Genomic DNA, 57,671 nt, shown 5'->3' on the forward strand with positions numbered 1-57,671 from the left:
ATGGCACGCTTCTTCATCGACCGGCCCATCTTCGCCTGGGTGCTCGCCATCCTGGTGATGCTCGGCGGCACCCTGGCCATCTTCCAGCTGCCGCTGGCCCAGTACCCCAGCATCGCGCCGCCGCAGATCCGCCTCAGCGCCACCTACACCGGCGCCTCGGCCAAGACCATGGAAGACTCGGTGACCCAGGTCATCGAGCAGCAGATGACCGGCCTGGACGGCCTCACCTACATGTCCTCCAGCAGCAGCTCGGCGGGCAGCGCCAGCATCACCCTGACCTTCGACGCCGGCACCGACATCAACACCGCGCAGATGCAGGTGCAGACCAAGCTGGAGCAGGCCAAGGCGCGGCTGCCCGACGAGGTGCAGCAGCAGGGCATCGAGATCCGCAATTCCTCCAGCGACTTCCTGATCATCCTCTCGCTGGTCTCGGACAACCCCGAGGTCGGCGCCACCGACATCAGCGACTTCATCGCCAGCACCCTGTACGACCAGATCAGCCGCGTCAGCGGCGTCGGCGAGGTGACCACCCTGGGCTCCAGCTACGCCATGCGCATCTGGCTGGACCCGGACAAGCTCAAGCAGTACTCGCTGATGCCCTCGGACATCAGCAGCGCCCTGCAGGCGCAGAACGTCGACACCTCCGCCGGCCAGCTCGGCGCCCTGCCGGCGCGCCCGGGGCAGCAGCTCAACGCCAGCATCAATGCGCGCAGCAAGCTCAAGACCGCGGCGCAGTTCCGCGAGGTGGTGCTCAAGTACGCCAGCAACGGCGCCGTGGTGAGCCTCGGCGACGTGGCGCGGGTGGAGCTGGGCAGCGAGAGCTACGACGTGGTCGCCGAGCACGGCGGGCGCCCCTCCGGCGGCCTGGCCATCAGCCTGGCCACGGGCGCCAACGCCCTGGACGTGGCCGAGGCGGTGCAGGCCAAGGTGGCCGAGCTGCAGCAGTTCTTCCCCAGCCGGCTGCAGCTGCGCGCCGAGGTGGCCTACAACACCGCGCCCTTCGTGAAGATTTCCATCGAGGAGGTGGTCAAGACGCTGTTCGAGGCCATCGCCCTGGTGGTGCTGATCATGTACCTGTTCCTGCAGAACCTGCGCGCCACGCTGATCCCGGCGATCGCCGTGCCGGTGGTGCTGCTGGGCACCTTCGGCGTGCTGGCGCTGATGGGCTACTCGATCAACACCCTGACCATGTTCGCCATGGTCCTGGCCATCGGCCTGCTGGTGGACGACGCCATCGTGGTGGTGGAGAACGTCGAGCGGATCATCGCCGAGCGCGGCCTGTCGCCACGGGAGGCCACGCGCGAGTCGATGGGCGAGATCAGCGGCGCGCTGGTGGGCATCGCCGTGGTGCTCTCGGCGGTGTTCGTGCCCATGGCCTTCTTCGGCGGCTCCACCGGGGTGATCTACCGGCAGTTCTCGGTGACCATGGTCGCCGCCATGACGCTGTCGGTGCTGGTGGCCATGACCCTCACCCCGGCGCTGTGCGCCACCCTGCTCAAGCCCGGCCACGGCCAGCCGCGGCACGGCTTCTTCGGCTGGTTCAACCGCAACTTCGAGGCCGGCTCGCGGCGCTACCAGCGCGGCGTCGGCAACCTGCTGGCGCGGCCCGTGCGCGCGCTGGCGGTCTACGCGCTGGTGCTGGCCGGCGTCGGACTGATGTTCCACAAGCTGCCCACCGCGTTCCTCCCCGAGGAGGACCAGGGCATGCTGATGATGCAGATGACCCTGCCGGTGGGCGGCACCGACGAGCGCCTGCAGGCGGTCACCCGCCAGGTGACGGACTACCTGCTGCAGCAGCCGGAGGTGGACACGGTGCTCACCGTGCGCGGCCTGGGCAACGGCGGCAACGCGCAGAACAGCGGCCGCGGCTTCATCAAGCTCAAGGACTGGAGCCAGCGCCAGGGCGAGGCGCACAGCGCCGCGGCGGTGGCGCGGCGGGCCAACCGGGCGCTGGCCGGGATCATCGATGCCGACGTCTTCGTCATCGCCCCGCCGGCCATCCAGGGCCTGGGCGAAAGCGCCGGCTTCGACGTCGAGCTGCAGGACCTCGCCGGCCTCGGCCACGCCGAGCTGCTGGCGGCGCGCAACCGCTTCATCGAACTGGCCCGCCAGGACCCGCGCCTGGCCAACGTGCGCGCCCAGGGCCTGGAAGACACCCCGCAGCTGGACCTGCACATCGACGACCGCAAGGCCGGCGCGCTGGGTGTGGCCGCCAGCGACATCAACGACACCCTGAGCGTGGCCCTGGGCGGCAGCTACGTGAACGACTTCCTCGACGCCGGGCGGGTGAAGAAGGTCTACCTGCAGGGCGACGCCGACAAGCGCATGCAGGCCGAGGACATCGGCGACTGGTACGTGCGCAACGACCAGGATGCCATGGTGCCGCTGGCCACCTTCGTCAGCACCGGCTGGAGCACCGCCTCGCCGCTGCTGGAGCGCTACAACGGCTTCGGCGCTTACGAGATCGTCGGCGAGCCGGCCGCCGGCGTCAGCTCCGGCGACGCCATGGCCGCGGTGCAGGCGATCATGGCGCAGCTGCCCGAGGGCATCGGCTACGCCTGGACCGGGCAGTCCTACCAGGAACGCCTGGCCGGCAACCAGGCGCCGCTGCTCTACGCCATTTCCATCCTCTTCGTGTTCCTTTGCCTGGCGGCGCTCTACGAGAGCTGGACGGTGCCCTTCGCGGTGATGCTGGTGGTGCCCCTGGGCATCCTCGGCGCCCTGGCCCTGACCGGCCTGCGCGGGCTGTCCAACGACGTCTACTTCCAGGTCGGCCTGCTGACCACCGTGGGGCTGGCGGCGAAGAACGCCATCCTCATCGTCGAGTTCGCCAAGGAAGGCTACGACCGCGGCCAGGACCTGCTCGCCGCGACCCTGGAAGCGGTGCGCATCCGCCTGCGCCCGGTGCTGATGACCTCGCTGGCCTTCATGCTCGGCGTGCTGCCCCTGGCGCTGAGCCAGGGCGCCGGCGCCGGCGGGCGCCAGGCGATCGGCACCGGCGTGCTCGGCGGCATGCTCGCCGCGACCCTGCTGGGCCTGTTCTTCATTCCCCTGTTCTACGTGCTGGTGCAGCGCCTGGTCGCGCGCCGTGCCCCGGCCACCGTCGAAGGAGACGCCTGATGCGCACCTCCCCTCTCCCTCTGCTGCTGGCTTTGTTGCTGGGCGGCTGCGTCAACCTGGCGCCGGACTACCAGCGCCCCGCCGCGCCGGTGGCGGCGCAATGGCCCGGCGCCGCGCCGGCCGGCGCCAGCCAGGCCGACGTCGACTGGCGCGAGTTCTTCGTCGACGCCCGCCTGCGCGACACCGTGGCCCGCGCCCTGGCCAACAACCGCGACCTGCGGGTGGCGGCGCTGAACGTCGAGTACCAGCGCGCGCAGTACCGCATCCAGCGCGCCGAGCTGTTCCCGGCGGTCTCGGCCAGCGCCGAGGGCACCCGCCAGCGCGCGCTCTCCGACGGCACCACGGCGGTCAGCAGCCAGTACAGCGTCGGCCTGGGCGTGAGCAGCTACGAGCTGGACCTGTTCGGCCGCCTGCGCAACCTCAAGGACGCCGCCCTGGAGGACTACCTGGCCCTGGAGCAGACCCGCCGCAGCACGCAGATCAGCCTGGTGGCCGAGGTGGCCAGCGCCTGGATGACCCTGGCCGCCGACCAGCAGTTGCTCAAGCTGGCCCGCGACACCCACGCCAGCCAGCAGAAGACCTACGAGCTGGTGCAGCGCAGCCACGGCCTGGGCGGCGAGTCCGGGCTGAGCCTGGCGCAGGCGCGCAGCACGGTGGAATCGGCGCGCGCCGAGGCGGCCAGCTACGCCAGCCAGGTTGAGCAGGACCGCAACGCCCTGGAACTGCTGGTGGGCGAACGCCTGGACGCCAGCCTGCTGCCGGGCGACACCGGCCTGGACGCCGCGCTGCTGGTGACGGTGCCGGCGGGCCTGCCGTCGAGCCTGCTGCAACGCCGCCCCGACGTGCTCGCCGCCGAGCACACGCTCAAGGCGGCCAACGCCGACATAGGCGCGGCGCGCGCGGCCTTCTTCCCCAGCGTGAGCCTGACCGCCAGCGGCGGCAGCGCCAGCGGCGAGCTGTCCGGGCTGTTCAAGTCCGGCAGCCGCGCCTGGAGCTTCGCCCCCTCGATCAGCCTGCCGATCTTCGACGCCGGCAGCAACCAGGCCGGCCTGGACGCCGCGAAGATCACCCGCGACATCGACGTGGCCAACTACGAGAAGGCCCTGCAGACCGCCTTCAGCGAAGTGGCCGACGCCCTTTCCGTGCGCAGCCACATCAACGAGCGCCTGGACGCCCAGCGCGAACTGACGGCGGCCACCGACAAGAGCTACGACCTGTCGCTGGCGCTGTACAAGCAGGGTTCGGACAGCTTCCTGGAAGTGCTGGACGCACAGCGCTCGCTGTATTCCGCGCAGCAGACGCTGATCAGCCTGGAGCTGGCCGAGCAGGTCAACCGCGTCACCCTCTACAAAGTACTAGGCGGCGGTTGGCAAGGCTAACGCTTAGAACAGCCGCGGCAACTCGATACGCACCAACAGCCCGCCGCCCTCGGCGGGCTCGGCGCTGATCCGCCCGTGGTGCAGTTGCACCGCGCGGCTGGCGATGGCCAGGCCCAGGCCGAAGCCGTCGGGGCCGGCGTCGGGGCCGCGCTCGAAGGGTTCGAAGATGCGCCCCAGGCGGCTCTCGTCGACGCCCGGGCCGTGGTCGCTGATGCACACCACCAGGCGTTCGCCGCCCTCCACCAGGCTCGCGCCCACGCGCACCGCGGTGCCCGCCGCGGTGTAGCGCACGGCGTTGCGGATGACGTTCTCGAAGGCCCGGTAGAGCAGCTCCTCGTGGGCGCGGCCGAGGAACGGCTGCTCGGCTACAAGGCGCACCTGGCAGCCCTTGCCCGCCGCCTCGAAGCGGGCGTCCTCGACGATCTGCGCCAGCAGCTCGACGACGTCCAGCAGGCGGTATTCGCCACTGTCCTGGCGCGACTGGGCCCGCGCCAGGGTGAGCAGTTGCTCGATCAGCTCGTCCATGCGCCGCGACTCGCGCTCGATGCGCTCCAGCATGCCGGGCTGCCCCGGCGCCTGCCGCAGCAGGCCGATGGCGGCGCTCATCCGCGTCAGCGGCGACCGCAGCTCGTGGGAGATGTCGTGCAGCAGGTGCTGCTGCGCCTCCACCAGCGCCTTGAGCTGCCCGGCCATGCGGTCGCAGTCCTCGGCCAGGTCGACGATCTCGTCGCGACGGCGCCCCAGGCGCGGCTTGACGCGCACCTCGAAGCGGCCCTGGGCGACCTGGCCCATGGCCTGGCGCAACCAGGCCAGCGGCCGCGCCAGGTACTGGCTGAGCAGCAGGGCGAAAAGCGCGCTCATCAGCATGCCGGTGAACAATGGGCCCAGGCTGCGCGGCGGCGGCGCCTGGTCGAGGGTGGTGGCGGCCGAGGCGCGCAGTAGCAGGCGATGGCCGTCCTGGCTGGTGACCGCCTGCTCGAAGCGCACCTGGGCCACGGCGCGCCCGGCCAATAGCGCGCCCTGGGCGTCGTAGAGGCCGACCTGGACGTCCGGCTGCTGCGGCGACACCTCCAGCAGCTGGCGCCCCGCCGCTTCGCCGAAACGCTGCAGCAGGCGCACCTCGGTGGCCAGCAGCGAGCGCAGCGCCGGGGTGTCGCCGCGCAGCTCGTCGAACATGAAGGCGCCGGCGCCCACCAGGAAGGTCAGGCTGTTGGCCAGCCAGAAGGCCAGGAACAGCTTCCAGAACAGCCGCCCGCGCTTCATTCGACGATCAGCAGGTAGCCCATGCCGCGCACGCTCTGGATCCAGCTGCTGCCGTCGGCGCGCGGGCCGAGCTTCTGGCGGATGCTGCTGACGTGCACGTCGATGCGCCGGTCGTAGCGGGTCAGCGGGCGGCCCAGGGCGTCCAGCGACAGGTCCTGCTTGCTGACCAGTTGCCCGGCCCGGCGCACCAGCACCTCCAGCAGGCTGAACTCGGTGCCGGTCAGCTCCAGCGGCTGGCCGTGCCACAACGCCTGGCGCTTGCCGGGCCAGAGCGCCAGGGCGCCGCTGCCGACGGCCTCCGGCGCGCTGCCGAGCGGCACCTGGGGCTGCACCCGGCGCAGGATGGCGCGTAGCCGCGCGACCAGCTCGCCGGGCGAACTGGGCTTGGGCACGTAGTCGTCGGCGCCCAGTTCCAGGCCGGCAATGCGGTCGATGTTGTCGCCCCGCGCGGTCAGCAGCAGGACCGGCACCTGGCTGCGCACGCGAATGCGCCGCAGCACCTCGATGCCGGACAGGCCCGGCAGCATCACGTCCAGCACCACCAGGGCGTAGGCGCCGCCCAGGGCCTCGGCCTCGCCCTCCTCGCCAGTGCCCACGGCGGTGGCCTGGAAACCCTCGCGGGCCAGGTACTGGCTGAGCATCTCGGTGAGTTCGCGGTCGTCGTCGACCAGCAGTACGGGAATCATGCAGGGCACGCGGTTCAAGGCCTGGAGGGCGCAATGATCCCTTCCGCGGGGCCGCCCTGTCACCGCCGCATGGGCAAACTTTACACATCTTTACCCTGGGTTAACCGCGCCGAACACAGCCCGCTCTTATCCTCATCGGCCGCCAGCCCGGGCCGGGCGGCAGCGCCCGGACGATCGCCGTGCGAACCGTCCGCGCCCCCTGCCACCGCCTGTCTGGAAGTCACGATGCGCCCTACCCGCCTGCTGTTCCCGATCCTGCTGTTCAACGCCACCCTGGCCCACGCCGCAGGCTTCAAGATCGCCGACATCCGCGTCAACGGCCTGCAGCGCGTCTCCGCCGGCAGCGTGTTCGCCGCCCTGCCGCTGAACGTCGGCGACCAGGCCGACGACCACGCCCTGGTGGAGGCCTCGCGCTCGCTGTTCCGTACCGGTTTCTTCCAGGACATCCACCTCGGCCGCGACGGCGGCGTGCTGGTCATCGACGTGGTCGAGCGCCCATCCATCTCCGGCATCGAGATCGAAGGCAACAAGGCCATCAGCACCGAGGACCTGATGAAGGGCCTCAAGCAATCCGGCCTGGCCGAAGGCGAGATCTTCCAGCGCGCCACCCTCGAAGGCGTGCGCAACGAACTGCAGCGCCAGTACGTGGCCCAGGGCCGCTACTCGGCCACCATCGAGACCCAGGTCACCCCGCAGCCGCGCAACCGCGTGGCGCTGAAGATCACCGTCAACGAAGGCACGGTGGCGGCCATCGCCCACGTCAACGTGGTCGGCAACACCGTGTTCTCCGACGAGGACCTGACCGGCCTGTTCGAGCTGAAGGAAAGCAACTGGCTGTCGTTCTTCAAGAACGACGACAAGTATTCCCGCGAGAAGCTCTCCGGCGACCTGGAGCGCCTGCGCTCCTACTACCTGGACCGCGGTTATATCCACATGGATATCGCCTCCACCCAGGTTTCCATCACGCCGGACAAGAAGCACGTCTACATCACCGTCAACATCAACGAGGGTGAGAAGTACAAGGTCCGCGACGTGAAGCTGACCGGCGACCTCAAGGTGCCGGAAGAGGAAATCAGGAAGCTGATGCTGGTCGAGCCGGGCCAGGTGTTCTCGCGCAAGGTGATGACCTCCACCTCCGACCTGATCACCCGCCGCCTGGGCAACGAGGGCTACACCTTCGCCAACGTCAACGGCGTGCCCGAGGCCCATGACGACGACAAGACCGTGTCCATCACCTACGGGGTCGACCCGGGCAAGCGCGCCTACGTCAACCGCATCAACTTCCGCGGCAACACCAAGACCGAAGACCCGGTGCTGCGCCGCGAGATGCGCCAGATGGAAGGCGGCTGGGCCAGCACCTACCTGATCGACCAGTCCAAGCAGCGCCTGGAGCGCCTGGGCTACTTCAAGACGGTCAACGTCGAGACCCCGGCGGTGCCCGGCACCGACGACCAGGTGGATGTGAACTACAGCGTCGAGGAGCAGGCCTCCGGTTCGCTCAGCGCCAGCGTCGGCTTCTCCCAGAGCGCCGGGCTGATCCTCGGCGGCTCCATCAGCCAGAGCAACTTCCTCGGCACCGGCAACTACACCAGCATCGGCCTGACCCGCTCGGAGTACCAGACCAAGTACAACTTCGGCTTCACCAACCCCTACTTCACCCCCGACGGCGTGAGCCTGGGCTACAACCTGTTCTACAGCAGCACCGACTACAGCAAGTACTACGACGACGATGACGAGGTGTCGTACTACTCCCTCGACAGCTTCGGCGCCGGCGTCAGCGTCGGCTACCCGATCAGCGAGACCTCGCGCCTGACCTACGGCCTGACCCTGCAGCACGACGCCATCAGCCCCGGCACCTACAGCGCCGACGAGATCTACGACTTCATCGCGCGCGAGGGCAAGAGCTTCAACAACCTCAAGGCCTCCATCGGCTGGTCCGAATCCACCCTGAACAAGGGCGTGCTGGCCACCCGCGGGCATTCCCAGAGCCTGACGCTGATGGCCACGGTGCCCGGCAGCGACCTGTCGTTCTACAAGCTCGACTACAGCGCCCAGCGCTTCGTCCCGGTCACCGACCGCACCGCGCTGCGCCTGCACACCAGCCTGGGCTACGGCAACGGCTACGGCTCCACCGACGGCCTGCCCTTCTACGAGAACTACACCGCCGGCGGCCTGGGCTCGGTGCGCGGCTTCAAGGACGGCACCCTGGGCCCGCGCAGCACCCCGGCCACCGGCAACTATGCCAGCGCCGGCCAGGCCTACTACTCCGACCGCGACGCCGAGGTGTTCGGCGGCAACATCCTCATCGCCGGCGGCGTCGAGTACCTGTTCCCGCTGCCCTTCGTCAAGGACCAGAGCCAGCTGCGCAGCACGCTGTTCTGGGATGCCGGCAGCGTCTTCGCCGACAAGTGCTACCTGTCCACCACCCAGGGCTGCGGCAACGTCAGCCTCGACCAGATGGCCATGTCTGTGGGCGTCGGCCTGACCTGGTACAGCCCGCTGGGCCCGCTGAGCTTCAGCCTGGCGACGCCGCTGAAGAAGCCCGACGGCGCCGAGACCGAGGTGTTCCAGTTCTCCCTCGGGCAGACCTTCTGAGGCACGCAATTACCGCCTTTACCCCGGCTTAACCCAAGTTCACAGTCGCCTTCCCTATGCTGGCGGCACCTGTTCCGGCGGCCGCCCCGGCCGCCGCCCTGCCACTCAGAACCCGGGACGACCATGGGCCAGACCGACCCCACCGCGCTGCTGGAAGAAGTGCCGCAGCAACTGCTGCACGACGTGCAGCGGCAACTGGCGCGCATCCTCGGCGCGCACTTCACCGCCACCCTCGCCGGCAGCGGCGGGCGCAACGGCGCCAGTCACTACCACCTGGCCATCCGCCACGCACCCAGCGGCCTGTCGGTGGAACACCAGGGCACGGTGGCGCCGCCCTTCATCGAAGAGCTGTTCGCTCTCGCCTGGCGCATGAAGGCCATGCTCGAATCCGCCGAACTGCAACGCCTGGACAAACCCGGCCCGGTACGCCGCCTGGCGTGGATCAGCGAACTGGTCTGCCCGGCGGAACTGCAGAAGGTAGCCGCCAGCCTCTACCCCTCGGCCCGGGTGCTGCTGCCCCAGGGCTGAGCGACAAGCCAAGCCCCGTAGCCCTGTAGGATGGGTTGAGAGAAGCGATACCCATCACCCCCACCGCATGGGCAGGCACAGCTTCTCGTAGGAGCGAGCTTGCTCGCGAACGGTGCTTACCGGCGACAGCGGTGTTTCGGGTTGACGCCGCTCCCTCACCCCAGCCCTCTCCCGGAGGGAGAGGGAGCCGTCCGGCGCGAACGAGAAATTCGGCGTCAACCTGAGCGGGCAGGCACAGCTTCTCGTAGGCGCGAGCTTGCTCGCGAACGGTGCTTACCGGCGACAGCGGTGTTTCGGGTTGACGCCGCCCCCTCACCCCAGCCCTCTCCCGGAGGGAGAGGGAGCCGTCCGGCGCGAACGAGAAATTCGGCGTCAACCTGTAGGAACGAGCTCGCGAACGGTGCTTACCGGCGACAGCGGTGTTTCGGGTTGACGCCGCTCCCTCACCCCAGCCCTCTCCCGGAGGGAGAGGGAGCCGTCCGGCGCGAACGAGAAATTCGGCGTCAACCTGAGCGGGCAGGCACAGCTTCTCGTAGGCGCGAGCTTGCTCGCGAACGGTGCTTACCGGCGACAGCGATGTTTCGGGTTGACGCCGCCCCCTCGCCCCAGCCCTCTCCCGGAGGGAGAGGGAGCCGTCCGGCGCGAACGAGAAATTCGGCGTCAACCTGTAGGCGCGGGCAGGCACAGCTTCTCGTAGGAGCGAGCTTGCTCGCGAACGGTGCTTACCGGCGACAGCGGTGTTTCGGGTTGACGCCGCTCCCTCACCCCAGCCCTCTCCCGGAGGGAGAGGGAGCCGTCCGGCGCGAACGAGAAATTCGGCGTCAACCTGTAGGAGCGGGCCCTGCCCGCGATTTCGCGCGCAGGGCGCGCTCCTACATGGGAATGGTGTGGGTGGGGCAGCGTAGGATCTCATCCGCGAATCGCGCCGGATCGTCCGGCTATCGCGGACAGATCCGCTACGGGGGAGACATACCGTGCTTCCCGGCAACCTGAGCGGACCTTATCCGCCCTACGGATTTTCGATGGGGTTGAGGCTGGAGCGGAGGTTAAGAATCCGTAGAAGACCACCCTCACCCCTCCAGGCGCTCCACCTCCAGGCGATTACGCCCACCAGCCTTGGCACGATACAGAGCCCGGTCGGCAGCATTCACCAACTGCCACTCCTGCCCCCCTGCTACCGTGGCCGGTGCGGTGGCCAGGCCGATGCTGGCAGTAACCACACCGAAGGGGCTCTCACGGTGCGCCAGCCGCTCACCCGCCAAGCGCTGCAGGAAGGCCCTAGCCACCGCCTCGGCACCGGCGCTGTCGGTACTGGGCAGAATCACCGCCAGCTCCTCGCCGCCATAACGCGCCACCAGGTCCCCCGGTCGCCGCACGCAGGCGGCTAGCAACCCGGCCACCACTTGCAGACAGTCATCGCCAGCCTGGTGCCCGTAGCTGTCGTTGTAGCGCTTGAAGTGATCGATATCGACCAGCAACAGCGACAGCGGCGCCCCCTCGCGGGCACAGCGGCGCGCCTCGGTGGCCAGGGTTTCGTCGAAACTGCGGCGGTTGGCCAGGCCGGTCAGCGCGTCCTGGGCGGCGAGCACGCGCAGCTGGTCGTTGGCCCGCAGCAGTTCTTCGCGGGCGGCGGCGAGCTGGCGGCTGGTGCGAGTGCGCTGGCGGATGTCGATGAGCAGGCGCTGGCCGGTCAGGCCGAGCACCGCCAGCAGCACCAGGACGATGCCGGCGTTGAGCTGGGCCTGCTTGCGCCAGTCCTGCAGGGCCTCCGCCTTGCTCAGCGCCACGGTGGTCACCAGCGGGTAGTGGTCGTTGCGGCGGAACACGTAGATGCGCTCCACGCCGTCGAAGCGCGAAGTGCTGCTGGCACTGCCGGAGTCGGCGTGGCGCAGGTAGTCGGTGAACAGCGGCGAGCCCGACAGGTCGCGGCCCAGGTCGGCCTCGCGGAAGGGGTAGCGCACCAGCAACTGGCCGTTGCCCTGGGTCAGGCTCATGGCGCCGTGCTGGCCGATGTCCAGGCGGCCGAACAGGCTGAGGAAGTTCTCGATGCCGAGGGTGGTGGCCACCACGCCGGCGAAGCTGCCGTCGGGGTGGTCGAGGCGGCGGCTGACGGTGATCACCCACAGGCCGCTGGAGCGGCTGCGGATCGGCGGGCCGATGAAGATGTCCCGCGAGGGGTTGTCGCGGTGGTGGATGAAGAAGGCGCGGTCCGCGCTGTTCGCCCCCGGCGGGATGGCGCCGTGGGAGACCAGCAGCCAGCGGCCGTGCGCATCGAACAGCGAAATGCCGACAACCTGGCTGAGCACCTTCTGCTGACGCTCCAGCAGCCGCTGCAGGCGCGCCAGCTGCGCGGGGCCCAGGCCGTCGCTCTCGACGCGGTCGGCCAGGTCCAGCAGCAGCACCTCGCACTGGCGCACCACGCCCTCGGTATAGGAGTCCAGCGCCTGGGTGAGGTTGAGCATGTCGGTGTTCACTTCGCGCAGGGTGCGCTCGCGCGCCGACCAGGTCTGCCAGGCGGTCAGCAGGGCCAGGGAGACGCAGATCATGAACAGCAGCAGGGAGGCTACGCGGGTATCACGCTTCACGACATCACGGGCTCGACGCGGGGTAATCCGTAGCGGACGGCATGGCCCGCGCAGCGGGTATTCTAGCCCGCGTGGGCGAATCCGCCCATGACCGGGCGGTCAGGCCGGCGTATCGAGCAGCGCGCTGAGCACCGCGCGCAGCTTGCCCGGCTTCAGCGGCTTGTTCAGCTGCGGGATGCCCAGGCGCTGCAGGGCGCGGCGGCATTCGTCGCTGCGGTCGGCGCTGATCATCACCGCGGGGATCTCGCGGCCGTAGTGGCGGCGCAGGTCGCGCACCAGCTCGCAGCCGGTGGCGCCGTGGTCCAGGTGGTAGTCGGCCAGTATCGCCTCCGGCGGCTGCGGGCCGAGCAGCGCCAGGGCGGCGTCGCGGTCGGTAGCGGTGAGCACCTCGCAGCCCCACTGGCCGAGCAGCGCGGCCATGCTGAAGAGGATCGAGGTTTCGTTGTCCACCACCAGCAGGCGCCGGCCCGGCAGCGGGTCGCCGGTGCTCGGGCGTGGCGCAACATCGCCGCCGGCGCGCGGCGGCAGCGCCTCGGCCAGGGGCACTTCGAGGGCGAACAGCGAGCCGCGCCCGGGCACCGAACGCACCTGCACCGCGCAGCCGAGCAACCCGGCGATGCGGTCGACGATGGCCAGGCCCAGGCCCACGCCCTGGCGCTCGGCGGCACGGCCGGTGTCGAGCTGGTTGAATTCGAGGAAGATCGCCTGCAACTGGTCCGCCGGGATGCCGCGGCCGGTGTCCCACACCTCCAGGCGCACGCTGGCGCCGCGCCGTCGCGCGGCCAGCAATACGCCACCGCGCTCGGTGTAGCGGCAGGCGTTGCTGAGGAAGTTGCGCAGGATGCGCGACAGCAGGCGCGCGTCGGTGCGCACCGAGAGATTGGGGATGCGCACGCGCAGTTGCAGGCCGGACGACAGCGCCACGCTTTCGAACTCCGAGGCCAGCGGGCCGAGCAATTCGTCCAGGCCGTGGACGTCCAGGTCCGGACGGATCGCGCTCTGGTCCAGGCGGGCGATCTCCAGCAGGTCGGTGAGCAGGTTTTCCGCGCCTTCCAGGGCCTGGTGGGTGCGCTCCACCAGTTGCTGCTCGGCGCCTGGCAATTGCCGCTCGCGCAGGGTGGCCACCAGCAGGCGCGCGGCGTTGAGCGGTTGCAGCAAGTCGTGGCTGGCCGCCGCCAGGTACTTGTCCTTGCTGTGGTTGGCCGCTTCGGCGGCGTCGCGGGCCTCGCGCAGTTGCTGGTTCAGCGCTTCCAGCTCGCCGGTGCGTTCGGCGACGCGCTGCTCCAGTTCCTCATTGAGGGTCTGCAGGCGCTGCTGGGCCAGGATGCGTTCGGTGATGTCGGCGACGAAGCCTTCCACCAGGCCTTCCTCGTCGGGCTTGAGCAGCAGGTTCATGAGCACGTCGACGTGGCTACCGTCCTTGCGCAGCAGGCGCGTCTCGTAGCCGAACAGCCCGCCCTGCTCGCGCAGCAGGTCGCGGATGCGGCGCATCTCCGCCTCGCCGCCGGCGAACAGTTGCGTGGCCATGTCCTGCAGGTTCCACAACACCTGCTGCGGGTCGGCGTAGCCGAGCATCCGCGCCAGGGCCGGGTTGGCCGCGCGCAGGCCGTCGCTGAGGCTGGCCTGGAAGATGCCGTGCACGGCGTGCTCGAACAGCCACTTGTAGCGGTTGCGCTCGGTTTCCAGCTCCTCCAGGCGCGCCAGCAGCTCGGGGTAGTGGCTCTTGCGCGTGGAGTGGCTGCCCAGGCCGAGCAGCGCCGCCAGGGCGTCCTGCTGCGGCTCAGAGGGCCTCGCCATAGACCACCTCGACGTCGCGCTGGCTGGATTCGCGGGGGTTGGTGAGGATGCACGGGTCCTGCATGGCGTGGCGCGACAGGAAGGGAATGTCGGAGATGCCCACGCCGTGCGGGCCGAGGGTCTCGTGGAAGCCCACGGCGCGCTTGAGGGCGATCAGGTGCTCGACCAGGCGCTGGCGGATCTGCGCGTGGCTGAGGCCGCGGCAGTCGATGCCGAAGGTCTCGGCGATGACCTTGAAGCGCTCGGGCGCGGCGTTGTAGTTGAAGGCCACCACGTGCTCCACCAGCACCGCGTTGCACAGCCCGTGGGGCAGGTCGAGGTAGCCGCCGAGGCTGTGGGACATGGCGTGCACCGCGCCGAGGATGGCGTTGGAGAAGGCCAGCCCGGCCTGCATGCTGCCGAGCATGATTTTCTCGCGCAGGGCGATGTCGTTGGGGTTGGCGATCATCTGCACCAGGTTGCCGTCGATCAGGCGCATGACCTCCAGCGCGTGGCTGTCGGTGAGCGGGCCGTGGCCGGTGGAGACGAAGGCCTCGATGGCGTGGACCAGGGCGTCGATGCCGGTGCAGGCGGAGAGGAAGCCGTCCATGCTCAGGGTGGTTTCCGGGTCGATCAGCGACACGTCGGGCACCACCGCCTTGCTCACCACCGAGAACTTCATGCGCTCGTCCTGGTTGGAGATGATGACGAACTGCGAGACGTCGGCCGAGGTACCGGCGGTGGTGGGGATGAGGATCAGCGGCGGACTGGGCACGCGCAGCTTGTCGACGCCCTCGAACTCGAGGATGTTGCGGCCGTGGGCGGCGACGATGCCGATGCCCTTGGCGCAGTCCATGGGGCTGCCGCCGCCGACCGCGACTATCACGTTGCAGCCCTCGCTGCGGTAGATGTCGGCGCCGCGCATCACTTCTTCCACGCGCGGGTTTGGGGATACGTCGGTGTACAGGCAGTGCTCGATGCCCTGCCCGGCCAGGCTGGCCTGCACGTCGGCCACCCAGCCGGCGGCGAGCACGCCGGGGTCGGACACCAGCAGCACCTTGCGGGCGCCGAAGGTCTTGGCGTAGTTGGCGACGGTGTGCCGGCAGCCGGCACCGAAGATGATCTCTGGCGAGACGAATTTGCGCAGCAGGCTGAGGTCGTGGCTCATGGGGTGCTTGTTCTTGTTATGAAATGTTTCCGCGAGCCTACTGCATCCTGCGCTGATTGCAATGCGACCTTGGCCCGGCCGTCAGCCGCCCAGCAGCGCGCGGTAGAAGCGCCACTCGGCGTCCAGCGCGTGGGCCAGGTTGGCCGCCTGTCGGAAGCCGTGGCGCTCACCGGGATACAGGTGGCATTCCACGGCCAGGCCGCGCTGGCGCAGGCTGGCGACCATGGCCAGGGTCTGCTCGGGCACCACCACGGCGTCCAGCTCGCCCTGGAAGAAGATCACCGGCGCCTGGATGCGCGCAGCGTGCAGCAGCGGCGTGCGCGCCCGGTAGCGGCGGGCGTCGCGTTGCGGGTCGCCGATCAGCCAGCCGAGGTAGTCGGCCTCGAACTTGTGCGTCACCCGCCCCAGCGCCAGCGGGTCGCTGACGCCGTAGAGGCTGGCACCGCCGCGGAAGCCGCCGACGAAGGCCAGGGCGCAGAGCGCGCTGTAGCCGCCGGCGCTGGCGCCGCGGACGAACACCCGCTGGCGGTCGATCAGCCCGTCGGCGGCCAGTTGCACCACCGCCGCCCAGATGTCCTGCACCTCCGCCCTGCCCCATTCGCCGCGCAGGCGTTCGCGGTAGGCGCGGCCGAAGTTGGCGCTGCCGCGGTAGTTGAGGTCGGCCACGGCGAAGCCGCGCTGGGTCCAGAACTGGATGCGTGCATCGAACACCGGGTAGCAGGCCGAGGTCGGCCCGCCATGCAGGAACACCACCAGCGGCGGCGGCCGCCCCGCCGGGCCGCGGCACTGGGCGTTGCGTGGCGGGTAGAAGAAGCCGTGGCCGCGCTCGTTGCCGGCCACCGGGTAGCCGAAGGGTTGCGGGCGCGACAGCTCGGCCTCGTCCAGCGGATGTTCGCCGCCGGCGATTACCTGCACCTGGCCACTCTCGCGGCCGATGGCCAGCAGCGCCGGCAGGCGGTCCTCGGCGGCTGCGATGCAGTAGCAGTGCCCGGCGTCGGCAGCCAGGGCGCGGAAGCGCGAGAAGTCCGGGGCCAGGCGCCGTTCGCTGCCATCGGCGGCGCGCAGGATGAGCAGCCCACGACCCTCCTCGAAGCGGCTCAGCAGCATCTCGTCATTGGCCAGCGGCAGGTAGCTGCGTCCACCCAGTTGCCAGGGCGCCGGGGCATGGTCGGCAGCGGCGAAGGCACCGGCCTGCCCGTCCTCGGCCTCGGGGCGCCACCAGCCACTGCGGTCGCTGAGCCAGTGCAGGCGGCCCTGGTCGTCGAAGCGCGGTTGCTGGATGGATTCTTCACCGCCCTCGCCCGCCAGGCAGCGCTGCGTGCCGTCCCGCAGCAGGCACAGGCGCGTGGCGGTCCAGGGCTGTTGCGGGCGGTCCCATTCCACCCAGGCGATGCGCGCCGCGTCGAGGCTGGCTGTCGGCGCGGCGTAGAAGTCCGCGCCTTCGGCGATGACCTGGCGCGCGCCGTCGGCCTCCAGGCGCACGATGCGGTGGACCACGGCATCGCCCTCGCGGCTTTCCTCCACCGCCAGCAGCGCATTCCAGGCCGCCACGTAGTGCAGGTCGCCATAGCGGCACTGCGGGCGCGCGGTCAGTTGCCGGGGCGCCTCGCCGAAGCGCAGCCAGCGCACCTGCTGGTCGCCCTCCTCCACCCAGGCCACGCCCTCGGCCGTGGCGCAGCAGGCGCCGCCGCCGTATTCGTAGACGCGGCTGCGCGCCGAGGCACCGGGTGGCGTCAGTTCCTGTAGCGCGCCGTCGCGCCATAGGTACAGGCGGCAACGCGCGCTGCGCGGCTCGAATTCCAGCCACAGCAGCCCGCCGTGGGCCGCGTGCAGTTCGGCGAAGTCGCGCCCCGCCGCCACCGCGCGCTCGGCGCTCCAGGCGCTGGGCCAGTCGCCATGGGCCAGGCTGCGCACCCTCAAGCCTTGCAGATCAGTTGCGAGGCGCGCTGGTTGCGCCAGGTCAGCTGGTCCAGGCCCAGCGGCGCTTCCTCGGCCTGGCGGCGGGCGTCGAGAATCTTCCCGTGGTGGGCCGACTTGGCGCACACCGGGTCGGTGGCGTCGGCGTCGCCGGTGAGCATGTAGGCCTGGCAGCGGCAGCCGCCGTGGTCGCGCTCCTTCTCCGAGCAGGAGCGGCACGGCTCGGGCATCCAGGCGTCGCCACGGTAGCGGTTGAAGCCGAAGGATTCGTACCAGATGTGTTTGAGGCTGTGCTCGCGCACGTTGGGGAACTGCACCGGCAGCTGCCGCGCGCTGTGGCACGGCAGCGCGGTGCCGTCGGGGGTGACGTCGAGGAACACGCTGGCCCAGCCGCCCATGCAGGCCTTGGGGCGTTCCTCGTAGTAGTCCGGGGTGACGAAGATCAGCTTGCAGGGCTTGCCTTCGGCGGCCAGGCGCTCGCGGTATTCGTGGGTGATGCGCTCGGCGCGCTGCAGTTGCGCGCGGGTCGGCAGCAGGCCGGCGCGGTTGAGTTCGGCCCAGCCGTAGAACTGGCAGGTGGCGAGTTCGACGAAGTCGGCCTCAAGCTCTATGCACAGCTCGATGATCCGCCCGATGTTGTCGATGTTGTGCCGGTGGGTGACGAAGTTGAGCACCATCGGGTAGCCGTGGGCCTTCACCGCGCGGGCCATGGCCAGCTTCTGGGCGAAGGCCTTGCGCGAGCCGGCGAGCAGGTTGTTCACCTCCTCGTCGGCGGCCTGGAAGCTGATCTGGATGTGGTCCAGCCCGGCCTCGGCGAACTGCGCCAGGCGCGCCTCGCTCAGGCCGATGCCGGAGGTGATCAGGTTGGTGTAGAAGCCCAGCCCGCGGGCCGCGCCGATCAGCTCGGCGAGGTCCTGGCGCAGCAGCGGCTCGCCGCCGGAAAAGCCCAGCTGCGCGGCGCCCAGCTCGCGGGCCTGGCGGAACACCTCGATCCATTCGGCGGTGCTCAGTTCGCCGCCCTGCCTGGCGAAGTCCAGCGGGTTGGAGCAGTACGGGCACTGCAGCGGGCAGCGGTAGGTCAGCTCGGCCAGCAGCCACAGCGGCGGGCCGGCGCCTTCAGTGCAGCTCGATCCAGAATTGCGCATGGGCCACCTCGAGGAATGCCAGGATGTCTTCGTCGATGCCCGGCACGCCGGGGAAGCTCTTGCTCAGCTCGGCGATGATGGCCGCCACGTCGCGCTGGCCATCGATGCGCTGGAGGATTTCCCCGGCGCTGTCGTTGAGCTTGACCATGCCTTCGGGGTAGAGCAGCACGTGGCAGCCCTGGGCCGGTTCGAATTGCAGGCGGAAGCCGCGGCGGATGCGCGGCACGCTGTCCAGCGCGGGCAGGCTCATCACAGCAGCCCCCTGTGCCAGATGCGCTCGCGGGTCACCGTGTGGTACGGCGGGCGGTCCAGCTCGTAGGCCATGCTCATGGCGTCGAGCATGCTCCAGAGCACGTCGAGCTTGAACTGCAGGATGTCCAGCATGCGCTCCTGGGCCTCGCGGGTGCGGTAGTGCTCCAGGGTGATGCGCAGGCCGTGCTCGACGTCGCGACGAGCCTGGGACAGGCGGCTGCGGAAGTAGTCGTAGCCGGCCGCGTCTATCCAGGGGTAGTGCTGCGGCCAGGCGTCCAGCCGCGACTGGTGGATCTGCGGGGCGAACAGCTCGGTCAGCGAGCTGCTGGCCGCTTCCTGCCAGCTGGCGCGGCGGGCGAAGTTGACGTAGGCGTCCACGGCGAAGCGCACGCCGGGCAGCACCAGTTCCTGCGACAGCACCTGTTCGCGCTCCAGCCCCACCGCCTCGGCCAGGCGCAGCCAGGCCTCGATGCCGCCGGGCTCGCCGGGGCGGCCGTCGTGGTCGAGGATGCGCTGCACCCACTCGCGGCGAGTGTCGCGGTCCGGGCAGTTGGCGAGGATGGCGGCATCCTTCAGCGGGATGTTCAGCTGGTAGTAGAAGCGGTTGGCCACCCAGCCCTGAATCTGCTCGCGGGTGCAGCGGCCCTCGTACATGGCCACGTGGAACGGGTGGTGGATGTGATAGCAGGCGCCCTTGGCGCGCAGCGCCTGCTCGAATTCGGCGGGGCTCATGGCGGCGTTCATCGCGCGCTCCCTCTACAGGTGGATGGCCATGCCGTCCCAGGCCACTTCGACGCCGCGGGCGTCCAGTTCGGCGCGTTCGGGCGAGGCCGGGTCGAGGATGGGGTTGGTGTTGTTGATGTGGATGAGCACCTTGCGCGGCCCGGGCACGCCGTCCAGCACTTCGAGCATGCCGCCGGGGCCGCTCTGGGCCAGGTGGCCCATCTCGCTGCCGAGCTTGTCGCCCACTTCGCAGCGGCGCATTTCGTCGTCGCGCCATAGGGTGCCGTCCACCAGCAGGCAGTCGGCGCGGCGCATCCAGCCCAGCAGCGCCTCGTCCACCTGGCCCAGGCCGGGGGCGTAGAACAGCTTGCCGCCGTTGCCCAGGTCCTCGACGAACAGGCCGATGTTGTCGCCCGGGTGCGGGTCGTGGCGGTGCGGCGAATACGGCGGCGCGGCGCTGCGCAACGGGATGGCGGTGAAGCGCAGGTTCGGGCAGGCGGGCACGGTGAAGGGCGCGCCGTCCAGCTCGATCAGGTGGTGGCGCAGGCCGCCGTTCCAGTGCTGCAGCATGTTGAACAGCGGGAAGCCGCTAGTCAGGTCCTGGTGGACCATCTGCGTGCACCAGACGTCGTGCGGGCAACCCTCGCGCAGGCTGAGCAGGCCGGTGCAGTGGTCGATCTGGCTGTCCAGCAGGAGGATGCCGGCGATGGCCGTGTCGCGCACCTTGCGCGCCGGCTGCAGGGCCGGGAAGGCGGCGAGCTGGGCGCGGATGTCGGGCGAGGCGTTGCAGAGAATCCAGCGCTCGCCGTCGTCGGACAGGGCGATGGACGACTGGGTGCGCGGCTGCGCCAGCACCTGGCCGCTGCGCACGCCGTGGCAGTTGCGGCAGTTGCAGTTCCATTGCGGGAAGCCGCCACCGGCGGCCGAACCGAGAATACGGATGTGCATGACAGTGCCCCGTGGGCAGGGGCCCCGGAAGACCGGGGCCGGGTGGATCAGCGGTTGGCGAAGTACAGGGTCACTTCGAAGCCAAGGCGCAGGTCGGTGAAGCTAGGCTTGGTCCACATGGGTCTGTCCTCTTCTTGTTGGCCGGCGATTCCGGCAGGTCGAGTTAAACACCAGGGGTGGGCCCTCCGAATGATACTTTCGAAGGAGTTTTCCCCCTGATTTGGTAGGGAGGGTGCGACAGCTGTCGCGCCCGCCCGCTACAGGTGTCGCGCGCGGCGCGACAACCGTTCCCGGCGCCGCCCTCGCGCGGCGCGCTGAACCCTGGCGCCGCGCGGGGCGCCTCTTGTCCGTACAGGCGGCACGGGCCTTGCTCGGTTCCTCGCCGTTCGGCGGGCGCCTGACTAGACTTGCCTGCCTGCGCCGGTCCGTTCGCCCGGCAAGCCCCGCCGAACGGCACCTGACAACAACAAAGCGCCGCAGCACGGCTGACGGCGCCCGGGAGTAGTACCCATGAACGAGCATGCCCTGGACAACTGCCCGAACGACCTCGCCAGCTTCATCGCCGACCACTTCGGCGAGCGCGACCTGCAACCGGAGGACGCCATCGCCCGCTCCTGGTACCGCAGCGTGGTGCAGCACCACCTGGACCCGCGCGCCAGCGCCGAGAAGCACATCCTCACCGCCGGCGAAATCCGCGAGCACCAGGCCCAGCACGAGGAATACCTGGCCATCGCCGGCCAGGGCGTCAGCGGCCTGGCCCGGCGCGTCACCCCGGCCGGCTTCGCCGTGCTGCTCAGCGACGAGCAGGGCGTCACCCTCGACGCCCGCCTGCCGGCGCAGCGCGACCGCTACACCCAGGCCGGGCTGATCGTCGGCGCGCGCTGGGACGAGTCGGTGGCCGGCACCAACGGCATCGGCACCGCCCTGGCCGCCGCCGCGCCGCTGACCATCCACCGCCAGGAGCACTTCCTGGTCAGCAACTTCCGCCTGAGCTGCTCGGTGGCGCCGATCTACGACGCCCAGCACAACCTGCGCGGCTGCCTCAACGCCACCTGCCTGAACAGCGGCGGGCCCAAGGAGGCGCAGTACCTCACCCTGCAACTGGTCATCCTCTACGCCCGGCTGATCGAGAACGCCGCCTTCCGCCAGCGCTACCGCGACCGCCTGACGCTCTCGGTGAAGGCTCGCGACGAGGTCGCCGACCTGGCCGCCGAGCAACTGCTGGCCCTGGACGAGCGCGGCCGGGTGATCGGCGCCAACCACGCCGCCTTCGCCGCCAGTCCCGGCGAGCTGCTGGGCAGCCGCATCGAGCAGTTGCTGGCCAGCGACCTCGACCAGCTGCTGGCCCTGAGCCAGGGCGGCGCCCGCGCCGTGCGCCTGCGCACCCTGGGCGACGAGGCGGCGGTGGAGGTCGGCCTGCGCATGCCCGCCGGCCTGCCGCGGCGCAGCGCCTCGCCGGCGCCGGCCAAGGCCGGCGAGCACCCGGACCTGGCGCGCCTGGCCGGCGCCGACCCGCGCCTGCAGGAGGGCGTGCGGCGCCTGCGCAAGGTGCTGGACAAGGGCATCGCCATCCTGCTCAACGGCGAGACCGGCACCGGCAAGGAGGCCTTCGCCCGCGCCATCCACCAGGCCAGCGCGCGCCGCGCCGGGCCCTTCGTGGCGCTGAACTGCGCGGCCATCCCCGAGAGCCTGATCGAGAGCGAGCTGTTCGGCTACCGCGGCGGCAGCTTCACCGGCGCCAGCAAGAAAGGCATGAAGGGCAAGCTGGAACTGGCCAACGGCGGCACCCTGTTCCTCGACGAGATCGGCGACATGCCGGCGCACCTGCAGACGCGCCTGCTGCGCGTGCTGGCCGAGCGCGAGATCCTCCCGCTGGGCGCCGAGACGCCGGTGGCGCTGGACGTGCAGGTGGTCTCGGCGACGCACCAGGACCTGGCCGCGATGATCCAGGCCCGCGGCTTCCGCGAGGACCTGTTCTACCGCCTGGCCGGCATGACCCTGCAACTGCCGGCCCTGCGCGAGCGCAGCGACCGCGAGGCGCTGGTCGAGCAGTTGCTGGCCGCCATCGACCCCGCGCTGCGCCTGGCGCCGGAAGCGCGCGAACGCCTGCGCGCGCAGCCTTGGCCGGGCAACATCCGCCAGTTGCTCAATTGCCTGCGCTACGCCGCGGCCCTGGCCGAGGACGGCGTCATCGACCTCGACTGCCTGCCCGCCGAACTGCATCAGCCGGCCCCCGTCGTGGCCACGCCCAGCAGCGCCCTGGCCGCACGCCTGGACGACACCGAGGCGAGCCACCTGCTGGCCGCGCTGCGCGAGCGGCAATGGAACATCAGCGCGGTGGCCGAGCACTTCGGCGTGGCCCGCTCGACCCTGTATCGGAAGATGAAGAAGCACGGCATCGTCCAGCCCAACGCGTTGTATTGAGCGCATCCCTTTTCCCTGCGTCCGCTTTGCCCGGGGCATGGCCCGTTTCCTACATCACCGGCTGGCGGCGATTTTTTGTAGGAGCGAGCTTGCTCGCGAACCGCATGGCACCGCGTTTGTTCGCGAGCAAGCTCGCTCCTACGAAGAGCAGATCGGCGCAGGGAAAAAGGAGCGGCACGCACCTGGCAAGCACGCGCCGCCCAAGGAGGCACCTATTCCTGTACGTACACCACGTGGGTGTGCGTGTACTCGTACAGCCCGTGCTTGCCGTCGGCGCCGCCGATGCCGGACTTGCGCGTGCCGGCGTGGAAGCCCTGCATGGCCTCGAAGTTCTCGCGGTTGATGTACGTCTCGCCGAAGTCCAGCTCGCGGCTGGCCTTGAGCGCGGCGCCCAGGTCGCGGGTGTAGATGGACGAGGTCAGGCCGTACTCGCTGGCGTTGGCCAGGGCGATGGCCTCGTCGAGGTCGTCCACCACCTGGATCGGCAGCACCGGGCCGAAGATTTCCTTGCGCATGATCTCCATCTCGCCCGAGCAGCCGGCCAGCACCGTGGGCTGGTAGTGGAAGCCGCGGCCGAGGTCGGCCACGGCGCCGCCGGTGATCACCTGGGCGCCCTGGCCCTGGGCCGTGCGGACCATCTGCGCGACCTTGTCCAGGCCGGCCTGGTTGACCAGCGGGCCCATGTCCAAGTCGGCCTGGGTGCCCGGGTCGCCGTAGCGGGTGGCGGCCATGGCGGCGGCGACCTTCTCGATGAAGGCGTCGGCCACCCGGCGCTGCACGTACACGCGCTCGGCGCAGTTGCACACCTGCCCACTGTTGATCACCCGCGAGGCCTTGATGGCGTTCACCGCCAGGTCCAGGTCGGCGTCGGCCAGGACGATGGCCGGCGCCTTGCCGCCCAGCTCCAGGTTCAGCTTGGTGATGTTCGGCGCCGCCGCGGCCATGATCCGCGAGCCGGTGGCCACCGAGCCGGTGAAGCTGATCAGGTCCACCCCAGCATGGCCGGTCAGCGCCTGCCCGGCCCCGCCGCCGGTGCCGCCGACCACGTTGAACACGCCGCGCGGCAGGTCGGTCTCGGCCACCAGGGCGGCGAACTCGAAGCAGTTGATCGGGGTTTCCTCGCTGGGCTTGATGACGATGGTGTTGCCGGTCAGCAGCGCCGGCGCCATCTTCCGCGCGATGAGGAAGAACGGGAAGTTCCACGGCAGGATGCCGGCCACCACGCCCAGCGGCTTGCGCAGCAGGAAGATGTGCTCGCCGGCGCGGTCGCTGGTCAGCACCTCGCCTTCCAGGCGCCTCGCCCACTCGGCCATGTAGTCCAGGTAGTCGGCGGTGAAGGCCACTTCCACCTCGGCCAGCGCCGGCACCTTGCCCTGCTCGGCGGTGATGATGCGCGCCAGGCGCTCGGCGTTGGCGCGGACCTTCCCGGCGATCCGCCGCAGGTAGCCGGCGCGCTCGATAGCGGGCTTGGCCGCCCAGCCCTTCTGGGCCATGCGCGCCGCGCCCAGGGCGGCGTCCACCTGCTCGGCGCTGGCCTCGGGGATGCGCGCCAGCAGCTCGCCGTTGGCCGGGTTGTGCACCTCGATCAGCGCCTCGCCGGCGACGAAGCGGTTGTCGATGTAATGCTGGTAGGTCGTGACGTCGGTCATCGGGGTTCTCCTGTGGGGGTCGATCACTTGCCGGCGGTCTTCTGCGCGGCGGCCAGCTGTTCCTGGAGGTCGTAGGCGCGCTTGATCAGGTACTGGTGCACCGCCTCGGCCTGCTGCAGGTCGAGGTGGCCCTGGAACGACGGCATGCCGTCGGGGATGCGCCCGCCGTAGACGATGCCGAGGAAGCGCTGGTGGTTCTCGGCGCTGAGGGTGCGCAGGTCGGGCAGTACGCCGCCGCTGATGGCGTTGATGCCGTGGCACTGCGAGCAGCTGGCGTTGAACAGCTCACGGCCCTGGTCGATCTGCGCGGTGGTGCCGGTCAGCTTCGGCGGCTCGGGCTTGCGTCCGGCCCACTTGTACTTGGCCTCGGGCAGCCTAGCGCTGCCGCCGAGCTTGTAGGTCAGCACCTGGGCGTTGGGCTTGACCCCAGCGCGCAGCGACAGGGCGCCGGCGAAGGTGGAGAAGGCGCCGCCCCAGCCGGCCATGAAGGTCACGTACTGCTCGCCGTCCACCTCGTAGGTCACCGGCGCGGCCATCACCCCGGTGTTGGCCGGCGATTCCCAGAGCTTCTTCCCGCTGTCGGCGGCGTAGGCCACCACGCGGCCGTCGGCGGTGCCCTCGAACACCAGGTTGCCGGCGGTGCTCAGGGTGCCGCCGTTGAAGATGGTGCTGTAGGGCACCTCCCAGGCGGCCTTCTGCTTGAGCGGGTCCCAGGCGATCAGCTTGCCGGACCAGGAGTCGGCGACCTTGCGCAGGCCCTCCGGGTCCTCGGGCATCATCCCGGTGTTGACGTCCAGCTGGTAGATGCTCTTGAACTTCGAGCGCGGCGGCGCGCCCTCCACGTCCTGGTAGTAGGCCGACATGATGTGCGCCGGGATGTACACCAGGCCGGTGGCCGGGTTGTAGGACATCGGCTGCCAGTCGTGGGCGCCCCAGAACGCCGGCTGGATCAGCAGCGCCTTGCGCTCGGGATCCTTCCAGTAGGCCGCAGCCTTGTCGTCGACGATGGGCCGACCGGTCTTCATGTCGATGCCCTTGGCCCAGTTCACCGGGATGATGTTCTTCGCCGAGAGCAGCTCGCCGGTGGCGCGGTCGATGACGTAGAAGAAGCCGTTCTTCGGCGACTGCATCAGCACCTTGCGCACCTTCCCGTCGATGGGCAGGTCGGCCAGCATGATGTGCGCGGTGGCGGTGAAGTCCCAGGCGTCGCCCGGGGTGGTCTGGTAGTGCCAGACGTACTCGCCGCTGTCCGGGTTGATGGCGACGATGGACGAGAGGAACAGGTTGTCGCCCTTGCCCTCGCTGCGGATGCGCGGGTTCCACGAGGAGGCGTTACCCACGCCGATGTACAGCAGGTTCAGCTCGGGGTCGTAGGACATGGAGTCCCACACGGTGCCGCCACCGCCCTGCTCGGGGTACTTGTCGCCGAACCAGGTCTTGCTGGCGATCTCCATGGCCTTGTTCTCCGGCGCCTGCTTGGGGTCGCCGGGCACGGTGAAGAAGCGCCAGTCCTGCTTGCCGGTCTCGGCGTCGTAGGCGGTGATGTAGCCGCGCACGCCGAACTCGGCGCCGCCGTTGCCGATGATCACCTTGCCCTTCACGATGCGCGGCGCGCCGGTGATGGTGATGCTGCGCGAGGGGTCGGTGCGGGTGTCGACGCTCCACACGCGCTTGCCGGTCCTGGCGTCGATGGCCTCCAGGCGACCGTCCAGCACGCCGACGTAGACCTTGCCCTTCCACACCGCCACGCCGCGGTTCACCGCGTCGCAGCAGGCCTCGCCGGCGCGGCTGCGGTCGGACTGCGGGTCGTACTTCCACAGCAGCTTGCCGTTGCGCGCGTCCAGCGCGTAGACGATGGAGAACGGCCCGGTGGTGTACATCACCCCGTCGACCACGATGGGCGTGGCCTCCACGCCGCGGTCGATGTCCAGCTTGTAGCTCCAGGCCAGGCCGAGCTTGTCGACGTTGCCCTGGTCGATCTGCTTGAGCGGGCTGTAGCGCTGCTCGTCGTAGGTGCGCCCGGTGCTCATCCAGTTGCCCGGCTCCTGGTCGGCGGCGGCGATGCGCGCGCCATCGACGTCGGCCGGGGCATCGGCGGCATGCAGGGGTGGGCAGAGGCCGGCCAGCAGCGCGGCGGCGAGTGCGCTGCGGCGCAGACGCGAGGTGGGTTGCGGGTGGGCGTCAGGCAAAGTGAGGCCGGTCGAGCTCATGGAGGGTCTCCGATTCTTGTTGGTGCCACGGATCGGACGCCGTGGCTTGGAGGGGGTTGAGCAATGGCTGTGCCAAGGGGTGAGGGAATGGCTGTGGGGCAGGAATGGTGGGGGTTTCGGGGGGATCGGTGGTGGTGGCTGGAGGTTGGTGGGGCGCTACAGGTGTTGCGGGTGGGCGGGGCAGGTGTTGCGGGGGTGGGACGGTTTTTTTGGGGGTGGTGCCTCCCGGATACCTTGGTGTTCGCGTCCGGCTCCGCTCCCTCTCCCCAGCCCTCTCCCTGAAGGGAGAGGGGGCTAGTCCGTGCCGAGAACAGGCATGGTTTCAGCAGGAAACCACCGCGCTTGCCGGCTAACTCGGGAAAGCCAGTCCACTCCGAACGGTCCCCCTCTCCCTTCAGGGAGAGGGTTAGGGAGAGGGGACGGCCTCAGCACTTGCACCACTGCAACCGGGAGGCCCTTTAGAAACAAAAAACGCGGCCAAAGCCGCGCTCGACAGTCCCGCCGCGCCCGGAAGTGGGAGGGGTGCACGGGTCGCCCACGCTCGGGCGCATCGAAAAAAGTGGCCCGGTGGAGCGCCGGGCGCGGGTGTTGAACACGCTTGCCGGAACCTGCCCGCGCCCCCGGATGGGGACGGGGTCGCGGGCGGCCGGTGTACCTCAGAAGAAGCCCAGCGGGTTGACGTCGTAGCTGACCAGCAGGTTCTTGGTCTGCTGGTAGTGGTCAAGCATCATCTTGTGCGTCTCGCGGCCGACGCCGGACTTCTTGTAGCCGCCGAACGCGGCGTGCGCCGGGTACAGGTGGTAGCAGTTGGTCCATACGCGGCCGGCCTTGATGCCGCGGCCCATGCGCCAGGCGCGGTTGATGTCGCGGGTCCAGACGCCGGCGCCCAGGCCGAACTCGGTGTCGTTGGCAATCGCCAGGGCCTCGGCCTCGTCCTTGAAGGTGGTCACGCCCACCACCGGGCCGAAGATTTCCTCCTGGAACACGCGCATGCCGTTGTGGCCCTTCAGCAGCGTGGGCTGGATGTAGTAGCCGCTGGCGAGGTCGCCGGACAGGCGCTCGCTCTGGCCGCCGGCCAGCAGTTGGGCGCCTTCGTTCTGGGCGATGTCGAGGTACGACAGGATCTTCTCGTACTGCTGTTGCGAGGCCTGGGCGCCGACCATGGTCTCGGTGTCCAGCGGGTTGCCGCGCTTGATCTGGGCGATCTTCTTCTGCACCTCGGCCATGAACGGCTCGAAGATCGACTCCTGCACCAGCGCGCGCGACGGGCAGGTGCACACCTCGCCCTGGTTGAAGAAGGCCAGCACCAGGCCCTCGGCGGCCTTTTCGATGAAGCTCGGCTCGGCGCGCATGATGTCGTCGAAGAAGATGTTCGGGCTCTTGCCGCCCAGCTCCACGGTGGACGGGATGATGTTCTCCGCCGCGCAGTGGAGGATGTGCGCGCCCACCGGGGTGGAGCCGGTGAAGGCGATCTTGGCGATGCGCTTGCTGGTGGCCAGCGCCTGGCCCGCTTCCTTGCCGAAGCCCTGGACGATGTTCAGCACGCCCGGCGGCAGCAGGTCGTTGACGATCTCGGCCAGCAGCATGATCGACAGCGGCGTCTGCTCGGCCGGCTTGAGCACCACGCAGTTGCCCGCGGCCAGGGCTGGGGCCAGCTTCCAGGCGGCCATCAGCAACGGGAAGTTCCACGGGATGATCTGCCCGACCACGCCCAGCGGTTCGTGGATGTGATAGGCCACGGTGCTGTCGTTGATCTCGGCGGCGCCGCCTTCCTGGGCGCGGATGCAGCCGGCGAAGTAGCGGAAGTGGTCGGCGGCCAGGGGCACGTCGGCGTTCAGCGTCTCGCGCACGGCCTTGCCGTTGTCCCAGGTCTCGGCCACGGCCAGCTGTTCCAGGTGCTGCTCGATGCGGTCGGCGATCTTCAGCAGGACCAGCGAGCGCTCCTGCACCGAAGTGCGGCCCCAGGCGTCGGCGGCGGCATGGGCGGCGTCCAGCGCGCGCTCCACGTCCTCGGCGGTGGAACGGGGGAATTCGGCGATGGGCTGGCCGTTCACCGGCGAGGTGTTGGTGAAGTACTGGCCGAGCACCGGCGGCACGAATTCGCCGCCGATGTAGTTGCCGTAGCGCGGCTTGAGGGTGACGACGGCACCGGGGGTTCCGGGTGGGGCGTAGATCATGGCGAAGCTCTCCTGTGGCGTCCCGGCGCACCAAGCCCGGGCCTTGCGGCGATCTTAGGCAGCGCCCGCGCCGGCCAGGAATGCGCCCATGGGCGTGGGGGGGTAGTTATTTGGTAGTAGAGGGGGGTGTTCGTGGGGGCGAGCTTGCTTGCGAACAGCGGCATCAAGCTCAGCCATGGAGCGTGATTGGAATCCGTAATCCTCTCCCCAGCCCTCGGCTGCGCGCCCCGCCCTGAAGGGAGAGGGGGCTTGTCCGTGCCGAGAGAGGACTTGGTGTCAGCCGGCCACTCGGTACAAGCCGGCTAACGCCGAAGCATCAGCGCACACCGAACGGTCCCCTCTCCCTTCAGGGCGGGGCGCGCAGCCGAGGGTTAGGGAGAGGGGCCGGAGTCAACGCTTGCACCACTGCAACCGGGAGACACCGTTCGCGAGCAAGCTCGCTCCTACGAAAAGCAAAAAGCAAAAAAAACAAAGGGCCGGCACCAGCCAGCCCCCTGCCCTACCCCAGCGAACTCAGCGCTTGCTCACCAGATCCTTCGGCAGCTTGAAGGTCCAGATCATCCCGCCCTGGTCCAGGTCCTTGATGCGCTTGGCCACCTCGCCGCCCCACAGCGGCACGGCGCCGCCCCAGCCGGAGAGCACGGTGACGTACTGCTCGCCGTCCATCTCCCAGGTGATGGGCGAGGCGATCACGCCCGAGCCGGTGTTGAACTCGTAGAGCTTCTTGCCGCTCTTGGCGTCGAAGGCCATCAGGTAGCCCTCGGGGTTGCCGGTGAACACCAGGTTGCCGTGGGTGGCCAGCACGCCGCCCCACAGCGGCGCGTAGTTCTCGTAGCGCCACACCTGCTTGCCGGTCTTCGGGTCGATGGCGCGCAGCACGCCGATGTACTTCTCGTTCAGCGGCTTGATGGTGAAACCGGCGCCCAGGTAGGCCGCGCCCTTCTTGTAGGTCACGTTCTCGTTCCACATGTCCATGCCCCACTCGTTGGAGGGCACGTAGAACAGGCCGGTATCCTGGCTGTAGGCCATGGGCATCCAGTTCTTGCCGCCGAGGAAGGACGGCGAGACGAACACCGAGCTGCCCTTGGCGCCCTCGCCCGGCGCGCCGGGGCGGTGGGCGTCGTCGTAGATCGGCCGGCCGTTCTGGTCCAGGCCCTTGGCCCAGGTCACCTTGTCGACGAAGGGGAAGCCGCGGATGAACTTGCCGTTGGTGCGGTCCAGCACGTAGAAGAAGCCGTTGCGGTCGGCAGTGGCCGCGGCCTTGATGGTCTTGCCGGCGTCCTTGTAGTCGAAGGACACCAGCTCGTTCACGCCGTCGAAGTCCCAGCCGTCGTGCGGGGTGGTCTGGAAGTGCCACTTGATCGAGCCGTCCTCCGGGTTCAGCGCCAGGCGCGAGGAGGAGAACAGGTTGTCGCCCGGGCGCAGGTGCGAGTTCCACGGCGACGGGTTGCCGGTGCCGATGAACAGCGAATCGGTGCTCGGATCGTAGTAGCCGCCCAGCCAGGGCGCGGCGCCGCCGGTCTTCCACAGGTCGCCCGGCCAGGTCTTGCCGGCCTCGCCGCCGGAGATGCCGTTCTCGATGGCCTTGCCGTCCTTGTACACGTAGCCCATGTGGCCTTCGACGGTCGGGCGGCTCCACAGCAGGTCGCCGTTGCTGGGGTCGTAGGCCTCGATCTTGCCGACCACGCCGAACTCGCCGCCGGCCACGCCGGTGATCAGCTTGCCCTTGGCGATCAGCGGCGCGGCGGAGATGGAGTAGCCGGCCTTGTAGTCGGCCACGGTCTTCTTCCACACCACCTTGCCGGTGTCCTTGTTCAGCGCCACCAGCTTGGCGTCCAGGGTGCCGAAGATCACCAGGTCGCCGTACAGGGCCACGCCGCGGTTGATCACGTCGCAGCAGGGCATGATGCCGTCGGGCAGGCGCGCGTCGTACTGCCAGAGCTTGCGCCCGGTGCGCGCGTCCACGGCGAACACCCGCGAGTAGGAGGCGCTGACGTACATCACCCCGTCCTTGACCAGCGGCTGGGCCTGCTGGCCGCGTTGTTTCTCGCCGCCGAACGACAGCGCCCACACCGGGCGCAGTTCCTTGACGTTGTCGCTGTTGAGGGTCTTCAGCGGGCTGAAGCGCTGGCCCTGCTGGTTGATGCCGTTGACCACGATCTGGTCGGTGCGCTTGGCGCTGTCGCTGATGTCCTGGTCGGTAACCGCGGCCTGGGCGCCCAGGCTGGCCAGGGCGAGTGCGGCGAAGAGCGCGCTGCGCGCGAAGGAAGGGGTGGGACCTGCATGTCTCATTGCGGCTACCTCTGCGGATTTGTTGTTGTACCCGGGAAGTTTTCCCGGTCTGCCGCAGATTCTTGGCCCGGTGCGGTGGGCCAACAATTGACCGCTTTGCCGAATTCCCTAGTTCCTTGGTAGCAATACCGCGCCCTGGCGTAGCGTAGGGCGCATAACGCCTACGGCGTTATCCGCCGTTTGGCCTCGGTGCCCGGCGGCTCCGGGGTTGACCTTGGCGTTGGTCATGGCCTCGGTGTAGCGGCGGATAACCGCGAACGGTTATACGCCCTACGCGACTACGAAGAGCCGGGGCGGCTCATTGCCGGTCGATACGCGGCAACGCCTGCTGTTCGTAGCGCGGGTACAGGTGGGTGACGCTGCGGATCAGCTCGTAGCGCGTCAGGCTGATGCCGGCGAAGCGTTCGGGGATGGGGGTGCGCAGCAGGTCGTTCATGTCCGCGCCTTCGCGGGTGCCTTCGCGCATCACGCTGTCGAGCCAGCCGAGGTAGTCGCGCATCTGGGCGAAGGGCCTGGCGTCGGTGGCGATGGGCCCGTGGCCGGGGACGATCAGCTTCCAGGGCAGCGCCTGCAGGGTATCGAGATCGGCCAGCCAGACGTCCAGCCCCGGGCTGTTGGGCGTGGTCAAAGCGCGTTCGTAGAACACCAGGTCGCCGGCGAACAGCACCCCGCTGGTCTCGTCGAGGATCGCCAGGTCCGCCCCGGTATGCCCGCGCAGGCCGAGCAGGCGGAAACGGTGCGTGCCGACCTGCAGCTCGCCCGGCTCCACCGTCTGCGTCGGCAGCACCACCTCGGTGCCGCGCATCCAGTCGCCCACCAGGCGGTACATGTTCTCCGCCATGGCGTTGCCCTGCTCCTTCAGCAGCTTGCTGGTGCCGGCCAGCGCGCCGATGGGCACGTCGGCGAAGGCCTGGTTGCCCAGCACGTGGTCGGGGTGGTGGTGGGTCAGCAGCACCTGCTTCACCGGCTTGCCGGTGGTCTGCTGGATCACCGCGCGCAGTGCCTCGCCGTAGCGCCGCGAGGGGCCGGTGTCGATCACCAGGATGCCGTCGCCGGTGTCGACGAAGGCGACGTTGACGATGTTGCCGCCGTTGTCCTTGGCGAAGTTGTCGGTGCTGCCCTCCACCAGCCAGGTGCCCTCGGCGATCTGCCGGGGTTGCAGGTGGTACTGCAGGTCGGCGAGGACCTGGGTGCAGAGCAGCAGCAGGAAGGTCAGCAGGTAACGCATGGGCACCTCGCGGGCGGGCCGGCCGCCTCAGAGGGCGGCCTCGAATTCGTTGCCGTTGTTGTCGTGCAGGAACAGCTTCGCGTGGGAATGGCCGCGCAGTTCGAAGCTGAAGCTGGGGTTCTCGCTCACCGCCGGGAACAGGTCCAGGCGCGCCAGCACCTCGCCCTCGGGCGTGCGCAGTTCGGCGTGGTCGAGGTAGAACTCGGGGATGCCGCCGACCAGGCCGTTGTCCATCGGGTGCTCCACCTTCAGCCGCAGCCGGGTGTTCGGCCCGCGCGAGAAAGCCCCGCCGTGCACCTGGCCCAGGCGCTGCTCCCAGCCGGCCTGGGCGCGCACCACGCTGGGCGCGGTGCAGCCGCCGCCGGCGGCGTCGATCCAGGCCGAGCCCACGTGCCACACGCCATCTTCACCACGCAGCGCAGCGCGGATGGCGGTGGCCTGCTCGATGCGGATGCGTACCGCCAGCAGCGCCTCCAGGCCCTCGCCCGGGTAGAGCGTCAGCACGTGGGGGATGGGGTTCAGCTCGGCCCACAGCACCAGGCGCTCGAAGCGCCCGGGCAGCTGCCGCGCGTCCACCTCCACCGGCACCTGCCGCGCGTCCTCGGCGAAGGGCGGCACGCCCAGCTTCACCCGCTCGTCGAAGACGAAGGGCTCGCCGCCGAGCAGGCGCTTGTGGTGGTAGTCCCACATCACCGAGGGCACCGGGTCGCCCTCCACCGCCGCGGCCAGCAGCGGCAGGCCGCACAGGCCCAACAGCAGGCTACGTCTACGCATCCCTCCTCCTCGTGCTATTGCACGTCCTGGTACAGCCCCGGCAACTCGTAGCGCACGCCGTAGCCGGCGTAGAGCTTGGCCAGCTCGCCGCCGCGCACCAGTTCCTCCAGCTCGCCGTCGAGGGCGTTGGACAGTTGGCGGTTGCTCTCGTGCACCGCCATGCCGATGTCCCAGTCCGGCTGGCCGAGGCTGGGGTAGGTGTTCTCGGCGTTCTTCAGCTGGTCGTCGTGGGCCTGGGCGCGCATCCAGTCCAGCTCGCCGCGCAGCGCCATCACCGCGTCCACCTTGCCGGCGCGCATGGCGTCGAAGGCCGCCTGGGTGCTGGGGAAGTGCACGGTCATGGCGCTGAGCTGGCCGCCCAGCACCGAGGTCAGGTAGAACGAGGGCACGTTGTCCAGTTCCACGCCGATGCGGTGCTCGCGGAACGCCGCGATGGTGTCCACCTGCGGCAGCCTGCGGGCGTCGTTGACCACCTGCCAGCGCTCGCGCTGGTAGGGGCCGAACATCACCACCTGGTCGTTGGCCAGCTCGCCGACGTCGTTGCGCTTGTTGGAGTAGTCGCGGTCGTAGGGCACCCGCAGCATCACGTCGGCGACCACGCCCGGGCGCAGGTAGTGGCCCTTCCAGATGAAGTTGCGCAGGTCGTCGTCCAGGCGCTCGCCGGGAATCACCCAGAGGAACTCCGCGCGCAGCCCCAGGCCCTGGGCCAGGCGCGTGGCGAGATCCACGTCGATGCCGTGGGGCTGGCCGTCCTGCATGAAGCTGTAGGGCGGGAAGTTCTGGTAGACCGCCACCCGCAATACGCCGGAAGCGACCATGTCTTCGTAGGGCCGGACCTTGGCCTCGGCCTGCCCCAGCAACAGGAGCAGGCCGCACAGCAGGCTGAGCAGGCGCATGGCGGCGTCACTCGTCCACGTGCACGCTTTCCAGGTAGCTGCGGATAGCCCACAGGCCTTCCTGGCTGATGAAGTCGGCCATCTTCGGCATGTATACGGCGCCGTCGCGCACCGCGCCGTTGATCACCCGCTCCTTGAACCACTCGTCGCCCTCGGCGCCCAGGTCGAGCTTGCGCAGGTCGGGGGCGATGCCGCCGGACTTGGCCTCCAGGCCATGGCAGCGCGCGCAGTTCTGGTTGTAGGCGGAGGAGCCGATCTCCACCGCCAGCTTGTGGTTGGCGTAGGGCTCGCGGTACGGGTTGGTGTCGCGCCACTCCTTGCCCAGGGGCTCCAGGCCCTTGGTATCCACCGCTTGCGGGGTCACGTTGCCATGGGCCAGGGCCAGGGCCGAGACGCTGAGGCCGGCCAGCACCAGCAGGCCGCGCAAGGAGTTCTTCTTGTTCATCACTTCATTCCTCTGGGGGTAGGACAAGGCACGGGCGCCACCGGAGGCGCTCCTCGACCATGTTAGGAAGCCCCGCCCCCGCCCCGAATGCTGCTTTGGATGCCCCCGCCTACTCCCTTCGTACTAGGGCGCAGGGCTGCCGCGCCAGGGCCTTCGGCAGCAAGCCCAAGTCATGCCCCGACCGGGAACTTGTCCCGGCCGATGCGGGAGCTTTTCCGTTTCCGCTGGGGCGGCTGGCTCCCACCATGGAACCGCCGCGGCCCGAGCAGCGGCCCGCCGTTTCTCGACCCAACACCAAAAACGGGAACCCGAAGATGACAACAAGAACCTCCCCCGCCTCTTCACCCACGCCTGCCGGCCCCCTGCGCCTCGCCCTGCACAGCCTGACCCTCGCCATCGCCCTGGGCGCCGGCGGCGCGGCGCTGGCCAAGGACGTCAGCTGGGACGACATCGCCAACGATCACAAGACCACCAGCGACGTGCTGCAGTACGGCATGGGCACCAATGCCCAGCGCTGGAGCCCGCTCAAGCAGGTCAACGCCGACAACGTGTTCAAGCTGACCCCGGCCTGGTCCTACTCCTTCGGCGACGAGAAACAGCGCGGCCAGGAATCCCAGGCCATCGTCAGCGACGGGGTGATCTACGTCACCGCCTCCTACTCGCGGCTGTTCGCCCTCGACGCCAAGACCGGCAAGCGCCTGTGGACCTACAACCACCGCCTGCCCGACGACATCCGCCCGTGCTGCGACGTGGTCAACCGCGGCGCAGCCATCTACGGCGACAAGATCTTCTTCGGCACCCTCGACGCCTCGGTCGTGGCGCTGAACAAGAACACCGGCAAGGTCGTCTGGAAGAAGAAGTTCGGCGAACACGGCGCCGGCTACACCATGACCGGCGCGCCGACCATCGTGAAGGACGGCAAGACCGGCAAGGTGCTGCTCATCCACGGCAGCTCGGGCGACGAGTTCGGCGTGGTCGGCCGCCTGTTCGCCCGCGACCCGGACACCGGCGAGGAAATCTGGATGCGGCCCTTCGTCGAAGGCCACATGGGCCGCCTGAACGGCAAGGACAGCAGCATCACCGGCAACGTCAAGGCGCCGTCCTGGCCGGACGACCCCAGCTCGCCCACCGGCAAGGTCGAATCCTGGAACCACGGCGGCGGCGCGCCCTGGCAGAGCGCCAGCTTCGACGCCGAGACCAACACCATCATCGTCGGCGCCGGCAACCCCGGCCCGTGGAACACCTGGGCGCGCACCGCCAAGGGCGGCAACCCGCACGACTACGACAGCCTCTACACGTCCGGGCAAGTGGGCGTGGACCCGAGCACCGGCGAGGTGAAGTGGTTCTACCAGCACACCCCGAACGACGCCTGGGACTTCTCCGGCAACAACGAACTGGTGCTGTTCGACTACAAGGCCAAGGACGGCAAGATAGTCAAAGCCACCGCCCACGCCGACCGCAACGGCTTCTTCTACGTGGTCGACCGCAGCAACGGCAAGCTGCAGAACGCCTTCCCCTTCGTCGACAACATCACCTGGGCCAGCCACATCGACCTGAAGACCGGCCGCCCGGTCGAGCGTGAAGGCCAGCGCCCGCCGCTGCCGGAACCGGGGCAGAAGCACGGCAAGGCGGTGGAAGTCTCGCCGCCCTTCCTCGGCGGCAAGAACTGGAACCCCATGGCCTACAGCCAGGACACCGGCCTGTTCTACGTGCCGGCCAACCACTGGAAGGAGGACTACTGGACCGAGGAAGTCAGCTACACCAAGGGCAGCGCTTACCTGGGCATGGGCTTCCGCATCAAGCGCATGTACGACGACCACGTCGGCAGCCTGCGCGCCATGGACCCCACCAGCGGCAAGGTGGTGTGGGAACACAAGGAGCACCTGCCGCTGTGGGCCGGCGTGCTGGCCACCGCCGGCAACCTGGTGTTCACCGGCACCGGCGACGGCTTCCTCAAGGCCTTCGACGCGAAGAACGGCAAGGAACTGTGGAAGTTCCAGACCGGCAGCGGCATCGTCTCCCCGCCCATCACCTGGGAACAGGACGGCGAGCAGTACATCGGCGTGACCGTCGGCTACGGCGGCGCCGTGCCGCTGTGGGGCGGCGACATGGCCGACCTGACGCGCCCGGTGGCCCAGGGCGGTTCCTTCTGGGTGTTCAAGCTGCCCAGTTGGGACAACAAGACCGCCAGCCGCTGAGCCCACCGACCGCGCCCCCAGGGGCGCGGTTTTCCATGCCCCGGGAGAAAGCCATGAAAACCACCACCCTGCTCGCCGCCCTGCTGCTGGCCGGCCTGGCCCACGCCAGCGACGAATCCGCCGACACCGACGACGACGCCACCGTCATCGCCCACTGCCGCATCGCCCCCGGCAGCCAATGCCCCGGCGCCGACCTGCGCGGCGCCGACCTGAAAGGCCAGGACCTCAGCCGCATGAACCTCGCCGGCGCCGACCTTTTAGGCGCCGACCTGCGCCACGCCACCCTCGACCTGGCCAACCTGGAAAAAGCCAACCTGCGCGGCGCCAACCTCACCCGCGCCAGCCTGCAACAAGCCAACCTGCGCGCCGCCGACCTCTCCGGCGCCAGCCTGGTGGCCATCCAGGCCTGGGGCCTGTTCGCCCAGGGCGCCCAATGGCAAGGCGCCGACCTGACCGCCGCCTACCTCGAATTCGCCCGCCTGAGCGGCGGCAAACTGCACCAGGCGAACCTGCGCGCAGCGGACCTGGAGATGACCTGGCTGTCCCGTGCCGACCTGAAGGGAGCGGATTTGCGCGATGCGAATCTGCAGGAGGTGAAGTTGGCGGAGGCGAATCTGGAAGATGCGGATTTGCGGGGGAGCAAGCCGAGGTTCGGGAATTTCCAGGGGACGAATATGCAGGGGTGCAAGGGGTGTCCCGGCGGGTGGGATTGAGCGGCACCGACTGTAGGAGCGAGCTTGCTCGCGAACAAACCACGCCTTGGGGAACGGCCCCGACGCCATTCCCCAAGGCCAACAGCGGGACCTATTTCGAGTGGCCGGTGGCGCCAGGTAGTCCTCGCGGGAGAACAGGCCCTTCTTCTGGCTGCCGGCGGGGGGAAGTGTCATGTCGCAGCCTCTCGTGCCAGTTCTGCCTCACGTCGGCGAATGGCTTCATCCCATTCGGGGGAGCGCTTGGCCCATTGTTCGGGTGGTAGGGGTTTGGACCATTCGACTATGGCAGGGTCGGTCAAATCGGGAGGCGGCGCCAGCTTCCAAGTTTGCAGCATGGCTGCCAAGGGGGTCCCGAAGGCGACAATCGTAAATATCAGCCATAGTGCTTTACCGAACTCCTTGGCGAGCAAGTGCTTTTTTATGCCGGCATAGAACATCCAGATACTTCCCCAGATGGCTCCCCGCCCCCCCAATAGTTTTCGTGTGCCTTCCAGGTCATTTTCCAGTGGCACCGCTTCCGGCCCTATTTCCATATAGCTGCGCATGCATTCCCACAAGCGCATCGCTGTTGTGCCGCCGCCGCAACTGAACCCCATGCTGCAGTCCCGTTCGCCTTCCTTCGCATTCGGGTCCGGGTTCTTGAAACCCACCACCAGCATGCCTTGGGTGGTCTTGCCATGGCGTCCCACCGAGTCCATGGCAATGGCCTGCGCCACCACGGTTTCCCAGGGCACTATCCAGTAACTGCCGTCTTTCTGCGGTACGCAGACTTCGCGGCGTTGGCGGTTGAAGCGGGTGGGAAGTGGTACAGGCTTGGCCAGGCTATAGAGGAGCATCAACAGAGGAATGCCAATAACGAGAGAGAACAATATGCTGAACATCCAGAGAAGTTCACCATAGTCTCGTACATTGATGATCAAAAAGATGGCTATTAATAGTTGTGGCCAAAGAATCATCACAAACGAGCCGATGCTGTACTGGCCGATATCGAGAAACACCTCGTTCTTGCGCCAGATGGTATTGAGCACATCTTTTGGAGGCTGCCCGGTGGGAATGGCCGGTGGCGCCAGGTAGTCCTCGCGGGAGAACAGGCCCTTCTTCTGGCTGCCTGCGGGTGGCAAGGTCACGTCGCAGCCTTCCCTGCTAACTCCGCCTCACATTGTCGAATGGCTTCGTCCCACTCAGGGGAGCGTTTGGCCCATTGTTCGGATGGCAGGGGGTTGGACCATTCGACTATGGCGGGGTCGGTCAGATCGGGAGGGGGGATCAGCTTTCGCTCCTGTAGATAAAAACCTAGCGGAGCGCCTAGAAAGAAGGTGAAGAAAACGTCCTTGAGCGCGGACTTGACGTTTCCCTTCAATAGGGAACGAATGGCATCGCCCATGATGCTCAAGAACCAACCCAGTAGACTTCTACCGGTTTTCTCTCCTTCGAAATGGCATTTAGGCACCGCCTCGGGACCGATCTCCATATAACTGCGAATGCACTCCCACAGACACATCGCCGTAGTACCGCCACCACAACTGAACCCCATACTGCAATCCCGTTCGCCTTCCTTCGCATTCGGGTCCGGGTTCTTGAAGCCCACCACCAGCATGCCTTGGGTCGTCTTGCCATGGCGCCCCACCGAGTCCATGGCAATGGCCTGCGCCACCACGGTTTCCCAGGGCACTATCCAGTAGCTGCCATCCTTCTGTGGTACACAGACTTCGCGGCGTTGGCGGTTGAAACGGGTAGGTGGAGGGACAGGTTGGGTCAGGCTATAGAGCACGAACGAGGAAGGAATTCCGACAATGATCAGACCAGCTACCAGGATGAACAGAGAAAACTCGGGCAACGACTCCCTAAATGGCACCCCCATAGCCAGCAACAGGAGAATCATAGGCCACACAATCATCACAAACGAGCCAATGCTGTACTCGCCAATATCAAGAAACACCTCGTTCTTGCGCCAGATGGTATTAAGCACATCCCTTGGGGGCTGGCCGGTGGGAATGGCCGGTGGCGCCAGGTAGTCCTCGCGGGAGAACAGGCCCTTCTTCTGGCTGCCGGCGGGGGGAAGTGTCATCGAGTTTCCTTGGGATGCAGGTGGTTCTCGCCAGTCAGGCGGTAGGTTTGTGCACGGTCCAGTTCCGGGGTAGGTTCGCCGGGGCGCAATGTGACAGGTGCATTTTCCGCCGTCAGGACATAGGCCAGGCCCTGTTCTCCACCAATGGTCGTGATACCGGCCAGGTCTGCCAGCGGGTTGTGGTAGTGAAGGCGTAGCGAGAGACGCACCTGGGTCTGGCGGAAGGTGCCGCTCAGGCGCAGGCCCTGGCCTTGGTCCGCCGGTATCCAGGTGCATTGGCTGCGCTCCAGCCAGAGATCGCCGATATCCAGGTTGGGCTGGTCGTTGCTGCGGAACATGCGGAAGTGGTCGGGTACGGGACTGCCGATCAGGCTCAGGTCCAGTTCGACACTGGACGGCTCGGCACCCGGCAAGTCGATGGTCAGGCGCTGGATGGCCTCCAGGCTGACGGTGTCGCTCAGGGAGCCGGGCACCCGCTGGGACTTGCTGTCCACGCTGACGCGTGGCTGGTAAAGCAGTATCAGCAACTGGTCGAACTCCCGTTGCTGCTGCTCGGCGGGAATGGGATCGGTATTGCCGGCGCGAGTCTTGGACCAGCAGCAGTTGGCCAGGTACTGCTGCAGCGGTGTGGATTGCCGCCACCATGCAAAAAGGTAGACTCCGCCCAATGCGAGCAGCAACAGATTGATCGGCCCCATGCCCAGGCGGAAGCGGCGGATGGCTGTGGGCGTATCAATGCGCTTGGCCAAGCGTAGAAAAGTCAAACCGAGCCCCAGGGTGGCCTGGGCGCCATAAGCGGTGATCTGCCCCACCACAGCCAACCGACGGATTTCTATCCAAGGATCGATACTGCTCTGGGCCGCCTCTACCTGGCGGCCAAGGCTGAAAAACTCTGTCCCCGAAGCACCAAGCGACAACAAGCCAACAAATCCACCAAACAGCGTCAGGGTTGGTGCAACAAACGAGAGTTGGCCTTTGGTCAAGGTAAATTCCTGCACCCCCCGCCCAACAATCACCCAATTCTGCACCACCGCCACCAATGCCGCTCCCGCATAGAGCGTGGCCGAAATGGTCTCGGCCCGGCGCTGGGTATCCATCCGCTCCAGGGCATGGGCTTGCGCCAGGTAACTCTCGGCATTGAGCGCGTTGACCAGCAGCGCCGCCAGCGGCAGCAAGCCGCCGCTGTTCTGTACCGCGGGGCTTTGCAGGATGCTGGCGGCGCGGCCCTGGCCGATGGCCTGGGCGGTGTTGTTGACCCACTGGCCGAGCTGTTGCGCCTGCTGGCCGAGCAGGCGCCAGGTGGCCACGCCGTTGTTCAGGGTGCGGACCAGCGGGGCGCCGGCGCCCAGGCGGGTGACCAGCAGGGTGCCCAGCCATTGCCCCGGCAGGGCGCCCTTCTGCTGCAGCGCCAGCAGCACGGCGCCCAGGCGGGCCACGGTGAGGCTCCAGTAGCCGTCGACGTCGCTGGCCAGGCGCTGCAGCGCCTGTACGGTCGCGGCGCCGAGCAGGTGGGTCAGGGCCTCGTGGGTGGCGCTCAGGTTGTCCTGGGCGAGCGCCGCCTGCAGCTCGCCCAGGCGCGCGGTGTTGTTCACCGCCGCTTCCAGCGATGGGCTCCAGCCCAGGAACAGCAAACGGAAGACGCCGCCGTCCTTGGCGCGCAGGAAGTCGCTGAACTGCTCGACGCCCTGGCGGCGATGGCACTGGGCGCTGAGGCAGGCGTCGGCCAGTTCGTCCAGCCAGCACTGGTGCTGCGGGTTGTCGTGCTCGACGAACCAACTGCCCAGGTCGTGGCGCGGCAGGAAGGCCTGGCGGTCGGCATAGAGGCTGGCGTGGCGGGCCTCGACCTGGCGGAAATGCGCCGGGGCCTGCTCGTCCAGCCAGCGATCCATGCGTTCCAGGTCGATGTATTCGGCGACCTTGGCGCTGGCCCGGCCGCCGGCGAGCTGGCTGGCCTTGTCCTGGCGGTAGTCGCGCACGATGTCCTGTACCTGCTGCTGCAACTCGGCGGGGATGAAGGCGCGCAGCGGCGCCAGGCGTTGTTCGCGACGGCGGGCGATATCCGCGATGCGCTCGTCGGTGGCGGCGTGACCGATGCGCTGGCGCTCGTGGACGTTGACCTGGGTCTCTTCGTCCAGCAGGGCCTTGAGGGGCACCTGGGCGGCGAGCAACTGCTCGCCCTGCTCGGGGGTGAGCTGGATATCGTGTTCGCGGTAACGGTAATTGAGCAGGCTGGCCAGCTCGCCACCGTCCTCGCGGACCAGGCTGCGGATGAAGCCGCCGACGTTCTGGCGCAGGTTGTTGTCGGCCATCCAGGCTTCATGGCGGGCTTCCAGCTGTTCCTGCTCGTGGTTGAGGTCGCGCAGCACGCCCAGGTCGTCGTCGAGCACGGCGAGCACCGCATGCAGTTCTCCGGCCTCGCTGCGTGCGCTGTCCAGCCACGCCGAGGTGGCGGGCACTTCCCACACCTGGGCGCTCCAGGCGCCCGGCGCGTCCTCCTGCTCAGCCTGGGGGTGGCGCATGGCGGCTTGCGAGCCGGCGTTGTACCACTCCATGGCGTGGATATAGGCGCGCACGTTCTCCTGGGTGGGGGCGGCGTTCATCCGCTCGGCCAGTTCCCGGGTCCGTCGTTTGTCCGCCTCGCGGTTCTGCGCATGTTCCTTGGCCAGAACGCGTTCGCGGACCTCCGGCATCAGTTCGGCCAGCAGCGTTTCACTTGCGTCGAGCGGGGGGCAGTGCGGTGCCTGCAGGCGCAGGGCGACCTCGCCCAGGGCAACGTGGCGCATGCGCCGCTGGCGGATGCCGGCCTCCGCCAGTTGGGCGCAGGCGTCTGCGCCGAGGGGGATTTCGCTGTACAGGAGCCAGGCATCGTGGCGCTTGTCCAGGGCGAAGCCGGCCTGGCTGCCGCGCAGCAGGACGCTCTCGTCGGCCGTCAGGGGCTGCGCCTGCAGCAACCCGTCGGCGGCCACGGCATAGCGTTGCAGCGGCCCCTGCGCATGCCAGAGGTAGAGGAAGCCACCGCGCAGGCGGCGCAGGGCCATGGGGTGGCTGCTGGCGCGCACGGCCGGTTGCAGGCTGGCGTGGCGGGCGGGGTGCTCGGCCAGGGCGTAGCGCGCCGGGACGACGTACAGCTCGTTCTGGCGCGCCGGGCAACTGGCGATCGGGTTGCGGGCGTCGTCATGGCTCATGCCGTGCAGGCGGTTGGGGTTGCTGATCATGAAGCGCTCCTATACGAACCGCCGAGGCGGGATAACCCGGCATGGCAGCAGTTCGAATAGGGGAGGTGAAGTCGGCTTGAGCCCGTATTGGTGCGTGAAAAATCCGGGGTGGATTGGGCAGGGTATTGGACGTGGGGGGCAGGAAGCTGTCATCCGCCTTCGGCTGCCATATCGTCAACTGTGTTCCCCCCTCCTCCTTGCGCCTCCGATTGACAGCCCCACGGCAACGCCCTAACGTCGCCCAGCCGCCCAACAGGGCGGTTCGGGATTGGCGTCCCGACCCTGGATTCAGGTGCCTGAGCGAGTGTTCGGGCACTTGGCATGGCTGCACCTGTGTTATGGGCGGGCCGTGCGGGGCGTCTTCGGATGCGCCGGAACTCTAGGCCGGTACGCCAACTTGTACGGTCCGGCCTCCCTGCAACCCAAGTTCCCATCCCCTCAAGAACACCGCCCCGTCGGAGCTTTACGACGCCGCCCAATCCCGCCAATCGGCCCAGGTCAATCTGCTGCGCCTGCTGGCTGGCGCCCCGGACCTGGGGGCGCCCGGCGAGGATGTGCTGGATGGCACTTTCAGTTCGCTGGAGTACCTGGCGGCCGATGCAGAGCGGTTGTATGCCGCCGCTGAGAAAGGCGGCCGGGCGTAGGGAGCGTGATACGAAGCGTCAGCCGCTGGTGGTGGGTGGCGCTTCGCTTCATATCGGTCCTGTAGGACGGCAGCGCCGAGGTGCTCGCTCCTACGAAAAGCCGTGCCTACCCGACCCCGCCGCACCCACGCCATTCCTCCTGTAATTGGATGGACTCACCCTCACCGAGGCGTCGAGGCGCCACGGTGGCGGTCTAAGAAGCCACCGACAGTGAGGGTGAGTCCATGAAAAAGCATACGACGATGAATAAGCCGGTGTCTGCAACCGATGTATCGGTGTGCATGACAGTCGCCGTGGATCTGGCGAAAAAGGTCTTCCAGGTGGCGGGGGAAGACGCCCAGGGTCAACTGGCGTACGAACAGCGAATCAAGTCGCGTGAAGCGTTTCAGGTGTTTCTGCAGAAGCTGCCGGAGGGCGTGACGGTGCTGATGGAGACCGGTCCTGGAGCACAAGCCTGGGCCCGGCTGCTGCAGGCGCAGGGCAACCTGGTGCGTATCCTGCCGGCCCAGCGGGTGGCCGAGCACCGGAGCGGAGCGAAGAATGATCGCAATGATGCCCACGCCATTCTGCGGGCGGGCCGGGATAGCAGTATTGCGTCGGTACCGGTGAAGAGCGTCGCGGCACTGGCGATGCAGGCCTGGCACCGTGTCCGGCGGGGCTATGTGCGGCGGCGCACCGCCATGGGTAATCAGATCCGCGGGCTGCTGCTGGAGCAGGGCATCGCCCTGGCGCAGGGGGATGTGGGCTTGAAGCAAGGTGTCACCCGGGTGCTGGAAGACGCCCGCCAGCCGTTGCCGGCGCTGCTGCGCGAGCTGATCGACGAGATGCTGAACGAATGGCAACGGCTGGGCGAGCGTATCGCCGCGCTGACCGGGCGTCTGGAAGCCTGTGCCGCCGCCGACCCGACAGCCAAACGGCTGATGACGGTACGTGGTATCGGTCCGATCACGGCCACGGCCTTGCTGGCCAAACAGGTCGAGCCGGAACGTTTCGCCAATGCGCGTCAGTTCGCTGCCTACTTCGGCATCGTGCCCGACCAGCACAGCAGCGGGCAGAAGGTACGGCTGGGCAAGATGACCAAACGTGGCGACGCCTATGTGCGCAGCCTGATGGTCGTGGGCTCGCATGCGGTGTTGAAGCAACTGCGGCCCGATTCCGAACACCCGGACGATCGGCGCCTGCAGCGCTGGCTACAACGTCTGGGGCGCAAGGGCGCGGCAGTACGACTGGCCAACCGCAACCTGCGTATCGCCTGGGTGCTGCTGTGCAGCGAACAAACCTACCAGCGCAAGCCGAATGCTTGCCGGGAGATGGAAATGAGCCACTGATCAACGAGTTCCCGCCAACGGGGCGCCAAGTCGCTCCAACCCTTGCTGAAGAACATTGACCCCTGGTCAGACCGTCGCGGATCGATGCCTACGCTCCTACCGGCCTTCGAGGCCTCTTTGTAATCGGCATTCCGCGGGCTTACCCAATGTTGGCCAGAAGCCCGACGTGGCTTCCTCGAACAGGCCTAATACATAGATGCAGTCGGGTTTTCATGTTCAAAAGCGGGTTGACGGTGGGGGTGAGTCCATACATAGGAGCGCGCCCTGCGCGCGATTCGCGGGCAGGGCCCGCTCCTACGACGGACCGGGCGTAGGGCGGATAACGCTTCGCGTCATTCGCCCTACGCGCTGAACTCCGCCAACGGCTGCAACGCTCGGCACGCATGGGCGCTACAATGGCGCCCGCACCGATCTCCCCCGATCGGGCACGCCCGGAGCCAGCTTCAGATGTTCACCCTCGTAACCCTGGACGCACCGCCACCGGAGTCCCTGAAGAATCAGGTTCTGCAAATGGTGGTGGACTACTTCAGCGACATCAGCCCGGTACCGCTGATGCCCAGCAATCCGCTCTATCAGCTGTACCAGTACGTAATCGGCTACGAGGTGCACCTGTATCTGCAGGCCATGGACAGCGAGGTGGACAGCAGCGCGCGGTTGGTCCTGGCGCTGGACGACGAGGATCCCTCCCAGGTCCTGGGCTTTGCCCTGTACCTGCCGAGCCAGGACGATGCCCAGGCCTGCACGCTGGCCTACCTGGCCGTCACGGCCAGCCATCGCCGGCACGGCATCGCGCGGGCCATGCTGCAACAGGTGGCCGGCCATCGGCCCCACGTCGAACTCGCCTGCGCGGCGAGCAAGGTGCCGACCTTCGAGTCGATGGGCTTTCAGGTCCTGGCCGCACAGGGGCCACACGTGCTGCTCAACACCCGCGATCACCGCTCCGACGGCATGGTCGCGGTGCAGGACCTGGCCCCGATCTATCAGTCCAGGGAAGTGCGGCAGATCCACGCCTACCTGGTGCAGCAACACGGCCGGAAGGCCATGGCCGATGCCGAGAAAAAACGCGACCGCCTGCTCGACCAGATGGCCCATCAGGCCCAGGCGCTGGTGAAAGAGCGCTTCCCCACGCTGCACTGACAGCCAGCGGAAACGGATTCGGCTTTGAGTGTCTGCTAACGCCCAGAAGCAATGGTCATTCGCAGCCGACTGCTTGAACGCTATGCTTCACTGGCGTTCGTCCCTGCTCTGAGAAGGCGAGCATCGACCAGGAAAGCAGAATGGACTTCATCGCAGACTTCATAGTCCACTATCTGGCGCATCGCATCGGTGTCCGTGTGTTGGGATTTCTGAGCGGTGGCCGGTTCAAGGGTGAAAGCGGCTTTGCCTATGGCTGGGCAGAAGTTGTCGGCGGCCTGATTCTATTTGCTCCCTTCGTAGCATTCATCGCTTGGCTCATTCATAGCAGCGGCCATTGAGCCGATGTCGGCTATGGGTCGAAAGCAGACCTCGGTAGTCGTCAGCTTCCGCCCCCATGGCAGCCATACCGCCGCGATGCTAAGCGCTAAGCCGGCTGATGCCAGGCGTCCATAGGCCTCCTGCGCTTCCCCACTCGGTCAGGCCTGCGCCCGCGGCCGCTTCAAAAACTGTACTTCACCGACAACATCAGATTCCGCGGCTCCCCATACACGTTGCTCGGCACCGTGACAGACGAACTCAAGGAGTTGTAGTACTTCTTGTCGAACGCATTGTTCAGGTTCAGCTGCGCATCGATATGGGCAGTCGGCTTGAACCCCAGCATGAAGTCCACCAGCGTGTAGGCGTCCTGCTCGATCATGTAGGTGGTGCCTTTGTTGTAGATGCGGTTCTGCCGGTACAGGGAACTACCGATGCGCCATTGGTCGAGCGCGCCAGGCAGGGTGTAGGTGGTGCTCATCTTGAACAGGTGTCGCGGGATGTCGGTATCGAACAGGCGGCCTTCGTTGGACTTGTTCGCATCCTTGCGGTATTTGGCTTCGGTGAAGGTGTAGCCGGCGCCCAGTTGCCAGTTGGGCGTGAGTTGCCCTTGCAGTTCCAGTTCGATGCCTTTGCTGCGCACCTCGCCGGCCGCCTCGTAGCAGGAAGTGGTGGGATAGCTGGGGCAAAGGCTCTGGTCGGTGATGGCCTTGGCGCGGTTTTCCTGGTCCAGCTGGAAGATGGCGGCCGAGGCGTTCAGGGCGCCGTCGAAATACTCGCCCTTGATGCCCAGTTCGTAGTTCTTGCCGGTGATGGGTTCGATGACCGAGCCTGAGGTGTCGAAGTAACTCTGCGGCTTGAAGATGTCGGTGTAGCTGACATACACCGAGTGATGCGCGTCCAGGTCATAGATCAGGCCGGCGTACTTGGTGACGTGGCGGTTGACCTTGAGTTCGGTCTCGGTGCCTTTGTAGGGGGCGCTGGTATCGTTTTCGTACCAGTCCAGGCGGCTGCCCAGAATCAGTTTCAGTGGGTCGGCCAGGTTCAGGCGGGTGGTGGCGTAAACGCTGTTGAGCTTGGCGTTGGTGTTCTGCCAGCCGTATTTGGTCTGGCTGGCGACTTTCGGGGTGTCGCCGTTCCAGTTGTAGATATCGATATTGCTGTGCAGCAGCACGTTTGCCGGCACGTCGCCATTGAACACCACGCGGCGATGGCTGGCACCGAACACCAGTTCGTGGGCGCGGTCCATCAGGCGGAACGGGCCGCTGGCGTAGGCATCGAAGCTGTTCTGGCTTTCCCGATAATGGCCGGCGCCGACGTACTGGTCATAGGTCTGGGTGGCGGTGCGCCCCAGTATGTAGGTGCCCAGCATGTCCAGGTCGGCCCAGGACTTGGTGGCCGACAGGTTGAGTTTCCAGCCGTTGTCCAGGGCGTGTTCGATGGCGGCATATGCGGAGGTGCTGGTCTTGTTCCAGTACTCCCAGTCATTGCTCAGGGAAGTGGAACGCGACAGCTTCAGGTCGCTGCCGTCGAAGCCCACGGGCAGGCCGGTCCAGCCGTTGCCGTTGTAGTCGTCCTGCTGGCGCGAAGCGCTGAACGTCAGGGTGGTGCTGTCGTTCAGGTCGGCCTCTACGATCCCGTAGAACAGGTTCCGCTCGTTATCCAGCGAGTCGCGGAAGCTGCCCTGGGTCTGGTAGGCGGTGACCAGGCGACCGCGCACAGCGCCGTTGTCGGTCAGCGGGCCGGACAGGTCGACGTCGGTGCGGTAGCGATCCCAGGTGCCGGCGCTGCCCTGGATGCTGGCCTGGAACGTTGGCGTAGGACGTTTGCGAACCAGGTTGATGGCCGCGGCCGGGTTTCCGGCGCCCTGCATCAGGCCGGTGGCGCCGCGCACCACCTCCACCCGGTCGTACATGGCCATGTCTGCGGAAAGCAGGTCCTGGGACAGCTGGGAACTGTCGAGGCTGGTGGGCAGGCCGTCGTACATGATGTTGTCGAGCGCAAAGCCGCGGGCGTAGTAGGTGGAACGCTCCGGCCCCGTGCGCCGGATGACCATGCCCGGGGTGTTCTGCACGACGTCGTTGAGGTCGGCCAGGGCCTGGTCGTCGAGGCGCTGGCGAGTCATCACCGTGACCGACTGCGGCGTTTCACGCAGCGAGAGGTTCAGCTTGGTGGCGGTTTGCATGGCGCCGGTCGTATAGGAGCCCGTTCCCTCGGTCAGGCCATCCTGGCGAACGCCCATGATTTCGCTGCTATCCATCTTCAGTGGCTGCTCGGCTTCGGCTACCGGACGCAGGACATAGAGGCCGTCGCCCTGCCGTGAGGCGCGCAGTCCAGTCCCCTCGAGCAGCCGGCTCAGGCCGGTGTCGACGTCGGCATCGCCGCTCAGGCCTCGACTCTTCAGCCCCTGTACCCGCTGCGGCTGCAACGGCAGCGTGATGCCCGCCTGGCTCGCGAACTCCGCCAGCGCAGCGCCCAGCGGGCCAGGGGCTATCTCGAAGTGGCGTTGCCGACTGGCCTGATCGGAGGTGTCGGCCTGCGCGGACGCGACGAAGCCGATCGGGCCCAGGCACAGCCCGAGCGCAGCGGCGCGCAACGCCTTTGCAAGTTCGCTGGGTCGTGCTGCGCGGCGCGAAGCGAAGGGGTGAAGCTGCATGAGTGACTCCCTGTGTCGAGCATGTTTTTTCGTTGTGTGCTCGGGTGACACGCGAGAGACGAAAAAGACGACAAAATAAATTCGGCAGCGCCAATCAGCCCGGCCGATCAGCTGGAAATGGGCGCGATGGTGACCCAGTAACGGGTGCGATAGCGGATTTCCACCGGCAGCACCTGGGTCAACGCATGGAGCGCCTGGTCGGTGTCGTGCAGTTGAAACGCCCCGGAGACTTCCAGTTGCGCAACCTCGGGGTCGCAGCGCAACAGGCCGGGCCGGTATCGCCCCAGTTCGGCGGCGAAGCTTGCCAGGCTCATACGCTCGGCCTTGATCACGCCTCGGGTCCAATCGGCGATGCGTGCATCGAGCGGCTCGACGCCGCCCACATGCCGGGCGTTGAATCTCGCCTGTTCGCCGGCCTTCAGCAGCTGGGATTCTCCAGCCCGCGAGTTCAGCTTCACCGCGCCTTCGAGCACCGCAACCTGGCTGTCCTCGGGCCATTGCCGCACCAGGAAGCGCGTGCCGATGGGCTCGATCTCGCCCTGGGCAGTTTCCACAATGAAGGGTCTGCCGGCGGGGTCCTTGGCGGTGACGATCAGCACCTCGCCTGCAACCAGCCGTACCCGCCGGCTCGCACCGTCGAAGGCCACATCGACGGCGCTGTCGGTATTGAGATGAATCTGCGTGCCGTCGGCCAGAGACATCTGGCGCTGCTCGCCTACCCCGCTGCGAACATCGGCATTGAGCTGCTGCCAGGACTGCGTACGGCGAACCAGCAAGGCTGCAGGCGCCGTTGCCAGCAGCAGCGCGAGCAACTTGAGGGCCTGTCGGCGCGTAGCGGCATGGGAACGATCCAGCGTTTCAAGCCCCAGCTGAGGCGGGATCAGCCCCAGTCGCCGGTTGAAGCCCTCCGCCAACTGCCAGGCGCGTTCGTGCTCCGGGTCGGCTGCGCGCCAGCGCTCGCAATCGCGACGTTGCGCCTCGCTGACGCGCGGCCCCTGAAGGCGCACATACCAGCGCGCGGCCTGGCGAGCGATATCACGGTCGATGGGTTGCGCGCTCACGGGTGCTCCGGCACTTCCGCCGCCAGCACGATGCACTCTTCGAAAGCCAGCGCGAGATAACGCTGAACGCTACGTACGCTCACGCCCAACCGCTGGGCGATGGCATCCTGGGTGAGCCCTTCGAGCTGGTACAGGAGGAACGCCTGGCGCGCCTTGCTCGGCAGGCGGGCCAGTACCGCGTCGACCTCGTGCAGGGCTTCGAGCACCAGAGCCTGATGCTCCAGCGAAGGCGTGCACGCCTCTGGCAGGCTGGCCAGGACTTCCAGATACGCCTGCTCCAGCGAGCGCCGACGGTAGAGATTGATCACCAGCCGCTGGGCGATGGTCAGCAGGTAGGCTCGCGGCGTCGCGATTGGCTGCTGCAGCGCAGCGGGCGAAACGAGCAAGCGGACGAAGGTATCCTGGGCCAGGTCGGCCGCATCGCAGCGGTTGCCCAATCGACGATGGAGCCATCCGCGCAGCCATCCGTGGTGGTCCTGGTACAGCCGGCCGAGCAGCAGCTGATCCTCTGTAGCGGCAGTAGCGTGCATGGAGTGGCATTCCATCATATGCGAATGACTCGCATTATATTTTTATGCCACCTCTTCCATCAAGGCATTCGGGCCGGGATCAGCGCGCCTTATCGTGGATGCCCGCCATGGGGCCGTGTGGGGCATCTTCGGATGCGCCGGTCCGAGTCCGGTGCCAGCCTGCACGGCCCGCCCTGGTGCCGTAAGAGCGACTCTCTTACCGGCCGTGCGGGGGCGCTTCGTAGGATCCTTGCTCGCGAATGAGCCCGCAGCGGAACCCGTTCGCGAGCAAGCTCGCTCCTACGAGAAGCCGTGCCCACCGGTATGGTGTCCGTGCAAGACAGGTTTATTTTCAGCACTCTAGTCTCGTCCATCCGGACAGCTTTAGAGCAGAAGGAATAAATCTGTTCCTCTTCCACAATGGGGCGTCGGCGTCATTGCCGTTCAAGCCCTTGAGCGTCGCGGCCCCCGGCGTTTCTGGCGTTACAGGGCATAGCCACCATCCAGCGTCAGGCTCGCCCCGGTCATGTGGGCCGCTGCCGGGCTGGCGAGATACGAGACCAGGCCGGCGATCTCCATGGGCTGGGCGACGCGTCCGAGTGGGACGAGTTCCGCCAGCGCGTCCAGGTGCGCTTGCGTCATGTCGGTCGCGGTTGGGCCGGGCTGGATATTGTTGACGGTGATCCGGCGCGCCGCGAGATCCAGCGCTAGCCCTTGCACCAGGCGCGCAACGGCGGCCTTGGTCATCGCGTACACCGCGCCTTCGACCGAGGTGCGCCCAGAGGCCGAATTGCTGCCGATGGTGATCACCCGCCCGCCGTCGCGCATGCTGGCCACGGCGGCCTGGATCGAGAGAATGACGCCACGGATGTTCACGTCGAGCATCAGGTCGAGGTCCTCGACGCCAAGGGCATCGATACGGGCGAGCCGCAGCACGCCGGCATTGACCACCGCCACGTCGATCGCGCCAAAGCGCTCGACCGCCGCCGCCACCGCATTGCGGATGGCGGCGGCATCCTTGCTGTCGGCCTGGATCGCAAGAGCACGGCCGCCACCCGCCTCGATCTCGGCGGCCAGCGCTTTGGCGCTGTCCGGCCGAGACACGTAGGTCAGCGCCACCGAGAAACCGTCGGCGGCGAGTTGCCTCGCCGCTGCCGCGCCAATGCCCCGGGAGCCACCAAAAACAATGGCGACCTTGTCATTCCCTGCTTCGTCTCGCTTCATCGCCTCACCTTCATTGACTGAAAACGTGAAAACCCGGAAATCAGACGGTTACCGATTCATGGGACGACGCCACGCGCTTGCCCAACGGCGTCCGGCTGTAGCCATCTGCGGCAATGATCTGTTGCGCAGGTGCTGCCGAGTTCACACGCATGCCCAGGGGCGTCCTGCTGAAGCCATCTTCCGCCAGTTGCGGGGTTGCGCCTTCTTCAGCCAGGGGCGTCAGTTGGAAACAGACGGTGCCGTGGGAGCAGCGCGCCTCGGCCGCATTCGCATGTACCGCCACGCCGGCCAGCGAAAAGGTAATGGCGGTCACAAGGGTCTTCAGAGTGTTCATGGCATTGTTCCTCAAGGGTTAGGGGGAACAGTCCATCGGAGTGGGAAAGAACGCTCTGGAAGAGTGCTGGCTCCAACCGCGCGCCGATGTCCTGTTGGAGTGAATTAAAAGCCCTTGGGGTATCTGCGCCGTGTCGAGAAAAGGCGTAGCCATCTCTGCGAATGTCAAAACGCGCTGCGGACACACTGGAATACAAAGCGCCTCCGAGAAAGTGCGGATGAGCAGGCAGCGAGCTTCCGTCGTCATTGCCGAGACGGGGCGTCGCAACGTTCGCTATGGGTCAAGAGCTGCCGCTTAACGAAGGCAGCTTTCGGCTAGGAGCAGACATCCAACGTCACCGTCAAACGAGGCTGATTGGCAGCGCGCAAGCTTTATCAGTCCCTTGCTTTAGGGGCCTAATTCCTAGGTAGTTAACTAGTAGAGGTTAAACCAAGACCCAAATTGCACTCGTGCCCCTCAAGCGCGGTCTCTTCTGAGATATCTCTTGCACCTCAGCTTGTGGAAATAGACTGACTTGCGTGGACTATCGAAACACTGCTCTTGCGCCCATCGCGGATCAGCACAGTCAAAAGCGCCGTGACGCCAATACCGAACAGGTAAAGGCCTTGCGGGCCAAGGCGCTCCATCAGCGTTCCTGCGACAAGTGGGCCAATAGCCGCGCCAATACCAAACGCTACCAGCAGCATTCCGGCGACGGATACTCGAAGCTCGACTTCAAGGTTGTCGTTGGCGTGCGCGACACCCAGTGGATACAGACAGAACTGCAGAAAGCCTACGGCAGCCCCTGCGAACATGATCCAGCCCACCTCCGGAGCATTGAGGAAAGCCAATGGCAAATAGGCGACGCAGAGCAGGATCGAGGTTGCTCGAATTATCGCCACCCGAGAATATCGATCCGAAAGCATTCCGAGCGGGAGTTGGGCAACCAGCCCCGCTGCCACGCTAAGTGCCATGAACTGACCAACCTGTGCGGGAGTGAATCCCAACTGAGCGGCGAAAATCGGAGTCAATCCGTAGAAGCAGCCATTCAATAGTCCCGACGCAAGAACAGTGCCCAACGCCTGGGGTAGTCGGCGGATATAGAACATTGGCCGCACGCGCACCTGGCTGATTGCGCTCGGGCGCCTGCCTCTGTGCATAGCCATGGGTATCATGCCGATGGCGACAGCGATGGCGACCCCGGACAGGACCAATGCGTTCAGTCCATCGCCGAGGCCGATCAGCAACTGCCCCAGCATCATGCCGACGTAGCTCGCCACCATGTACAGCGACATGGCGCCACCACGACGATCACTCGGCGAGCAGTCGTTGAGCCAACTTTCGATGACCATCAGCTGGCACATCATCGCCGCCCCAACGACGAACCTCAGAGCAAGCCAGAGCGGCAACCAGTCGCTTAGCTGATGGCTGAGTACGGCCGCCACAATCACACCGGCCGCTATCACGAATGCAAATGCATGGGAGACCCGATTGATCAGCCAGTAGCCGATGCGTCCTCCCACCACCATGCCTAGGGCATGGGCAGCCATGAGACCGCCCCCCCAAAGTTCCGCAATACCCTCAGCGTCCAGACGCAGAGCCAGGTACGTCATGAGCAGACTGGACCCCAGCTGCATAAGCAGAGTCGCGGCATAGATCGTTCCGAATGCCTTGGCGAGTGCGAACAATTGAAATCCCCAGTTCTGCTCTATGCGAGGCCGTGACGCTGTTTCCAGTCGCCGGGATGTACTACATAGCCAAACAACGCGTGGCCTCCGTAGACGAGTTCAGTCCCTTCGGGGATCCACAGCAGTTGCCCCGGCTCCACCCGGTACAGCTCACCGTTCGCCCTGAGTTCGAAACAACCTTCGATGACAAAAATCACTTCGTCGTACAGCAGCGTCCAGGCAACCTCGGCACCGTCCCAGAGAGCGAAGCCAATGCCCAGGTTGGGTGAGACTTCGTTGCTGATGGCACGGGCCACGCTGGCATTACCCGGTGGGCCCCCACGGTGAACGAAGTCCAAATTACGATGGTCGACGAGGAGTACCGGCCCCTTGCTACCGGGTGCCGTCGTCATAGCTCACTCCTGCTGTTCCAGGCCGCCCAGCGGATGCGCGTACGTACGCCAAGGCCAAGGAGCGGCTCCGGCGGGTTGAGGGAGGGCATGCCGGTCACCGTCTGGATGTCGCTGAGCAGCGAAGACTCGGCCCCAACTACCCGATCAGCTAGCAGCGCTCCGGAAATGGTGCCCCAAGCCGCCCCTACGCCGTTGTCGCATGCCGTCGCGAATACGCCATCATCCAATTGACCGAAGTAGTTGGTGAAGTTGCGCGAGATGGCATAGACGCCACCCCATGTGTGCGTGAATGGCACTTGGGCTAGCTGCGGGTAGCGCGAGAGGAATGCCTTGCGGTGGTCATTACGGATCTTCGCGCGCGTTCCTTCGTCAACGCTGCGACCATAGCGCGGTACATGCTTGTAAGTATTGCGGATGATCAAGCGGCGATCCTGGGTCATCCGCACTGTGGTGCCCGCATGGTCGGCCGGGGTCAGCCCCCAGTCGGCCTGGACGCCGACGGCACTCATCTCGGCATTGGTGAGCGGACGCGTCCAACTGGCGAAGGTCATCACGGGCAGCAGGCGATTGCGCAGGAAGCCGAACTCCTGGGTGAAGATGCTGGTGCCCAGCAGCACCTGCGGAGTGCGGATCAGCCCCTCGTTGCCATGCAGGACCCAGCGGCCGTTGGCGTCGCGCTCCAGACGCTGGATCGGCGATTCCTCCAGCACCTCGACGTTCTGCGGCAGCGAATCGCCCAGCCCGCGCACCAGCGCGGCCGGCTGCATCAGGTAGCAGCCCGGCGTGAAGATGGCGCGGCTGTAATAGTTTGTACCCAGCACTCCGGCCAGCTCATTGCGCTCCACCAGGCGGTAGGGTTCGCCGAGGTCAGCCATCAGCTTCTCGAAATGATCGAGGTAGGCGAGACCGCGCTCACCGACAGCGCCCTGGTACTTGCCGGCATGGGACCACTGGCAGTCGATGCCATGGCGTCCGATCAGGGTCTGCAGCTGGTCGATAGCGGCGCGGTTGAGGCCCAACAGGCGCTGCTTGTGCTGCGGATCGGGATGCTCCAGGGCGAACTTGTGCGGCAGGTCGATGACGAAGCCGGAGTTGCGGCCCGAGGCGCCGTAGCCGATGCGCTGGGCATCCACCAGCAGGATGCGCGATTGCGGCATGTGTTCGGCGAGCCGGCGCGCCGCGGCGAGTCCCGCGAAGCCAGCGCCGATCACCACATGGTCGGCCTTCTGCTCGCCTACTAGACGCTTGCAGGGGAAGGGTTCGGGCAGCGCGGCGTACCAGCCGCAACTGCGGTCATCATGAGGCAGGTTAACGATACTGTTCATTGTTCGGCACTCACGCCACGTTCTGTTGGGTGTCCTGGCAGCTCTGCAGCCAGGCATTGCGTTTCTGTTGCGCCTGCCGTCCGAGCAGGACGAAGCCGCGCATGGCGCCAGCAGGGTCATGGAAGGCCGCGCTCAGACCGTCTGCGGTTGCGTCGCAGCGCCATTGGCCTTCGCAATCGACCGGCGGCGGCAGCAGGCACAGCGGCGCGGCCGGAATCTTCACCGTGACCGGCATCAGCGGGTAGCTGACGGGAGTCGGCTGGCCCAGCAGGGTCCGGGCAAGCGCGCGGATGCCTTCGTTGATCGGCGCGAGGTAAGGCAGCAGCTGTCCGTCGATCTCGATGCAGTCGCCTAGGGCATAGATGCCTGGTTTCGAAGTTTGCAGACTGGCGTCGACCTTGATGCCGCGCCCGCACTCCAGACCGGCGTCCGCGGCCAATTGCAGGTTCGGTCGCAGGCCGACAGCCGAGAGGACGAGATCCGCCTCGACGATCTGGCCGTCGGAGAGGGTCAGGCGATAGCCGTCCCCATCCTGCTCGATACGCTGCAAGGTGCTGTACAGGTTCCACTGCACGCCGAGGCCGGACAGCGCCTGCTGTAGTTGCAGGCCCGCCTGTTCCGGCAGCAGCCGTTCCATCGGCCAGGCGCCCAGGCCGATGATCCGTACCTGATAACCGCTGCTCGCCAGGTCATTGGCGAACTCGCAACCGATCAGCCCGTCGCCGAGGATTGCCACGCTGCGTACGCCTTCCAGGCGCTCGCGGAACTGGTGGTAGTCCTGCAGGTTGTTGACGCTGAGCAGCGCATCGGCGCAGCCCTCGATTGGCAGGCGCACGGGCGAGGCGCCGCTGGCCAGCACCAACTGGCCGTAATCCATCTCGCCGAGACTGGTGTGAAGTCGCCGCGCCTCGGTATCGATCCGCTCGACCCGGCAGTGCGTATAGATGCGGATGCCCAGGCGCCGCTCCAGCGCCATCGGGCTTTCCGTGGCCAGCGCCGCGGCACTGCGGCCCTGCGCCAATGCGATGGACAGAGCCGGCTTGGAGTAGTTGTGCCCGGACTCCTGGGTCAGCACGCGGATATCCAGTTGCGGATTGGCCTTGCGCAGTTCCTGGGCCAGGCCGTAACCGGCATAGCCGCTGCCGATGATGACCACCGGCCCGGCAGTAACTGCGGCCGCCACCGGCCGCTTCAGCGCAGCCGGCGGAGTGGCAACGGCGGTGACCGGCTCACTGATCTCGATCATCTCGAAATCGGACTTGCCGACCTTGCAGTCGGGGCACAGCCAATCCTCGGGAACGTCCTCCCAGCGGGTTCCGGCAGCGATGCCGTCGTCCGGCCAGCCCACGGCCTCGTCATAGATCAGGCCACAGATGATGCAGAGCCACTTTTTCATAGCCGCGCCCTCACTCGCCCTTGATACGCAGGGCCAGGTTCTTGGTCCGAACGTAGCTGTAGAGAGCCTCCTGCCCCTTCTCCCGGCCGAAACCGGACAGACCTACCCCGCCGAACGGCGTTTCGATGCCACCCGCGTACCACTCGTTGACGAACACCTGGCCAGCGCGCAGGCGCCGTGCGCAGCGCAGCGCGCGGTTGAGGTCCTGAGTGAAGACGCCCGCCACCAGGCCGAAATCGGTTCCGTTGGCGATGGCAATGGCTTCCTCTTCGGTGCCGAACGGAATCACCGCAAGGACTGGCCCGAACACCTCGGCTTGGGCGATTTCCATCTGCGGGTGCACATTGCGCAGCACCGTGGGCGCCATGAAATGCCCACGGAGCCCGCTGATCGCTTCGCCGCCAGCTGCTACCACCGCGCCCTGTTCCTGAGCGCGCCGGCACATGGCCTCGATTCCCTGGAGTTGGCCTGCGGAAATCACCGGCGTGTGGTCTGGATCGTCCTGGCCGAGACCGACGCTCAGCCCCTTGGCCATCTCCGCCACGTCGGCCACCACCTCGTCATACACCGAGCGCTGCACCAGCAGGCGCGACATGGCCGAGCAGACCTGGCCGGCATTGAAGAAAATGCCGTTCCTGACGCTCGTCAGAACCTGCTCGCGATCGGCGTCGGTGAAGACCAGCGCGGCCGACTTGCCACCCAGTTCCATGACGCTGGGGATCGCATGCTCGGCGGCAGTGCGCAGGATGCTTTGGCCAGTGCCGACCGAGCCGGTGAAGACGATCTGATCGATGTCACGGTGCCCGGCCAGATAGGCGCCGACTTCGCGGCCACGACCGCAGATCAGGTTCACCGCGCCGCGCGGCAGGCCGGCACGTTCGATGGCCTTAAGCAGGACGCACAGTCCCAGCGGCGAAAGCTCCGGCGACTTGACCACCACCGCGTTGCCGGCAGCCAGGGCCGGCGCCAGCGAGCGGGCACAGATGGAAACCGGGAAGTTCCACGGCACGATCTGCAGCGACACGCCCATCGGGTCGTAGACGGTGAAGTCCATGTAGCCGTTGCCAAGGGGAATGGAGGTCCCCTCGATCTTGTCAGCCATACCGGCGTAGTACTCGAAGTAGCGCGCAGCCTCGACGAACTCGTCGCGGGCATCGCGCAGGCGCTTGCCGTTCTCCTGGCACAGGACCCAGGCGCCCTCCTCGGTCAACGCGCGGATCTGCGCGGCGATCTCCAGCAGCCAGGAGACCCGCTGCGCCGGACGGGCGCAGGTCAGCTCACCGCTGTCGGCGCAGCGGCGCGCCGCCTG

42 protein-coding genes and 1 pseudogene (1 of these 43 running past the window's edge) are annotated in these 57,671 nt (G+C 67.4%); 10 read left to right on the forward strand and 33 right to left on the reverse strand.

The window, feature by feature from the left end; translation table 11 throughout:
• Nucleotides 1-3,120 (forward strand): efflux RND transporter permease subunit, encoded by a 3,120-nt coding sequence (locus IG194_RS00005; protein WP_058490053.1) that lies wholly within the window; start codon nt 1-3, stop codon nt 3,118-3,120.
• Entirely contained in the window at nt 3,120-4,499 is a 1,380-nt protein-coding gene (locus IG194_RS00010; RefSeq protein WP_058490054.1) for an efflux transporter outer membrane subunit, read from the forward strand. Before IG194_RS00005 ends, IG194_RS00010 begins: the two co-directional genes overlap by 1 nt.
• A 3-nt stretch (nt 4,500-4,502) precedes the next feature.
• Here the strand turns inward: IG194_RS00010 and IG194_RS00015 are convergent, their stop codons facing one another.
• Both IG194_RS00015 and IG194_RS00020 read right to left on the reverse strand, forming a co-directional pair.
• Nucleotides 4,503-5,762: an ATP-binding protein gene (locus IG194_RS00015; protein WP_058490055.1), complete on the reverse strand. Its 1,260-nt coding sequence runs from the start codon at nt 5,760-5,762 to the stop codon at nt 4,503-4,505.
• Entirely contained in the window at nt 5,759-6,448 is a 690-nt protein-coding gene (locus IG194_RS00020; protein ID WP_058490056.1) for a response regulator transcription factor, read from the reverse strand. Before IG194_RS00020 ends, IG194_RS00015 begins: the two co-directional genes overlap by 4 nt.
• A gap of 225 nt (nt 6,449-6,673) precedes the next feature.
• Here IG194_RS00020 and bamA point away from each other — a divergent pair, with 225 nt between their 5' ends.
• Together bamA and IG194_RS00030 are read left to right on the forward strand one after the other, a co-directional pair.
• Nucleotides 6,674-9,043 carry an outer membrane protein assembly factor BamA gene (bamA, locus tag IG194_RS00025; protein ID WP_058490057.1) on the forward strand — a complete coding sequence of 790 codons (2,370 nt, stop codon included), beginning with the start codon at nt 6,674-6,676 and terminating at the stop codon, nt 9,041-9,043.
• 123 nt (nt 9,044-9,166) lie between these two features.
• Nucleotides 9,167-9,571 (forward strand): hypothetical protein, encoded by a 405-nt coding sequence (locus IG194_RS00030; RefSeq protein WP_058490058.1) that lies wholly within the window; start codon nt 9,167-9,169, stop codon nt 9,569-9,571.
• 1,070 nt (nt 9,572-10,641) lie between these two features.
• Here IG194_RS00030 and IG194_RS00035 read toward each other — a convergent pair.
• The 9 genes from IG194_RS00035 to pqqA all read right to left on the reverse strand — a co-directional run bounded on the left by IG194_RS00035 (nt 10,642) and on the right by pqqA (nt 20,204).
• Nucleotides 10,642-12,156, reverse strand: coding sequence for a sensor domain-containing diguanylate cyclase (locus IG194_RS00035; protein WP_058490059.1), 1,515 nt, complete (start codon nt 12,154-12,156; stop codon nt 10,642-10,644).
• A 99-nt stretch (nt 12,157-12,255) separates the two neighbouring features.
• Nucleotides 12,256-13,953, reverse strand: coding sequence for a NahK/ErcS family hybrid sensor histidine kinase/response regulator (locus IG194_RS00040; protein WP_058490060.1), 1,698 nt, complete (start codon nt 13,951-13,953; stop codon nt 12,256-12,258).
• Nucleotides 13,937-15,100 (reverse strand): alcohol dehydrogenase-like regulatory protein ErcA, encoded by a 1,164-nt coding sequence (gene ercA, locus IG194_RS00045; RefSeq protein WP_192353630.1) that lies wholly within the window; start codon nt 15,098-15,100, stop codon nt 13,937-13,939. The genes IG194_RS00040 and ercA overlap by 17 nt, the downstream gene beginning before the upstream one ends.
• A gap of 81 nt (nt 15,101-15,181) precedes the next feature.
• The gene (locus IG194_RS00050; protein WP_058490061.1) at nt 15,182-17,014 is read right to left on the reverse strand and encodes an alpha/beta hydrolase family protein; all 1,833 of its coding nucleotides are present in this window, start codon (nt 17,012-17,014) and stop codon (nt 15,182-15,184) included.
• 2 nt (nt 17,015-17,016) lie between these two features.
• Nucleotides 17,017-18,162 carry a pyrroloquinoline quinone biosynthesis protein PqqE gene (gene pqqE, locus IG194_RS00055; RefSeq protein ID WP_058490062.1) on the reverse strand — a complete coding sequence of 382 codons (1,146 nt, stop codon included), beginning with the start codon at nt 18,160-18,162 and terminating at the stop codon, nt 17,017-17,019.
• Nucleotides 18,134-18,412 carry a pyrroloquinoline quinone biosynthesis peptide chaperone PqqD gene (gene pqqD, locus IG194_RS00060; RefSeq protein ID WP_009622916.1) on the reverse strand — a complete coding sequence of 93 codons (279 nt, stop codon included), beginning with the start codon at nt 18,410-18,412 and terminating at the stop codon, nt 18,134-18,136. Before pqqD ends, pqqE begins: the two co-directional genes overlap by 29 nt.
• Complete coding sequence (pqqC, locus tag IG194_RS00065) at nt 18,412-19,158, reverse strand: pyrroloquinoline-quinone synthase PqqC (protein ID WP_058490063.1); 747 nt, start codon at nt 19,156-19,158, stop codon at nt 18,412-18,414. Before pqqC ends, pqqD begins: the two co-directional genes overlap by 1 nt.
• A gap of 12 nt (nt 19,159-19,170) precedes the next feature.
• Nucleotides 19,171-20,085: a pyrroloquinoline quinone biosynthesis protein PqqB gene (gene pqqB / locus IG194_RS00070; RefSeq protein WP_058490064.1), complete on the reverse strand. Its 915-nt coding sequence runs from the start codon at nt 20,083-20,085 to the stop codon at nt 19,171-19,173.
• A gap of 47 nt (nt 20,086-20,132) precedes the next feature.
• Nucleotides 20,133-20,204 carry a pyrroloquinoline quinone precursor peptide PqqA gene (pqqA, locus tag IG194_RS00075; RefSeq protein ID WP_003106462.1) on the reverse strand — a complete coding sequence of 24 codons (72 nt, stop codon included), beginning with the start codon at nt 20,202-20,204 and terminating at the stop codon, nt 20,133-20,135.
• Nucleotides 20,205-20,595: 391 nt separating this feature from the next.
• On the opposite strand from pqqA, the gene IG194_RS00080 reads away from it, so the two are divergent.
• On the forward strand, nt 20,596-22,509 hold the full coding sequence (locus IG194_RS00080) for a sigma-54-dependent Fis family transcriptional regulator (RefSeq protein WP_043313197.1): 1,914 nt from the start codon (nt 20,596-20,598) through the stop codon (nt 22,507-22,509).
• Nucleotides 22,510-22,721: 212 nt separating this feature from the next.
• On the opposite strand, the gene aldA is transcribed toward IG194_RS00080, so the two are convergent.
• From aldA to pedF, 8 genes are all read right to left on the reverse strand, one after another.
• Nucleotides 22,722-24,158, reverse strand: a complete 1,437-nt coding sequence (gene aldA / locus IG194_RS00085; protein ID WP_043313195.1) for an aldehyde dehydrogenase — start codon at nt 24,156-24,158, stop codon at nt 22,722-22,724.
• 23 nt (nt 24,159-24,181) lie between these two features.
• Nucleotides 24,182-26,368 carry a PQQ-dependent dehydrogenase, methanol/ethanol family gene (locus IG194_RS00090; RefSeq protein WP_058071124.1) on the reverse strand — a complete coding sequence of 729 codons (2,187 nt, stop codon included), beginning with the start codon at nt 26,366-26,368 and terminating at the stop codon, nt 24,182-24,184.
• Nucleotides 26,369-27,024: 656 nt separating this feature from the next.
• Complete coding sequence (locus IG194_RS00095; protein ID WP_043315552.1) at nt 27,025-28,545, reverse strand: aldehyde dehydrogenase family protein; 1,521 nt, start codon at nt 28,543-28,545, stop codon at nt 27,025-27,027.
• Nucleotides 28,546-29,058: 513 nt separating this feature from the next.
• The gene (locus IG194_RS00100) at nt 29,059-30,837 is read right to left on the reverse strand and encodes a methanol/ethanol family PQQ-dependent dehydrogenase (protein WP_009622920.1); all 1,779 of its coding nucleotides are present in this window, start codon (nt 30,835-30,837) and stop codon (nt 29,059-29,061) included.
• Between the two features lie 298 nt (nt 30,838-31,135).
• A complete protein-coding gene (locus IG194_RS00105) occupies nt 31,136-32,065 on the reverse strand; it encodes a quinoprotein relay system zinc metallohydrolase 1 (protein ID WP_058490065.1) in 930 nt (309 codons plus the stop codon).
• A gap of 27 nt (nt 32,066-32,092) precedes the next feature.
• Nucleotides 32,093-32,839, reverse strand: a complete 747-nt coding sequence (locus tag IG194_RS00110; RefSeq protein WP_058490066.1) for a quinoprotein dehydrogenase-associated SoxYZ-like carrier — start codon at nt 32,837-32,839, stop codon at nt 32,093-32,095.
• Nucleotides 32,840-32,853: 14 nt separating this feature from the next.
• On the reverse strand, nt 32,854-33,735 hold the full coding sequence (locus IG194_RS00115) for a substrate-binding periplasmic protein (protein ID WP_058490067.1): 882 nt from the start codon (nt 33,733-33,735) through the stop codon (nt 32,854-32,856).
• Nucleotides 33,736-33,742: 7 nt separating this feature from the next.
• The gene (pedF, locus tag IG194_RS00120) at nt 33,743-34,180 is read right to left on the reverse strand and encodes a cytochrome c-550 PedF (protein ID WP_009622924.1); all 438 of its coding nucleotides are present in this window, start codon (nt 34,178-34,180) and stop codon (nt 33,743-33,745) included.
• Nucleotides 34,181-34,494: 314 nt separating this feature from the next.
• Between pedF and exaA the strand changes: the two genes are divergently transcribed.
• Nucleotides 34,495-36,378: a quinoprotein ethanol dehydrogenase gene (gene exaA, locus IG194_RS00125; protein WP_058490069.1), complete on the forward strand. Its 1,884-nt coding sequence runs from the start codon at nt 34,495-34,497 to the stop codon at nt 36,376-36,378.
• Between the two features lie 53 nt (nt 36,379-36,431).
• Nucleotides 36,432-37,091 (forward strand): pentapeptide repeat-containing protein, encoded by a 660-nt coding sequence (locus IG194_RS00130; protein WP_058490070.1) that lies wholly within the window; start codon nt 36,432-36,434, stop codon nt 37,089-37,091.
• A 170-nt stretch (nt 37,092-37,261) separates the two neighbouring features.
• On the opposite strand, the gene IG194_RS00135 is transcribed toward IG194_RS00130, so the two are convergent.
• From IG194_RS00135 to IG194_RS00145, 3 genes are read right to left on the reverse strand one after another with little or no spacing between them, the layout of a single operon-like run.
• Entirely contained in the window at nt 37,262-38,218 is a 957-nt protein-coding gene (locus IG194_RS00135; RefSeq protein ID WP_058490071.1) for a hypothetical protein, read from the reverse strand.
• A complete protein-coding gene (locus tag IG194_RS00140; RefSeq protein ID WP_058490072.1) occupies nt 38,215-39,159 on the reverse strand; it encodes a hypothetical protein in 945 nt (314 codons plus the stop codon). Before IG194_RS00140 ends, IG194_RS00135 begins: the two co-directional genes overlap by 4 nt.
• Nucleotides 39,156-42,374 carry a toxin VasX gene (locus IG194_RS00145; protein WP_192353631.1) on the reverse strand — a complete coding sequence of 1,073 codons (3,219 nt, stop codon included), beginning with the start codon at nt 42,372-42,374 and terminating at the stop codon, nt 39,156-39,158. Before IG194_RS00145 ends, IG194_RS00140 begins: the two co-directional genes overlap by 4 nt.
• Before the next feature lie 886 nt (nt 42,375-43,260).
• Here IG194_RS00145 and IG194_RS00150 point away from each other — a divergent pair.
• The 3 genes from IG194_RS00150 to IG194_RS00160 all read left to right on the forward strand — a co-directional run bounded on the left by IG194_RS00150 (nt 43,261) and on the right by IG194_RS00160 (nt 45,821).
• Nucleotides 43,261-44,346, forward strand: a complete 1,086-nt coding sequence (locus IG194_RS00150) for an IS110 family transposase (protein ID WP_083540403.1) — start codon at nt 43,261-43,263, stop codon at nt 44,344-44,346.
• Nucleotides 44,347-44,793: 447 nt separating this feature from the next.
• Nucleotides 44,794-45,483, forward strand: coding sequence for a GNAT family N-acetyltransferase (locus tag IG194_RS00155; protein WP_058490075.1), 690 nt, complete (start codon nt 44,794-44,796; stop codon nt 45,481-45,483).
• Between the two features lie 140 nt (nt 45,484-45,623).
• Nucleotides 45,624-45,821: a hypothetical protein gene (locus IG194_RS00160; RefSeq protein WP_009622930.1), complete on the forward strand. Its 198-nt coding sequence runs from the start codon at nt 45,624-45,626 to the stop codon at nt 45,819-45,821.
• Nucleotides 45,822-45,982: 161 nt separating this feature from the next.
• Here the strand turns inward: IG194_RS00160 and IG194_RS00165 are convergent, their stop codons facing one another.
• From IG194_RS00165 to IG194_RS00210, 11 genes and pseudogenes are all read right to left on the reverse strand, one after another.
• Complete coding sequence (locus IG194_RS00165) at nt 45,983-48,454, reverse strand: TonB-dependent siderophore receptor (protein ID WP_082996209.1); 2,472 nt, start codon at nt 48,452-48,454, stop codon at nt 45,983-45,985.
• A 107-nt stretch (nt 48,455-48,561) separates the two neighbouring features.
• A complete protein-coding gene (locus tag IG194_RS00170; protein WP_058490077.1) occupies nt 48,562-49,515 on the reverse strand; it encodes a FecR domain-containing protein in 954 nt (317 codons plus the stop codon).
• A complete protein-coding gene (locus tag IG194_RS00175; RefSeq protein WP_058490078.1) occupies nt 49,512-50,045 on the reverse strand; it encodes a sigma-70 family RNA polymerase sigma factor in 534 nt (177 codons plus the stop codon). Before IG194_RS00175 ends, IG194_RS00170 begins: the two co-directional genes overlap by 4 nt.
• A gap of 462 nt (nt 50,046-50,507) precedes the next feature.
• Entirely contained in the window at nt 50,508-51,248 is a 741-nt protein-coding gene (locus IG194_RS00180) for an SDR family oxidoreductase (RefSeq protein ID WP_176707142.1), read from the reverse strand.
• Nucleotides 51,249-51,288: 40 nt separating this feature from the next.
• Entirely contained in the window at nt 51,289-51,582 is a 294-nt protein-coding gene (locus tag IG194_RS00185; protein WP_058490079.1) for a hypothetical protein, read from the reverse strand.
• Nucleotides 51,583-52,073: 491 nt separating this feature from the next.
• The gene (locus tag IG194_RS00190; protein ID WP_043271935.1) at nt 52,074-53,249 is read right to left on the reverse strand and encodes an MFS transporter; all 1,176 of its coding nucleotides are present in this window, start codon (nt 53,247-53,249) and stop codon (nt 52,074-52,076) included.
• A gap of 20 nt (nt 53,250-53,269) precedes the next feature.
• The gene (locus IG194_RS00195; RefSeq protein WP_043271937.1) at nt 53,270-53,641 is read right to left on the reverse strand and encodes an ethanolamine utilization protein EutQ; all 372 of its coding nucleotides are present in this window, start codon (nt 53,639-53,641) and stop codon (nt 53,270-53,272) included.
• Nucleotides 53,638-54,966 carry an NAD(P)/FAD-dependent oxidoreductase gene (locus IG194_RS00200; protein ID WP_043271939.1) on the reverse strand — a complete coding sequence of 443 codons (1,329 nt, stop codon included), beginning with the start codon at nt 54,964-54,966 and terminating at the stop codon, nt 53,638-53,640. The genes IG194_RS00195 and IG194_RS00200 overlap by 4 nt, the downstream gene beginning before the upstream one ends.
• A gap of 10 nt (nt 54,967-54,976) precedes the next feature.
• A complete protein-coding gene (locus IG194_RS00205; RefSeq protein WP_225617252.1) occupies nt 54,977-56,212 on the reverse strand; it encodes an FAD-dependent oxidoreductase in 1,236 nt (411 codons plus the stop codon).
• Nucleotides 56,201-56,362, reverse strand: a pseudogene (locus IG194_RS32625) (rubredoxin); the annotation flags it as partial. The pseudogene IG194_RS32625 and the gene IG194_RS00205, both read right to left, overlap by 12 nt.
• Before the next feature lie 10 nt (nt 56,363-56,372).
• Nucleotides 56,373-57,671, reverse strand: partial view of an aldehyde dehydrogenase family protein gene (locus IG194_RS00210; RefSeq protein ID WP_058491011.1) — the 3' portion only. It continues 147 nt past the right edge of the window; only the last 1,299 of its 1,446 coding nucleotides appear in the window; its start codon lies beyond the right edge, outside the window; it ends in the stop codon at nt 56,373-56,375.

The organism is Pseudomonas sp. ADPe, assembly GCF_014843515.1.
Classification (GTDB): Bacteria; Pseudomonadota; Gammaproteobacteria; order Pseudomonadales; family Pseudomonadaceae; genus Pseudomonas; species Pseudomonas citronellolis.

Excerpts from the sequence above, each read along its gene's own strand:
- IG194_RS00005 (WP_058490053.1), top strand. The coding sequence starts at position 1 with ATGGCACGCTTCTTCATCGACCGGCCCATCTTCGCCTGGGTGCTCGCC.
- IG194_RS00010 (WP_058490054.1), top strand. The coding sequence starts at position 3,120 with ATGCGCACCTCCCCTCTCCCTCTGCTGCTGGCTTTGTTGCTGGGCGGC.
- IG194_RS00015 (WP_058490055.1), bottom strand. The coding sequence starts at position 5,762 with ATGAAGCGCGGGCGGCTGTTCTGGAAGCTGTTCCTGGCCTTCTGGCTG.
- IG194_RS00020 (WP_058490056.1), bottom strand. The coding sequence starts at position 6,448 with ATGATTCCCGTACTGCTGGTCGACGACGACCGCGAACTCACCGAGATG.
- bamA (WP_058490057.1), top strand. The coding sequence starts at position 6,674 with ATGCGCCCTACCCGCCTGCTGTTCCCGATCCTGCTGTTCAACGCCACC.
- IG194_RS00030 (WP_058490058.1), top strand. The coding sequence starts at position 9,167 with ATGGGCCAGACCGACCCCACCGCGCTGCTGGAAGAAGTGCCGCAGCAA.
- IG194_RS00040 (WP_058490060.1), bottom strand. The coding sequence starts at position 13,953 with ATGGCGAGGCCCTCTGAGCCGCAGCAGGACGCCCTGGCGGCGCTGCTC.
- ercA (WP_192353630.1), bottom strand. The coding sequence starts at position 15,100 with ATGAGCCACGACCTCAGCCTGCTGCGCAAATTCGTCTCGCCAGAGATC.
- pqqE (WP_058490062.1), bottom strand. The coding sequence starts at position 18,162 with ATGCGCAATTCTGGATCGAGCTGCACTGAAGGCGCCGGCCCGCCGCTG.
- pqqD (WP_009622916.1), bottom strand. The coding sequence starts at position 18,412 with ATGAGCCTGCCCGCGCTGGACAGCGTGCCGCGCATCCGCCGCGGCTTC.
- pqqC (WP_058490063.1), bottom strand. The coding sequence starts at position 19,158 with ATGAACGCCGCCATGAGCCCCGCCGAATTCGAGCAGGCGCTGCGCGCC.
- pqqB (WP_058490064.1), bottom strand. The coding sequence starts at position 20,085 with ATGCACATCCGTATTCTCGGTTCGGCCGCCGGTGGCGGCTTCCCGCAA.
- IG194_RS00080 (WP_043313197.1), top strand. The coding sequence starts at position 20,596 with ATGAACGAGCATGCCCTGGACAACTGCCCGAACGACCTCGCCAGCTTC.
- aldA (WP_043313195.1), bottom strand. The coding sequence starts at position 24,158 with ATGACCGACGTCACGACCTACCAGCATTACATCGACAACCGCTTCGTC.
- IG194_RS00090 (WP_058071124.1), bottom strand. The coding sequence starts at position 26,368 with ATGAGCTCGACCGGCCTCACTTTGCCTGACGCCCACCCGCAACCCACC.
- IG194_RS00095 (WP_043315552.1), bottom strand. The coding sequence starts at position 28,545 with ATGATCTACGCCCCACCCGGAACCCCCGGTGCCGTCGTCACCCTCAAG.
- IG194_RS00100 (WP_009622920.1), bottom strand. The coding sequence starts at position 30,837 with ATGAGACATGCAGGTCCCACCCCTTCCTTCGCGCGCAGCGCGCTCTTC.
- IG194_RS00105 (WP_058490065.1), bottom strand. The coding sequence starts at position 32,065 with ATGCGTTACCTGCTGACCTTCCTGCTGCTGCTCTGCACCCAGGTCCTC.
- IG194_RS00110 (WP_058490066.1), bottom strand. The coding sequence starts at position 32,839 with ATGCGTAGACGTAGCCTGCTGTTGGGCCTGTGCGGCCTGCCGCTGCTG.
- IG194_RS00115 (WP_058490067.1), bottom strand. The coding sequence starts at position 33,735 with ATGCGCCTGCTCAGCCTGCTGTGCGGCCTGCTCCTGTTGCTGGGGCAG.
- pedF (WP_009622924.1), bottom strand. The coding sequence starts at position 34,180 with ATGAACAAGAAGAACTCCTTGCGCGGCCTGCTGGTGCTGGCCGGCCTC.
- exaA (WP_058490069.1), top strand. The coding sequence starts at position 34,495 with ATGACAACAAGAACCTCCCCCGCCTCTTCACCCACGCCTGCCGGCCCC.
- IG194_RS00130 (WP_058490070.1), top strand. The coding sequence starts at position 36,432 with ATGAAAACCACCACCCTGCTCGCCGCCCTGCTGCTGGCCGGCCTGGCC.
- IG194_RS00140 (WP_058490072.1), bottom strand. The coding sequence starts at position 39,159 with ATGACACTTCCCCCCGCCGGCAGCCAGAAGAAGGGCCTGTTCTCCCGC.
- IG194_RS00145 (WP_192353631.1), bottom strand. The coding sequence starts at position 42,374 with ATGATCAGCAACCCCAACCGCCTGCACGGCATGAGCCATGACGACGCC.
- IG194_RS00150 (WP_083540403.1), top strand. The coding sequence starts at position 43,261 with ATGAATAAGCCGGTGTCTGCAACCGATGTATCGGTGTGCATGACAGTC.
- IG194_RS00155 (WP_058490075.1), top strand. The coding sequence starts at position 44,794 with ATGTTCACCCTCGTAACCCTGGACGCACCGCCACCGGAGTCCCTGAAG.
- IG194_RS00160 (WP_009622930.1), top strand. The coding sequence starts at position 45,624 with ATGGACTTCATCGCAGACTTCATAGTCCACTATCTGGCGCATCGCATC.
- IG194_RS00165 (WP_082996209.1), bottom strand. The coding sequence starts at position 48,454 with ATGCAGCTTCACCCCTTCGCTTCGCGCCGCGCAGCACGACCCAGCGAA.
- IG194_RS00175 (WP_058490078.1), bottom strand. The coding sequence starts at position 50,045 with ATGCACGCTACTGCCGCTACAGAGGATCAGCTGCTGCTCGGCCGGCTG.
- IG194_RS00180 (WP_176707142.1), bottom strand. The coding sequence starts at position 51,248 with ATGAAGCGAGACGAAGCAGGGAATGACAAGGTCGCCATTGTTTTTGGT.
- IG194_RS00185 (WP_058490079.1), bottom strand. The coding sequence starts at position 51,582 with ATGAACACTCTGAAGACCCTTGTGACCGCCATTACCTTTTCGCTGGCC.
- IG194_RS00195 (WP_043271937.1), bottom strand. The coding sequence starts at position 53,641 with ATGACGACGGCACCCGGTAGCAAGGGGCCGGTACTCCTCGTCGACCAT.
- IG194_RS00200 (WP_043271939.1), bottom strand. The coding sequence starts at position 54,966 with ATGAACAGTATCGTTAACCTGCCTCATGATGACCGCAGTTGCGGCTGG.
- IG194_RS00205 (WP_225617252.1), bottom strand. The coding sequence starts at position 56,212 with ATGATCGAGATCAGTGAGCCGGTCACCGCCGTTGCCACTCCGCCGGCT.